Annotated in this window: 63 protein-coding genes and 1 other annotated feature (2 of these 64 cut by a window edge); of the genes, 45 read left to right on the top strand and 18 right to left on the bottom strand. The window is 31.9% G+C overall.

What is annotated here, in order from left to right:
• From ERL59_RS08260 to ERL59_RS08235, 6 genes are all read left to right on the top strand, one after another.
• Window positions 1-145, top strand: partial view of a PspA/IM30 family protein gene (locus tag ERL59_RS08260; RefSeq protein ID WP_160645724.1) — the 3' portion only. It extends 524 nt beyond the left edge of the window; the window shows 145 of its 669 coding nt (coding positions 525-669); its start codon lies beyond the left edge, outside the window; the stop codon is at window positions 143-145.
• A gap of 7 nt (window positions 146-152) precedes the next feature.
• A complete protein-coding gene (locus tag ERL59_RS08255) occupies window positions 153-542 on the top strand; it encodes a PspC domain-containing protein (RefSeq protein WP_160645723.1) in 390 nt (129 codons plus the stop codon).
• Window positions 542-1,210 carry a PspA/IM30 family protein gene (locus ERL59_RS08250; RefSeq protein WP_160645722.1) on the top strand — a complete coding sequence of 223 codons (669 nt, stop codon included), beginning with the start codon at window positions 542-544 and terminating at the stop codon, window positions 1,208-1,210. Before ERL59_RS08255 ends, ERL59_RS08250 begins: the two co-directional genes overlap by 1 nt.
• Before the next feature lie 178 nt (window positions 1,211-1,388).
• Window positions 1,389-2,039 carry a cell wall-active antibiotics response protein LiaF gene (gene liaF / locus ERL59_RS08245; RefSeq protein WP_160645721.1) on the top strand — a complete coding sequence of 217 codons (651 nt, stop codon included), beginning with the start codon at window positions 1,389-1,391 and terminating at the stop codon, window positions 2,037-2,039.
• 184 nt (window positions 2,040-2,223) lie between these two features.
• Window positions 2,224-3,294: a sensor histidine kinase gene (locus ERL59_RS08240; RefSeq protein ID WP_160645720.1), complete on the top strand. Its 1,071-nt coding sequence runs from the start codon at window positions 2,224-2,226 to the stop codon at window positions 3,292-3,294.
• Window positions 3,278-3,925 (top strand): response regulator transcription factor, encoded by a 648-nt coding sequence (locus ERL59_RS08235; protein ID WP_160645719.1) that lies wholly within the window; start codon window positions 3,278-3,280, stop codon window positions 3,923-3,925. The genes ERL59_RS08240 and ERL59_RS08235 overlap by 17 nt, the downstream gene beginning before the upstream one ends.
• A gap of 104 nt (window positions 3,926-4,029) precedes the next feature.
• Here ERL59_RS08235 and ERL59_RS08230 read toward each other — a convergent pair whose 3' ends face one another.
• Complete coding sequence (locus ERL59_RS08230; RefSeq protein WP_160645718.1) at window positions 4,030-4,368, bottom strand: hypothetical protein; 339 nt, start codon at window positions 4,366-4,368, stop codon at window positions 4,030-4,032.
• Between the two features lie 195 nt (window positions 4,369-4,563).
• Here ERL59_RS08230 and zwf point away from each other — a divergent pair, with 195 nt between their 5' ends.
• The 3 genes from zwf to ERL59_RS08215 all read left to right on the top strand — a co-directional run bounded on the left by zwf (window position 4,564) and on the right by ERL59_RS08215 (window position 8,417).
• Window positions 4,564-6,114 (top strand): glucose-6-phosphate dehydrogenase, encoded by a 1,551-nt coding sequence (gene zwf, locus ERL59_RS08225; RefSeq protein ID WP_160645717.1) that lies wholly within the window; start codon window positions 4,564-4,566, stop codon window positions 6,112-6,114.
• Window positions 6,115-6,125: 11 nt separating this feature from the next.
• Window positions 6,126-6,749, top strand: a complete 624-nt coding sequence (locus ERL59_RS08220) for a cyclase family protein (protein ID WP_160645716.1) — start codon at window positions 6,126-6,128, stop codon at window positions 6,747-6,749.
• Between the two features lie 81 nt (window positions 6,750-6,830).
• Window positions 6,831-8,417: a peptide chain release factor 3 gene (locus tag ERL59_RS08215; protein ID WP_160645715.1), complete on the top strand. Its 1,587-nt coding sequence runs from the start codon at window positions 6,831-6,833 to the stop codon at window positions 8,415-8,417.
• Between the two features lie 83 nt (window positions 8,418-8,500).
• On the opposite strand, the gene sspI is transcribed toward ERL59_RS08215, so the two are convergent.
• On the bottom strand, window positions 8,501-8,704 hold the full coding sequence (gene sspI, locus ERL59_RS08210; RefSeq protein WP_328699918.1) for a small acid-soluble spore protein SspI: 204 nt from the start codon (window positions 8,702-8,704) through the stop codon (window positions 8,501-8,503).
• A 94-nt stretch (window positions 8,705-8,798) separates the two neighbouring features.
• On the opposite strand from sspI, the gene ERL59_RS08205 reads away from it, so the two are divergent.
• The 3 genes from ERL59_RS08205 (at window position 8,799) to yunB (ending at window position 11,202) form a co-directional block, all read left to right on the top strand.
• Window positions 8,799-9,458 (top strand): potassium channel family protein, encoded by a 660-nt coding sequence (locus ERL59_RS08205; protein WP_160645714.1) that lies wholly within the window; start codon window positions 8,799-8,801, stop codon window positions 9,456-9,458.
• 8 nt (window positions 9,459-9,466) lie between these two features.
• Window positions 9,467-10,249, top strand: coding sequence for a TrmH family RNA methyltransferase (locus ERL59_RS08200; RefSeq protein WP_160645713.1), 783 nt, complete (start codon window positions 9,467-9,469; stop codon window positions 10,247-10,249).
• Between the two features lie 200 nt (window positions 10,250-10,449).
• Window positions 10,450-11,202 (top strand): sporulation protein YunB, encoded by a 753-nt coding sequence (gene yunB, locus ERL59_RS08195; RefSeq protein WP_160645712.1) that lies wholly within the window; start codon window positions 10,450-10,452, stop codon window positions 11,200-11,202.
• Window positions 11,203-11,234: 32 nt separating this feature from the next.
• On the opposite strand, the gene ERL59_RS08190 is transcribed toward yunB, so the two are convergent.
• Window positions 11,235-12,206, bottom strand: a complete 972-nt coding sequence (locus ERL59_RS08190; protein WP_201763511.1) for a M23 family metallopeptidase — start codon at window positions 12,204-12,206, stop codon at window positions 11,235-11,237.
• Window positions 12,207-12,451: 245 nt separating this feature from the next.
• Here ERL59_RS08190 and lipA point away from each other — a divergent pair, with 245 nt between their 5' ends.
• Together lipA and ERL59_RS08180 are read left to right on the top strand one after the other, a co-directional pair.
• The gene (lipA, locus tag ERL59_RS08185; RefSeq protein ID WP_160645710.1) at window positions 12,452-13,348 is read left to right on the top strand and encodes a lipoyl synthase; all 897 of its coding nucleotides are present in this window, start codon (window positions 12,452-12,454) and stop codon (window positions 13,346-13,348) included.
• 85 nt (window positions 13,349-13,433) lie between these two features.
• On the top strand, window positions 13,434-13,715 hold the full coding sequence (locus tag ERL59_RS08180; protein ID WP_160645709.1) for a YutD family protein: 282 nt from the start codon (window positions 13,434-13,436) through the stop codon (window positions 13,713-13,715).
• Window positions 13,716-13,816: 101 nt separating this feature from the next.
• Here the strand turns inward: ERL59_RS08180 and ERL59_RS08175 are convergent, their stop codons facing one another.
• Window positions 13,817-14,623 carry an NAD kinase gene (locus tag ERL59_RS08175; RefSeq protein WP_160645708.1) on the bottom strand — a complete coding sequence of 269 codons (807 nt, stop codon included), beginning with the start codon at window positions 14,621-14,623 and terminating at the stop codon, window positions 13,817-13,819.
• Window positions 14,624-14,689: 66 nt separating this feature from the next.
• Complete coding sequence (gene ylbJ, locus ERL59_RS08170) at window positions 14,690-15,913, bottom strand: sporulation integral membrane protein YlbJ (protein ID WP_160645707.1); 1,224 nt, start codon at window positions 15,911-15,913, stop codon at window positions 14,690-14,692.
• Between the two features lie 218 nt (window positions 15,914-16,131).
• Here ylbJ and ERL59_RS08165 point away from each other — a divergent pair, with 218 nt between their 5' ends.
• Window positions 16,132-16,503, top strand: a complete 372-nt coding sequence (locus tag ERL59_RS08165) for a globin domain-containing protein (protein ID WP_160645706.1) — start codon at window positions 16,132-16,134, stop codon at window positions 16,501-16,503.
• A 93-nt stretch (window positions 16,504-16,596) separates the two neighbouring features.
• Here the strand turns inward: ERL59_RS08165 and ERL59_RS08160 are convergent, their stop codons facing one another.
• A complete protein-coding gene (locus tag ERL59_RS08160) occupies window positions 16,597-16,749 on the bottom strand; it encodes a YycC family protein (protein WP_160645705.1) in 153 nt (50 codons plus the stop codon).
• Window positions 16,750-17,004: 255 nt separating this feature from the next.
• On the opposite strand from ERL59_RS08160, the gene ERL59_RS08155 reads away from it, so the two are divergent.
• The gene (locus ERL59_RS08155) at window positions 17,005-18,102 is read left to right on the top strand and encodes an SDR family oxidoreductase (RefSeq protein ID WP_160645704.1); all 1,098 of its coding nucleotides are present in this window, start codon (window positions 17,005-17,007) and stop codon (window positions 18,100-18,102) included.
• 68 nt (window positions 18,103-18,170) lie between these two features.
• On the opposite strand, the gene ERL59_RS08150 is transcribed toward ERL59_RS08155, so the two are convergent.
• Window positions 18,171-19,421, bottom strand: a complete 1,251-nt coding sequence (locus tag ERL59_RS08150; RefSeq protein ID WP_160645703.1) for a methyl-accepting chemotaxis protein — start codon at window positions 19,419-19,421, stop codon at window positions 18,171-18,173.
• Window positions 19,422-19,768: 347 nt separating this feature from the next.
• Between ERL59_RS08150 and ERL59_RS08145 the strand changes: the two genes are divergently transcribed.
• The 3 genes from ERL59_RS08145 (at window position 19,769) to trpS (ending at window position 22,103) form a co-directional block, all read left to right on the top strand.
• Entirely contained in the window at window positions 19,769-20,149 is a 381-nt protein-coding gene (locus tag ERL59_RS08145) for an O-methyltransferase (RefSeq protein WP_160645702.1), read from the top strand.
• A 128-nt stretch (window positions 20,150-20,277) separates the two neighbouring features.
• Window positions 20,278-20,775: a hypothetical protein gene (locus ERL59_RS08140; RefSeq protein WP_160645701.1), complete on the top strand. Its 498-nt coding sequence runs from the start codon at window positions 20,278-20,280 to the stop codon at window positions 20,773-20,775.
• A 39-nt stretch (window positions 20,776-20,814) separates the two neighbouring features.
• Window positions 20,815-21,052: a binding site (T-box leader), on the top strand.
• Between the two features lie 64 nt (window positions 21,053-21,116).
• Window positions 21,117-22,103 carry a tryptophan--tRNA ligase gene (gene trpS, locus ERL59_RS08135; protein WP_160645700.1) on the top strand — a complete coding sequence of 329 codons (987 nt, stop codon included), beginning with the start codon at window positions 21,117-21,119 and terminating at the stop codon, window positions 22,101-22,103.
• Here trpS and ERL59_RS08130 read toward each other — a convergent pair.
• Complete coding sequence (locus tag ERL59_RS08130) at window positions 22,100-22,279, bottom strand: DUF5325 family protein (RefSeq protein ID WP_160645699.1); 180 nt, start codon at window positions 22,277-22,279, stop codon at window positions 22,100-22,102. The two genes, trpS and ERL59_RS08130, sit on opposite strands and share 4 nt — an antisense overlap.
• Before the next feature lie 117 nt (window positions 22,280-22,396).
• On the opposite strand from ERL59_RS08130, the gene ERL59_RS08125 reads away from it, so the two are divergent.
• Window positions 22,397-22,606 (top strand): alpha/beta-type small acid-soluble spore protein, encoded by a 210-nt coding sequence (locus tag ERL59_RS08125; RefSeq protein ID WP_160645698.1) that lies wholly within the window; start codon window positions 22,397-22,399, stop codon window positions 22,604-22,606.
• 128 nt (window positions 22,607-22,734) lie between these two features.
• Here ERL59_RS08125 and ERL59_RS08120 read toward each other — a convergent pair whose 3' ends face one another.
• The 3 genes from ERL59_RS08120 to ERL59_RS08110 all read right to left on the bottom strand — a co-directional run bounded on the left by ERL59_RS08120 (window position 22,735) and on the right by ERL59_RS08110 (window position 24,903).
• Window positions 22,735-23,724, bottom strand: coding sequence for a metal-dependent hydrolase (locus ERL59_RS08120; RefSeq protein ID WP_160645697.1), 990 nt, complete (start codon window positions 23,722-23,724; stop codon window positions 22,735-22,737).
• A gap of 180 nt (window positions 23,725-23,904) precedes the next feature.
• Window positions 23,905-24,435 carry a spore coat protein GerQ gene (gerQ, locus tag ERL59_RS08115; RefSeq protein WP_235929832.1) on the bottom strand — a complete coding sequence of 177 codons (531 nt, stop codon included), beginning with the start codon at window positions 24,433-24,435 and terminating at the stop codon, window positions 23,905-23,907.
• Between the two features lie 45 nt (window positions 24,436-24,480).
• The gene (locus tag ERL59_RS08110; protein WP_160645696.1) at window positions 24,481-24,903 is read right to left on the bottom strand and encodes a cell wall hydrolase; all 423 of its coding nucleotides are present in this window, start codon (window positions 24,901-24,903) and stop codon (window positions 24,481-24,483) included.
• A 252-nt stretch (window positions 24,904-25,155) separates the two neighbouring features.
• On the opposite strand from ERL59_RS08110, the gene cyoE reads away from it, so the two are divergent.
• Complete coding sequence (cyoE, locus tag ERL59_RS08105; RefSeq protein WP_160645739.1) at window positions 25,156-26,052, top strand: heme o synthase; 897 nt, start codon at window positions 25,156-25,158, stop codon at window positions 26,050-26,052.
• 10 nt (window positions 26,053-26,062) lie between these two features.
• On the top strand, window positions 26,063-26,698 hold the full coding sequence (locus tag ERL59_RS08100; RefSeq protein ID WP_235929831.1) for an SCO family protein: 636 nt from the start codon (window positions 26,063-26,065) through the stop codon (window positions 26,696-26,698).
• 53 nt (window positions 26,699-26,751) lie between these two features.
• On the opposite strand, the gene ERL59_RS08095 is transcribed toward ERL59_RS08100, so the two are convergent.
• The 3 genes from ERL59_RS08095 to ERL59_RS08085 all read right to left on the bottom strand — a co-directional run bounded on the left by ERL59_RS08095 (window position 26,752) and on the right by ERL59_RS08085 (window position 29,252).
• Window positions 26,752-27,081, bottom strand: a complete 330-nt coding sequence (locus ERL59_RS08095) for a toprim domain-containing protein (protein WP_160645695.1) — start codon at window positions 27,079-27,081, stop codon at window positions 26,752-26,754.
• A 40-nt stretch (window positions 27,082-27,121) separates the two neighbouring features.
• Entirely contained in the window at window positions 27,122-27,985 is an 864-nt protein-coding gene (locus ERL59_RS08090; RefSeq protein WP_160645694.1) for an SDR family oxidoreductase, read from the bottom strand.
• Between the two features lie 121 nt (window positions 27,986-28,106).
• A complete protein-coding gene (locus tag ERL59_RS08085) occupies window positions 28,107-29,252 on the bottom strand; it encodes an MFS transporter (protein WP_160645693.1) in 1,146 nt (381 codons plus the stop codon).
• A gap of 239 nt (window positions 29,253-29,491) precedes the next feature.
• Here ERL59_RS08085 and ERL59_RS08080 point away from each other — a divergent pair, with 239 nt between their 5' ends.
• The 6 genes from ERL59_RS08080 to ERL59_RS08055 all read left to right on the top strand — a co-directional run bounded on the left by ERL59_RS08080 (window position 29,492) and on the right by ERL59_RS08055 (window position 36,231).
• Window positions 29,492-29,911, top strand: coding sequence for a hypothetical protein (locus ERL59_RS08080; protein ID WP_160645692.1), 420 nt, complete (start codon window positions 29,492-29,494; stop codon window positions 29,909-29,911).
• Between the two features lie 24 nt (window positions 29,912-29,935).
• Window positions 29,936-31,099 carry a transglutaminase domain-containing protein gene (locus tag ERL59_RS08075; protein ID WP_235929830.1) on the top strand — a complete coding sequence of 388 codons (1,164 nt, stop codon included), beginning with the start codon at window positions 29,936-29,938 and terminating at the stop codon, window positions 31,097-31,099.
• A gap of 76 nt (window positions 31,100-31,175) precedes the next feature.
• Complete coding sequence (locus tag ERL59_RS08070) at window positions 31,176-33,209, top strand: peptidoglycan D,D-transpeptidase FtsI family protein (RefSeq protein ID WP_160645691.1); 2,034 nt, start codon at window positions 31,176-31,178, stop codon at window positions 33,207-33,209.
• A gap of 284 nt (window positions 33,210-33,493) precedes the next feature.
• The gene (locus ERL59_RS08065; protein ID WP_160645690.1) at window positions 33,494-34,237 is read left to right on the top strand and encodes a metal ABC transporter ATP-binding protein; all 744 of its coding nucleotides are present in this window, start codon (window positions 33,494-33,496) and stop codon (window positions 34,235-34,237) included.
• Entirely contained in the window at window positions 34,238-35,113 is an 876-nt protein-coding gene (locus tag ERL59_RS08060) for a metal ABC transporter permease (protein WP_201763508.1), read from the top strand. It begins immediately after the preceding gene.
• A gap of 224 nt (window positions 35,114-35,337) precedes the next feature.
• The gene (locus ERL59_RS08055; protein ID WP_160645735.1) at window positions 35,338-36,231 is read left to right on the top strand and encodes a metal ABC transporter substrate-binding protein; all 894 of its coding nucleotides are present in this window, start codon (window positions 35,338-35,340) and stop codon (window positions 36,229-36,231) included.
• Window positions 36,232-36,431: 200 nt separating this feature from the next.
• On the opposite strand, the gene ERL59_RS08050 is transcribed toward ERL59_RS08055, so the two are convergent.
• Complete coding sequence (locus tag ERL59_RS08050; protein ID WP_160645689.1) at window positions 36,432-37,064, bottom strand: HAD-IA family hydrolase; 633 nt, start codon at window positions 37,062-37,064, stop codon at window positions 36,432-36,434.
• Window positions 37,065-37,307: 243 nt separating this feature from the next.
• Here ERL59_RS08050 and ERL59_RS08045 point away from each other — a divergent pair, with 243 nt between their 5' ends.
• The 9 genes from ERL59_RS08045 (at window position 37,308) to ERL59_RS08005 (ending at window position 46,320) form a co-directional block, all read left to right on the top strand.
• Window positions 37,308-37,481 carry a hypothetical protein gene (locus ERL59_RS08045; RefSeq protein ID WP_160645688.1) on the top strand — a complete coding sequence of 58 codons (174 nt, stop codon included), beginning with the start codon at window positions 37,308-37,310 and terminating at the stop codon, window positions 37,479-37,481.
• Between the two features lie 933 nt (window positions 37,482-38,414).
• The gene (locus tag ERL59_RS08040; RefSeq protein WP_160645687.1) at window positions 38,415-39,095 is read left to right on the top strand and encodes a hypothetical protein; all 681 of its coding nucleotides are present in this window, start codon (window positions 38,415-38,417) and stop codon (window positions 39,093-39,095) included.
• Between the two features lie 57 nt (window positions 39,096-39,152).
• Entirely contained in the window at window positions 39,153-39,782 is a 630-nt protein-coding gene (locus ERL59_RS08035) for a hypothetical protein (protein ID WP_160645686.1), read from the top strand.
• A gap of 88 nt (window positions 39,783-39,870) precedes the next feature.
• Window positions 39,871-40,488 carry a hypothetical protein gene (locus ERL59_RS08030; RefSeq protein ID WP_160645685.1) on the top strand — a complete coding sequence of 206 codons (618 nt, stop codon included), beginning with the start codon at window positions 39,871-39,873 and terminating at the stop codon, window positions 40,486-40,488.
• A 1,018-nt stretch (window positions 40,489-41,506) separates the two neighbouring features.
• Window positions 41,507-42,106, top strand: coding sequence for a response regulator transcription factor (locus ERL59_RS08025; RefSeq protein WP_160645684.1), 600 nt, complete (start codon window positions 41,507-41,509; stop codon window positions 42,104-42,106).
• Window positions 42,107-42,143: 37 nt separating this feature from the next.
• The gene (locus ERL59_RS08020; protein ID WP_160645683.1) at window positions 42,144-43,535 is read left to right on the top strand and encodes an ATP-binding protein; all 1,392 of its coding nucleotides are present in this window, start codon (window positions 42,144-42,146) and stop codon (window positions 43,533-43,535) included.
• A gap of 94 nt (window positions 43,536-43,629) precedes the next feature.
• A complete protein-coding gene (locus ERL59_RS08015; RefSeq protein ID WP_160645682.1) occupies window positions 43,630-44,985 on the top strand; it encodes a sensor histidine kinase in 1,356 nt (451 codons plus the stop codon).
• 674 nt (window positions 44,986-45,659) lie between these two features.
• The gene (locus tag ERL59_RS08010; protein ID WP_160645681.1) at window positions 45,660-46,169 is read left to right on the top strand and encodes an accessory gene regulator B family protein; all 510 of its coding nucleotides are present in this window, start codon (window positions 45,660-45,662) and stop codon (window positions 46,167-46,169) included.
• Window positions 46,170-46,176: 7 nt separating this feature from the next.
• On the top strand, window positions 46,177-46,320 hold the full coding sequence (locus ERL59_RS08005) for a cyclic lactone autoinducer peptide (protein ID WP_160645680.1): 144 nt from the start codon (window positions 46,177-46,179) through the stop codon (window positions 46,318-46,320).
• Between the two features lie 48 nt (window positions 46,321-46,368).
• Here ERL59_RS08005 and ERL59_RS08000 read toward each other — a convergent pair whose 3' ends face one another.
• Window positions 46,369-47,010, bottom strand: coding sequence for a sensor histidine kinase (locus tag ERL59_RS08000; RefSeq protein ID WP_160645679.1), 642 nt, complete (start codon window positions 47,008-47,010; stop codon window positions 46,369-46,371).
• Window positions 47,011-48,003: 993 nt separating this feature from the next.
• On the opposite strand from ERL59_RS08000, the gene ERL59_RS07995 reads away from it, so the two are divergent.
• Both ERL59_RS07995 and ERL59_RS07990 read left to right on the top strand, forming a co-directional pair.
• Window positions 48,004-48,747 carry a Cof-type HAD-IIB family hydrolase gene (locus ERL59_RS07995; protein ID WP_160645678.1) on the top strand — a complete coding sequence of 248 codons (744 nt, stop codon included), beginning with the start codon at window positions 48,004-48,006 and terminating at the stop codon, window positions 48,745-48,747.
• A gap of 118 nt (window positions 48,748-48,865) precedes the next feature.
• Window positions 48,866-50,497, top strand: a complete 1,632-nt coding sequence (locus ERL59_RS07990; protein WP_160645677.1) for a putative polysaccharide biosynthesis protein — start codon at window positions 48,866-48,868, stop codon at window positions 50,495-50,497.
• Here ERL59_RS07990 and ERL59_RS07985 read toward each other — a convergent pair whose 3' ends face one another.
• Window positions 50,498-51,718 (bottom strand): DUF2515 family protein, encoded by a 1,221-nt coding sequence (locus ERL59_RS07985; RefSeq protein WP_160645676.1) that lies wholly within the window; start codon window positions 51,716-51,718, stop codon window positions 50,498-50,500.
• A 222-nt stretch (window positions 51,719-51,940) separates the two neighbouring features.
• On the opposite strand from ERL59_RS07985, the gene ERL59_RS07980 reads away from it, so the two are divergent.
• From ERL59_RS07980 to ERL59_RS07960, 5 genes are all read left to right on the top strand, one after another.
• Window positions 51,941-52,288 (top strand): thioredoxin family protein, encoded by a 348-nt coding sequence (locus ERL59_RS07980; RefSeq protein WP_160645675.1) that lies wholly within the window; start codon window positions 51,941-51,943, stop codon window positions 52,286-52,288.
• Window positions 52,289-52,501: 213 nt separating this feature from the next.
• Window positions 52,502-53,440 (top strand): COX15/CtaA family protein, encoded by a 939-nt coding sequence (locus ERL59_RS07975; protein WP_235929829.1) that lies wholly within the window; start codon window positions 52,502-52,504, stop codon window positions 53,438-53,440.
• A complete protein-coding gene (locus tag ERL59_RS07970; RefSeq protein WP_160645673.1) occupies window positions 53,437-55,200 on the top strand; it encodes a UbiD family decarboxylase in 1,764 nt (587 codons plus the stop codon). Before ERL59_RS07975 ends, ERL59_RS07970 begins: the two co-directional genes overlap by 4 nt.
• A 68-nt stretch (window positions 55,201-55,268) precedes the next feature.
• The gene (locus ERL59_RS07965; RefSeq protein ID WP_160645672.1) at window positions 55,269-55,985 is read left to right on the top strand and encodes a Cthe_2314 family HEPN domain-containing protein; all 717 of its coding nucleotides are present in this window, start codon (window positions 55,269-55,271) and stop codon (window positions 55,983-55,985) included.
• 47 nt (window positions 55,986-56,032) lie between these two features.
• Window positions 56,033-56,806: an SDR family oxidoreductase gene (locus tag ERL59_RS07960; RefSeq protein WP_160645671.1), complete on the top strand. Its 774-nt coding sequence runs from the start codon at window positions 56,033-56,035 to the stop codon at window positions 56,804-56,806.
• A gap of 233 nt (window positions 56,807-57,039) precedes the next feature.
• Here ERL59_RS07960 and ERL59_RS07955 read toward each other — a convergent pair whose 3' ends face one another.
• Window positions 57,040-57,285: a NifU family protein gene (locus ERL59_RS07955; protein ID WP_160645670.1), complete on the bottom strand. Its 246-nt coding sequence runs from the start codon at window positions 57,283-57,285 to the stop codon at window positions 57,040-57,042.
• Window positions 57,286-57,429: 144 nt separating this feature from the next.
• On the opposite strand from ERL59_RS07955, the gene ERL59_RS07950 reads away from it, so the two are divergent.
• Window positions 57,430-57,671 carry the 5' portion of a YuzB family protein gene (locus tag ERL59_RS07950; protein ID WP_160645669.1) on the top strand. The gene runs 10 nt beyond the window's last position, so only the first 242 of its 252 coding nucleotides appear in the window; its start codon is at window positions 57,430-57,432; its stop codon lies beyond the right edge, outside the window.

The raw sequence follows: 57,671 nt of genomic DNA, 5'->3' as shown, positions 1-57,671 counted from the left end.
TTCTGAACTGGAATTACAAACAAATGCTTTAAGAGAAGTGAGATCACTTGATTCCAATACAGGATCATCTCTTGGATCTAAATTACAAACAGAAGTAGAAAATCAATTTGAAGCATTAAAGAAAAAATTAGAGCAAAGGAGGTGAATTGGTGATGGCAAACTTATATAGATCGCAGACGGATAAAAAACTAACAGGTTTATGTGGTGGTTTAGCTGAGTATTTAAATGTGGATGCAAATTTATTGAGAGTCATATTAATTATTACTGCGGTTTTTACGGGAGGCACAGTGATACTGCTTTATGTTTTAATCAGTTTAGTCATCCCGAAGGAACCTGCACTGCAATCTTCATTTCAAAATCAACATACAGCTTATGATCAATCAACTGTTCAACAAAATTCTCAAACTCAATCAACAACTACTTATGACAGTGGTTCTAAAATAGATGACATGATGAAAGATATTGAGAAAAAAGCAATGCAACAAGAAATAGAAGATTTAAAATCAAAATTAGCCAAATATGAGAAAGGGGAACAAAAATAATGGGAGTTTTTAAAAGAATATCAGATATGACAAAAGCATCTTTACACGAGGTATTAGACAAAATTGAGGATCCGATTGTGATGCTAAATCAATACTTAAGAGATATGGAAGAAGAAATTGCAAAAGCGGAAGTAACTGTAGCTAAGCAGCTAGCAAATGAACGCATGTTAAAACAAAGAATAGATGAAATGAAGGGTACTAGTAAAAGTAAGGAAATGAAAGCATCAGAGGTGTTGAAAAATGGTCAGGAGGACGAAGTAAAGGTAATACTTGAACAAAAAATACATTTAGATCAAAAAATTGAAGAACTTACTCAAATGCATATAAGTTCAAAATCTCAAGCAGAAGAATTGAAAGATCAACTTCATGAAATGAAAGAAGAATTTTATAAAATGCGTAACAAGCGTAATGAGTTAGCTTCAAGATCTCAGCTAGCAGATACAAAGAAACAAATGGCCCAATTAACAAATCATCAACAAATTGATCGTGGTAATGCTGCATCTGGTTTTAGAAGAGTTGAAGAAAAAATTGTACAAAAAGAAATAGAGTCGCAAGTGTTTAGTAATCAGGAATCAAAAACTACTCTTACAAATATGAATCCTGCAAATAAAGAAAAGTTAGATGCAGAATTTAAAGCATTAAAAGATAAAGCTGCAAAAACAAAATAAACAAATTTAGATTTAGATCAAAACATATACCCAAAATTTGTACAATTATGTTATGCTATTAAAGGATTAAGCCATACGGTTTGTTATTGCCGCTATGGCTTTTCATCGCTTATCGTTTAGAATTATTTCTCATTTGTAATGATATAACCATACTCAAAGAAAGGGAGGGAGCGACATTATGAAGGAGCGGAGTAACCGAAATACTGCTTTAGTTTTGATATTTGCTGGACTATATTTATTGTTTGGTAACTTATTTGGTTTTTTAACTGTTGCTGCCCTAATTTTGATATGGTTTGGTACTAAACGAGTTCGTATTGGAGAAAAAAATAAAGGATACTTATTAATTGTTATTGGAATTATTATATTGATTAGTAATCATGTAATGTTTGTTATTGGTTTAGTTTTAATTGCTTTTGGATATTTATATATGAAATCAGATAAGCAGAAATTAGATGAAACATTTATGCAAAAACAAAACATAGTACAAAGTATAAAGTGGAAAAAGAATCAATGGACCCTGAAAAATATGATGATTCGTTCCATTGTTGGAGAAATCCAAATGGATGTATCACATGCACTTATAGAGGAAAAAGAAACTAAAATTGTTTTACAAGGTATCGTCGGTGATATTGACATTATTGTCCCTGATCATATTGGTGTTACGATTGAATCAACAATTACTATAGGAGAGATTAGTTTAAACTGGGAAAAAGAAGCGGGGATCATAAATAAATTTACATGGACTTCTCCAAATTATGCTACTTCTGATGTGAAAATCCACTTTGATATATCTTATATTATAGGAGATGTAAATATTAAGATCATCTAAGGGGATACCCACAAAAGTGACGTATTGCTGAGAATACTATTCCGAATACTTTTGCGGGGCCCGAAACATTAAATTATCCCAAAAAGTGGAGTGAAACTTAAGTCAAAAATTTACGTATTTCATTGTAATTGTAATGTCAACGTAATTAAATTTTGTATATGTTCTATGAAGGAGGGGAGTTACTATGCGACGTTATAAAAAAAAGCTAACAAATATGATATGGAAGAATATGGGTGAATCTATGATTGCTTCTATACTCATTTTTCTTATCATTATATATTTCTTAGAAACTAATGAATATATAAAGCGCTTTGAGCCATGGTTAATGGTTAAGCATAGTCTCACCCTTTTTGTTATTGTTCTTGTCATTGGGACGTTGTTTGGCTTTTTACAAAGTAATAAAATTAAAAAAAGGTTAGATCGTTTACATGATTCAATGCTTCTGTTAGAGAAAGGTAATTTACCAAAAGATATTCCTTCATTAGGTGAAGATGAAATAGGTAGATTAGCAGATCAATTAAGTGAAATTAGAACAAAGTGGGAGGATCAAATCACCTCACTGCAAAGATTATCAACAAATAATGCACAGCTTGCAGAAAAGGCTCGTTTTTCTGCTGTTACCGAGGAACGTCAACGATTAGCTCGTGAATTACATGATGCAGTCAGTCAACAGTTATTTGCTATTTCTATGACAGCAACAGCAGTAGGAAGGACTTTAAATATAGATTTTGAAAAAGCAAAAAGGCAAGTATCACTCATAGAAGAAATGGCATCTGTAGCTCAATCTGAAATGAGAGCTTTATTGTTACATTTACGCCCTGTTCACTTGGAAGGAAAAAGATTGTCACAAGGATTACATGAGTTGTTACATGAGTTGAACTCTAAGGTTCCTATACATATTACGTTAGATATGGATGACAATCTCCAACTAACTAAAGGTGTAGAGGATCATATTTTTAGAATCATACAAGAAGCGTTATCCAATACATTACGACATTCTAAAGCATCTGAGATGGAAATTAAGTGTTCATATAATGGTAGTATAGTTCGTTTAATGATTCAAGATAATGGTGTAGGATTTGATATGAATGTTCAAAAACATGCATCTTATGGTATTGTCTCTATGAAAGAACGAATTAATGAAATAGGTGGATCTATTCAGTTTATTACCGCACCTGGGAAAGGAACAAGAATTGAAATACGTATTCCTGTTGTAAGCGAAAGAAAGGGTGAGCAAGATGTCTATTCCAATTAAGGTTTTAATTGTAGATGACCACGAAATGGTTCGAATTGGTCTTTCAGCTGTTTTAAGTACAGAAGAAGATATTGAGATCATAGGTGAGGCAAGTAATGGGGAGGAAGGAATCAGACTCGCGCAAAATTATGATCCTGATGTTGTTTTGATGGATCTGGTGATGGAAGAAATGGACGGAATAGAAACTACAAAAAAATTATTGAAACTTAAACCCGAATGTAAAGTGATTGTTCTTACCAGCTACTTAGATGATGAAAAGGTATACCCTGTAATAGAAGCAGGAGCTTTTAGTTATTTATTAAAAACATCTCGTGCAACTGAAATTGCTCAAGCCATTCGCTCAGCAATGAATGGTCATCCTATTCTTGAATCACAAGTTGCATCAAAAATTATGAACCGTTTTAGAAAAACACAACAAGTAGAAAAAGCACCTCATGAAGAATTGACCGAACGTGAAATGGAAGTATTAAGACTCATTGCAAAAGGTAAATCTAATCAAGATGTTGCTGATGAACTTTATATCGGTGTAAAGACAGTTAAATTTCATGTGACGAACATATTAGCAAAACTTGGAGTTGAAGATAGAACTCAAGCAGCGATTTACGCTTTTAAACATAGTTTAGCTGAGTAACAATAACAATAATAAAAAAAAGCCCACTTTTAATAAAAGTGGGATGTTGCTCCGATAAAAGCTTTTGCTCAAAGTTTGAACTGACCGATACATGTTATGTTAATTTAAAAGAAACTTGTATCAAACAATAAATTAATATCGGAAAGGTCAATTTTATATTTTGTGCCGAAGTCTAATTCTGATGTAAAACCGACTTCATTGGGATAAAAGCCGATTCCTTCATGGAAAGTCGTGGCTTTCTTTTTTTTGCTTCTTTTTTGTTTTTTACTACTTTTCTTTAATTTTGAAGTACTGGTATGATTAAAATCATTAAAATATAGTCTACGCCTGCTGTCGATCCGACTCAGAATTCCAAAATGTTCTTTTCCATCATTAGTTAGGACTAATAATGGATTTCCTATATGTTTGCTTATGTTTTCCTCATCCAGTTTTATAGGAAACATAGGCTTTTCACCTCCTACAAATATCCATATATTTAACATATTCAGAAGTTGAATATTTGGAATAGACGAATAACTAGATGAGTTAAGCCCATTTTGAGTGTTATTTCATGACAGGGATATTGAATCATATAATTTGATTATGCTACACTTCTAAAAGGTACATAGAAAAATACGGATGAAAGAAATGATGATGAGATGAATAATAATTTAACTAGTCAATCAGGTGTTACGTTTTTTATTTTTGGAGCTACTGGAGATTTGGCAAAACGTAAATTGTATCCAGCAATTTATAGTTTATTTAGAGAAGGTAAGCTGTCTGAAAGGTTTGCAGTGATTGGGTTAGCCAGAAGACATCGTTCTATAGAAGAATTTCAAAATGATGTGTATCATTCTATTCAAGAGTTTGCACGATATGATATATCAAAGGATGATAACTGGAAAAGTTTTGTAAATCACTTTGAATATATGTCACTTAACACGAATGATAAAAATGGTTTTGATGATTTGAATCAACTAACAGAATCTTTAGAGCAAAGATTTAATATCAAAGGTAATCGATTATTTTATTTAGCCCTAGCACCTCAACTATTTGGTCAGGTCGCTAACAACTTACGTTCAGGAGGACTTCTGCAAAGTGCTGGCTGGCATCGAGTGGTGATTGAAAAACCATTTGGGTATGACTTAAAGTCTGCTGAAGACTTAAATACACAGATAAGAGAAGTGTTTGAAGAGGAAGAAATATATCGAATTGATCATTATCTTGGAAAGGAAATGATCCAAAACATAGAAGTTATTCGTTTTGCAAATGCTTTTTTTGAACCATTATGGAACAATAAGTACATCGCAAATATTCAAATTACATTAAGTGAAACAGTAGGTGTAGGTGATCGAGGTGGGTATTATGAGAGTTCAGGTGCTTTAAGAGATATGGCTCAAAATCATATGTTGCAAATGGTAGCAATGATGGCTATGGAACCGCCAAGCAGAATGGAGTCTGAAGATATAAGAGATGAGAAAGTAAAAGTATTACGTTCGATTCGATCTTATAAAGATGCTCAAGAAGTAAAGGATAGTGTAGTAAGAGCACAATATACTGAAGGTACATTAAATAATAAAATTGTGAAAGCCTATCGGGATGAAGATTCTGTTTCTAAAACCTCAAATACAGAAACTTTTTTTGCAGCAGAATTGTATGTAGATAATTTTCGTTGGGCTGGTGTTCCTTTTTATGTACGAACAGGTAAAAGATTGCCTGCAAAAGCAACAGAAGTTGTCGTGGAATTTAAAAATATTCCAGAAAATGTGTATTTCGCAAAAACGAACTCTTTAGAACCAAACTTGTTAGTATTCCGTGTTAATCCTCAGGAAGGAATTTATATTAAATTTAATGCTAAAAAACCAGGTGGAGAATCCATGATTATTCCAGTAGCTATGGATTTTTGCCAAAGCTGTGAAGTCGGATTAAATACACCTGAAGCCTACGAAAGATTAGTATTTGATGCAATTCGCGGAGATTCAACTTATTTTACTCGTTGGGATGAAGTAGCTTCAGCATGGAAATACATTGATTCTATCTCAGAATCTTGGTCATCATCAGATGGAAGCGACCTTCAGCATTATGAAGCGGGAACATGGGGACCAAAAGGAATGAAAGATCTATTAGAGAAAAAAGGGTTTAAATGGTGGCCAGTCCATGGACAAGAAGAAGCTGAGGTCACATGGGTTCAGGTTAAGAGTGAAAAATAGGAGGGTTTTTTATGTTTAAAATATATGATATTTCTATGACCATACATGAAGGAATGCAAGTATATAAAAATAAAGAGGAAAAAAAACCAAAAATTCAAACAGCATCTGACTTTTCAAACTCATCTGCTTTTGAATCTATTTTAAGTTTAAATGTACATACTGGAACACATCTAGATGCTCCGTTACATATGATTGAGAGCGGAGATACGATTGAATCCATCCCATTAGAAAATTTAGTGTCTACGGCACGTGTATTAGATTTAACACACGTAGAAGGTCAAATTGGAAAAAGTGACTTAGAACCTTTTGCAATTCAGGAAGGGGAATGGATCTTATTTAAAACAAAAAATTCACTATCAGAACAATTTGACTTCAACTTTATTTATTTAGATGAAGATGGAGCGGCTTATTTAAAAGATTTAAAAGTGAAAGGGATCGGCACAGATGGATTAGGTATTGAACGTGCCCAACCTGATCATGAAACACATAAAATATTATTTGAAAATAAAATTATTATAGTTGAAGGTCTTCGTCTTAAAGATGTTCCATCAGGGACTTATTTTATGGTAATCGCTCCTTTAAAATTAGAAGGTATCGATGCTGCTCCAGCACGTGCGTTTTTATTAGGTCAATAAAGAGAAAATTTTAAAAATATTTATCATTTTTAATTTTAAAAACATCAATTTAAATAAATGAAAATTAGAAAGGATTTATAAATGAATCAGACTTCAAAAGAAACATTTGATCAAGAAGTGAATAAAAGAAGAACATTTGCCATCATCTCTCATCCTGATGCTGGGAAAACTACATTAACGGAGAAACTTCTTTTATTTGGCGGAGCTATTCGTCTTGCAGGAACGGTTAAGGGAAGAAAGGCTTCTAAACATGCAACATCAGATTGGATGGAAATTGAGAAGCAAAGAGGAATATCAGTTACTTCAAGTGTTATGCAATTTGAATATGAAGGGCATAAAGTAAATATATTGGATACACCAGGTCACCAAGATTTTAGTGAGGATACTTATCGAACGCTAACAGCAGCGGATAGTGCTGTGATGTTAATTGATTCAGCAAAAGGTGTAGAGGCACAAACGATGAAGCTGTTTGAGGTTTGTCGTAAAAGGGGTATCCCAATCTTTACATTTATAAATAAGATGGACCGAGAAGGTCAGAATCCATTTGATTTATTAGAGGAAATTGAAAATGTGCTTGGAATCCGTTCATTCCCAATGAATTGGCCAATAGGCTCTGGCAAGCAATTGTGTGGAGTATATGATCGTCATGCCACAAGAGTTGAATTATTCCAAGGGGATAACCATGATGAAATAAAAGTTCAAAATGTGAGTGGATATGATGATGAAATCATAAAAAATATTACGACAGATTATTTATTTGAAAGCTTAAATGAAGATTTACAACTGTTAGATGTTGCAGGAGATCCTTTTGATTACGAGAAAGTAAAACAAGGGGAATTAACTCCAGTATTCTTTGGCAGTGCGATTAATAATTTCGGTGTTCAAACTTTTTTAGATAACTTTTTAAAGTTAGCTCCAACCCCAGCACCAAGAGAAAGTAATCAAGGACAAATTAGTCCAAGTGATAAAAACTTTTCAGGATTTGTTTTTAAAATTCAAGCCAATATGAATCCAGCACATCGTGATCGAATTGCTTTCTTACGCATTTGTTCTGGGGAATTTGATCGTGGGATGAGTGTAAAACACATTCGAACAGGTAAAAATATTAAATTAGCGCAACCTCAACAATTTATGGCGCAAGATAGAGATATTGTTGAACAAGCTTATGCAGGTGATATTATTGGATTATTTGATCCAGGCATTTTCAAGATCGGTGATTCATTAAGTGTAAAAGCAAATATAGAATTTGATGAACTACCAACATTTCCTCCTGAATTATTTGCTAAAGTCATTGTGAAAAATGCTTTGAAAAACAAACAATTTCAAAAAGGAATAGAACAGTTAACAGATGAAGGGACCGTTCAATATTTCCAGTCCATTTCTGGGGATGAAAAAATATTAGGTGTAGTAGGACAACTCCAGTTTGAAGTTTTTGAATACAGAATGAAAGTTGAATACGGTGTTGACATTGAATTACACCGATTAAGTTATCAGTTATCAAGATGGATTCAAGCAGATCAAATTGAACCAAGTAAATTTAGAATTAATTCACAATTAGTTTTTGATAAAAAAGGAAACCATGTTGCTCTTTTTGAAAATGAATACGCGATGAGGACATCGATGGAAAAGAATGAGAATGTTCAGTTTCTAGAAAATCCTCCTCAGTAATTCAAAGTGATAAGGATTTTAAAAAATAACCAGAAAAAAGGGATTGTCTGATGAACTTATAAGACAACCCTTTCACTGTAGTTTTATTGAGGTAAATTGCTTTCTAAAGTTGAAATTAATAAGTTTTGTGTTTGTTCATCGGATTTTTTCCAAATTAATTCAAAAATGACACCTAAGCCTGGTAATGTTCTTTCATCATTATTGATGGAATCAGTTATGATCTCATGTAATTCAGATTCATTTTTGTTTTGAAGCCTTTGGAAAATGGCTTGTCTTAAGTCCATCATCAGTTAAAAACCTCCACATCATGTTGTACTGTTTATTTTGCTCAATCATTACGTTTAATATCAATTTTGTTTTAACCTCAAAGGAGGAATTTTTTTGAAAAAACAGTTTGCGGTTATTGGAATAGGGCGCTTTGGATCAAGCGTTGCAAAAACATTATATCATATGGGTTTTGAAGTATTAGCTATAGATTCCAATGAAAGTCGTATACAAGAACTTATTAATGAAGTTACTCATGCTGTCCAGGCAGATACAACCGATGAAGAAGCTTTGAAAGCGATAGGAATTAGAAATTTTGATGTTGTAGTTGTTGCTATTGGACAAGATATTCAAGCGAGTATTTTAACTACTCTAATATTAAAAGATCTAGGAGTAAATACATTAGTCGTTAAAGCACAAAATGATTTACATGGTAAAGTTGTTCAAAAAATTGGAGCAGATAAAGTTATTTTCCCAGAAAGAGATATGGGTGTTCGGGTTGCTCATCATTTAATATCCCCAAATATAATCGACTATATAGAACTTTCAGCTGATTATAGCATAGTCGAGATTAAAGCAGCATCAAGAATGGTTGGAAAAAATTTAAGTGAGTTACACATTAGAGCGAAATTTGGTTGTAACGTCATTGCAATCAAAAGTGCTGATAAAATGAATATTGCTCCACATGCTGAGGATTTAATCAAGGAGAATGATATTCTTGTTGTTGTAGGAGACAATGATCATTTACAAAATTTTGAAATGTCATTTCGGGAGTAATTGAAACCATGAAAATCACCTCGTTAACAAATAGTCATGTAAAAGATTGGGTTAAACTTTTGTCTAAAAAAGGTAGGGATAAACAAGGTAAGTATATTGTGGAAGGAATTCATTTAGTCAAAGAAGCTTTAAACAATACTAATGTAATAGTTGAACATGTTGTGTATTCATATGAAAAGGGTGTACCCGAAGAATTATTAGATTATGAAGAGCGGAAATGGATAGGTGTTAGTGACGATATCATAAATAAATGTTCTGATACAAAAACCCCACAAGGTATTTTTGCAATTGTATATAAAAAAAACGGGGATGATTCAATTTTATTTAAGGATTCCGCTTTGGTTGTTGTTTGTGATGCTATACAAGATCCTGGTAATTTAGGAACAATTATAAGAAGTGCTGATGCAGTAGGCGCAACTGGAGTTGTATTAGGCAAGGGATGTGTAGATTTATATCATCCTAAAACCGTTCGATCAACCATGGGATCTATTTTTCATTTACCAATCATTGAAAGTGATTTGAATGGTATGCTTCAAAAAGCTCAAAATCATTCGATTCAAGTGTTAAACACAAGTTTAAAAGCAGAATCAAACTTTTTTCAAACGGACTTAACAAAAGCAAGTTGGATTATAGTAGGAAATGAGGGGAACGGAGTTTCTCCAGAGTTACATCAATATGTAAGTAAACAAATTAAAATACCAATTGAAGGCAGTGCGGAATCATTAAATGTTGCTATGGCAACAACCATCATGTTGTATGAGACATTAAGACAGAGAAAATTCAAGGGATAAATAGAATTACTATCAATCAATATTTAGGAAAAGCATTATAAATGCTTTTCCTTTTTTTTGTTTGAAAAAAACCTCTCGTCTTTTTAAGGATTATTTTAAACAGCTAAAGCATAAATTTATTTAATAAGATGGGATTTCTTGCAAGCTGTCTCTGATTCATTGTTTAAGCAGCAGAACTTTTAGCTAGGGGGCATTAATACATGAGGAGAAAAAGAAGGTGGAGAAGTCGCACAGTTAAAAAAGGAAGCAAAAAGAAAGTGTTTTTCCTAGTTCTAATTATCTTTACTCTAATTACTGTACAAAGCTTTATTTTTATTGAGAAAAATTTAAGACCCCCTTTGATGAATGTTGCAAAAGTTAGAATTAAACAAATCGCTACTCAATCCATTAATGCTTCACTTACTGAACAGATATCTAAAGGGACAAATTTGGATAAATTAATTGAATGGAAATACGACCATACAGGGAAAATTACTGGTTTTATGTTAAATTATACAGAACATATGCGAATTGCTGCTGAAACTAGGAATATCGTTCAAAAAACATTAGATGATTTACAAAGAATGCCTGAGTCCATTCCATTAGGTCAAGCTTTAGATAGTGCAATTATAGCTTCTTTTGGTCCAGAAGTACCGATTAAATTTGTACCTGCGGGTTCAGTATTAATTGACCTGACTACAAGAAAACAGGATGCTGGGATCAATATGATTCTTGTTGAAGTTTACATACACATCATTGCAGAGGTAACAATCATAATTCCTTTTGATACAGAAGCTGAAATAGTAGAAACAGAAGTTCCTATTACATATTTATTAGTTGTAGGGGATGTACCAGCATATTATTTTGATTCCAATGGTAAACCAATCGATTCCTTAAACGGAATGAATCCGATACCTCCTATATCTATTCCACAATTTAACTCAACAGACTCAGAGGATAATACTGAAAATTAATCAATAAAATGCAAAGAGGAGTGAAGAAGCCATTATTTTCTGCTTCTTCGCTCCTCCCGCTCCCATTTTCTTAAATAAGGATACGGGTCAAATGACCATTCATTATATCCATTGTCACGGTATAATCCATAATGAAGATGTGGAGGGAATTTACCTTGTGTTCCTGGTTTACCATAACCTGAGCTTCCTACCCATCCCAATACTTGACCTGGTTCAACAATGTCTCCTTGTTTTATTTCTTTTTGGTATCCAGATAAATGAGCATAATAGTGGTATACGTTATTAAGATCTCGTATTCCTATTCGCCAACCACCATATCGATTCCAACCCAAGACTTCAATAATCCCATAACAAGTACTTCGTACAGGTAAACCATGATGAGCAAAAATATCAGTTCCTTCATGAATCCGGAATCCACCAAAACTTCTTCCTGCCCCCCAAGTACTGCGGTATGAATGATCTGAACGTAATGGTACAGGAAAGGCATGTTTGTATAAATCCAATGTACCGTACCTTTCATAAATTTTTGCAAACTGTTCGATCCTTTTCACACTTCTTGAATTTTGATAATACTCCCACAGAGCAATGCGAAAATCATCTTTTGATAATCCATATTTTAAGATGTGTTGAGACATCGTGTATAAAACATCCTGATCATTGTTCCAATCTGCAAGTCCATCTCCTGAACCGTCTCTTCCTCTGCCGTTAAAAAAGATAATGGATTTTAAGTTAGAATCATGTTCATCTGGATTTAAATATCCTACCCAATCAGATTTTTCAAAATAAATACTTATAAGCCCTTCTCTAATCGGTCTATTTTTTGGATTTGCTATACTTAAAGATCTTTCATATTGATCAATGGCGGCTAAATAAAACCAGGGTATTTCTGTCACAGCACTCATTTCTTCATACAATTGCTGTCGTTTTTCATAAATTTGTTTTAAACTAAGTTCCTCTGTTTTTGCTAACGCAGTTGAATTTATAAAAGAAACAGTTAAGATCATAAGAATGAATAGACGAAAGTAATAAAGGAATTTTATTTTCAATATGATCCCTCCTACAAAATTTGCCATCTATGTAGTTTCAGATGTTTAATTATTTGTTCATTGACCTAATTGTTTTATAGAGTGCACGATGGTATTTTGTATTATCCAATCCAATTTTTACAAAGGTGGCATGTTTTTAAATCCATTGTTATAATACATATACATAATGATTTTGAAGAACCCAGGAAGGGATATGGATAAATATGGCAATACAAACACCACAGAGAAAACCAGATTGGTTAAAAATAAAATTGCCTTCTGGCAATGAACTACAAGAATTTAAAGAACTAAAAAAAACGATGCGGACAAAAACTTTACATACAGTATGTGAAGAAGCAAAATGTCCTAACATTCATGAATGTTGGGCAAATAGAACGGCTACTTTTATGATTCTAGGCGACATTTGTACACGAGCTTGTCGTTTCTGTGCAGTAAATTCTGGACTACCAAATGAATTAGATCTAAAAGAGCCTGAAAGAGTTGGTGAGGCAGCAGAAGAAATGGGATTAAAGCATTGTGTTATAACTTCAGTTGCACGCGATGATTTAGCAGATGGAGGAGCAATGATTTTTGCTGAAACGATCAAAGCTGTAAAAAAACGTCTTCCATTTTGTGATGTTGAAGTATTAATACCTGATTTTATGGGAAATGAAGAAGCTTTATATAAAGTTCTAGATGCTAAACCAGAAGTGTTGAATCATAATATAGAAACGGTTGAAAGATGCTCAGATCGAGTTCGATCAAAAGCTAAATATAAAAGGTCACTTGAGTTGTTACAACGCTCTAAATCATACAAAAGTAAAATTCCTACGAAGTCCAGTATTATGATTGGAGTTGGAGAAGAGTGGAATGAAATTCTACAAACGATGGATGATTTAAGAGAAGTAGATTGTAACATATTAACGATTGGTCAATATTTACAACCTTCTAAAAAACACCTTTCAGTTGAAAAATTCTATACACCGGAGGAGTTCGCTTTATTAAAAGAAGAAGGTATGAAACGAGGATTTAGCCATGTTGAAGCAGGACCTTTGGTTCGAAGCTCATATCATGCTCGTGAGCAAAAGGAAGCGGCCAATGAAACATTAAATGCCAGATAATAATTTTAATATATATTGCTTTTTCAAAAGGGGAATTTTTTAAAGAACCTCTTAGAGGATTGAATATAGGAGGATAATTAGAAAGATGATCCAAATTACAGGAAAGTCATTTGAACTTATTAAAGATCATAAAAATGGTTGGAATCAAGAAGCATTTCGTGCTAGATACAGTGAAGTATTGGACCGTTATGATTTTATTGTTGGAGATTGGGGTTATAATCAGCTTCGATTAAAAGGTTTCTTTCACCACGGTCATACAAAAGCATCTAAGGAATCTTCCATTAATAGCTTTGAGGATTATATCTATGAATATTGTAATTTCGGTTGTGCATACTTTGTACTAAAAAAAGTTAAAAAAACAAATTAATATTGAAATTAATGAATTTAATATGAATTAGTTAAGGGTTAGTGAAATGCTAAAATAGCCGAAAAAATGCTTAATGATTTTTTCGGCTATTTTTTAACCATTTAATTTGATTCGACACCCACAAAAGCTTCTTTTACTCTATTCCAAAATGGAAAAGTACGATATCTTGCAAATCGAACCTTTTTATGTGAAACACTACTACGAATGGAAACGATATCTTTATGCTCAAACTGTAAATGATCTACAGACAGTAATATTTTTTGATTTGCTTTAGGATAAATATCACAATGATGATGATTTGGTAAAATAATAGGTGAACCTAAAGTTCTGAAAACACGATTATTTATAGAAGCCATTTCAGCAATTTGAATCGCTGCTATTGAAGGATGAATGATTCCACCACCCAAACCTTTGTTATAAGCTGTACTACCGGATGGAGTAGATATACAAATCCCATCTCCTCTAAACATTTCAAATTTTTCATCATTAATATCCAGTTGAGCTACCAATGTTGCATGAATTCCTTTAATGGTAATTTCATTTAGCGCATAATATATTCTTTTATCATTTACGGTTTTAATTTCAATTTGTACAATAGGATACTCTACGATAACATCCTCAGAATTCCCTTTTTTAGCCATAATTTCTAATAGATGTTCGATTTCATCTGGTTTCCAATCTGCGTAAAATCCAAGATGTCCAGTATGAATTCCAACGAATGAAATAGTTTCAAGTTGTTGTACAAACTTATGAAATGCGTATAACATGGTTCCGTCTCCACCAATTGAGATCACAATGTCAGGTGAAATTTCATCAAGAATCATATTGTGTTGTTTTGCTAATTTATGAAATTTATCAGATAATTTTAAAGAAGTTTCATCTCCACGGTCCAAGACGAAATATTTCAAAAGTGTAACCTCCTACTAATCATTTGCTGTATCCATCATATACAAAAATCATTTATAAAACAATGTTCACTTTTTAAGATAAAAAAAAGATCTCAGTATTACGTATATAAAGTACAAGGATAAAACACATACAAATAAAAACACTATGCTCCAAAGGGAAAAGTAAAGAAATATGAATTGGGTTTTTGTCGTTAATTCACTTATAGTTGGAAGGAATAAGGAAGAGGCAACCTTATAGGAGTAAATTGGATCAAATATTAAATAAACGATTCCAGCGGTAATGAATCCATGAAGTAATCTCGCAATGAAAAAGGGAGTGTACCGTAAATTTGTAAAATGCAATATGCTGGCGATTTGTGCATGAACCGATAACCCACTCCAAGAGACAACAAAAGCAGCAGCAGCGGTTTTGGCTATCAAACTAGTGTTTGCATCACCTGCTGACTTAGCACCTAAAGTCACCTCAAAAGTTCCGTTAATAATAACTTGGCTGAGTTCAACAGGAAATCCAAATAATTGCATTAAAGATTGGAATAAAAGATAGAATAGGTCCAAAAAATGGATTGTCGTCAAAATTTCTAATAGCACAGAGAAAAATACAACGAGTCCTCCAATAACAAAAATTAATTTAATGGAAGCTTCAACTGCATCAGATATAATTATAGCGAGAGTTCTACCATCTTCTAAACGGGCTTTATGCATCGATTGAAACGCACGAAATAAAATAAATCCTTTTTGCTTCGTTTCAATTTGAGATATTGTTTTAGCATTGTTTTTCCCATGAAATCGCATCAATAATCCAACTATAATTCCCGCTCCGTAGTGTGAGATAGCTAAAACAAGAGCTAGGTTTACATCGTGAAAAAAACCAACAGATACAGCTCCAATTAAAAAAATAGGATCAGAAGTTGAAGTGAAAGCAACTAATCTTTCTCCTTCTACTTGATTGACTAGCTTTTGTTCCCATAACTTAGAGGTTAATCTAGCCCCAACAGGGTAACCCGATGCAAACCCCATAGTCATGACAAAACCACCTATTCCTGGTACTCTAAATAATGGACGCATAATTGGATCTAAAAGTGTCCCAAAAAAATGTACAATACCGATACCTAATAGTATTTCTGAAACAACTAGAAAAGGAAACAGCGCTGGAAACAAAACATCCCACCAGATACTGATTCCCCTTACAGCAGCATTAAAACTGATCGTTGGATAAACTAAAATGAGTGAAATGAAGATTAAACTAATGAATGGAATGATGTATACAATGTATTTTTTTATAGGGAGCATAAAGAGGCCTCCTAGTGAATTTAGCCTTTAAGTATCTGTTCAAAAAAGCTCCATTTTAAGCAAGCTTGTCTTTTATAACATAGTATGAAATTATAAGCAGGTTCATTCCGACAACTAGGATGAGGCTGGACTATGATATAATATGAAATAAATAAAGTTCGTTCGTCTTTTACATATTAAGGCAGAACAACCTAGAAGTATGGGAGGGCTTAACTTATATGGAAGAAAAATCATTATACGAAGTCATAGGTGGAGAAGCAACGGTTCGTAAAATTGTAGAAACTTTTTATCCTATAGTACAAGAAAATTCAGTAATAGGACCATTGTTTCCAGCAGATATTATGCCTGTTAAGGAAAAACAGTTTTTATTTTTAACACAATTTTTTGGGGGGCCTCCTCTTTATTCAGAGCAATATGGCCATCCCATGATGAGAGCTCGACATTTACCATTTGAAATTACAAGAGAGCGTGCTGATGCATGGTTGGGTTGTATGAAAAAAGCACTCTCTACGATAGAACTAGATAAGCAGCTACAAGCTATTTTGTTAGAGCGATTATCTGGTCCAGCATATCATTTTATTAATAGCTAAAAAAACCTATTTATAGTTTTAGGTTTTTTATATCAGCACAAAGTATTAACTATTTTTTTATTTGTGACATTAAAGCTAGGTAATTATTGAGTGCTAATCGTTTGAATTGTTTTTATCCTGTTTTGCTAATTCAGCTAATTTTTGCATTAATATATGCTGAGGCATGTGCATTAAGTGTTCTATAGGTACATTTAATTTTTTAGCTAATGCCTGAGCAGTTTCTGGTGATATTTGTAATGGTTTCAATCTTAATCTCTCCTTTAATATAAATTTACAATATATATAATATTTACTTCAATGTTTCGGGGTCCCCAAAAGTATTCGGATTTAACTTCACTTCACTTTTTGGGGTGCAATATTAGTATAACATTTTTAAATGATCTTGAAAGATCAAAAAGCCATGATAAAATGGTATTAGAAAACATTCTGACTTTTTTGACAATTATATATGGCTTGGTTTTCCATGAATGAGAATAGTTATTTTATTAAAGGGGTGATCTGATGGGTAACAAGTATTTTTTTACTGGATTTCCAGGTTTTATTGCTAGTCAAATTATCCAGCAGCTTCAAAAGGAACAAGAGGACGTAGATCATATTTATGTATTAGTTTTACCAAATATGTATAGAGAAGCTGAGGTAGAAGCTGCTAAATTAATGAATGATGGAGGTTTTGAAAAGGATCGTTTTACGATACTAGAAGGAGATATTACTAACAATAATCTAGGTATATCTGATGATCGTCTTCAAGTCCTTCAAAGAGAAGTTACACATGTATTCCATCTGGCTGCAATTTATGATTTAGCTGTTCCTAAAGATATTGCTTATCTTGTCAATGTTAAGGGTACGGATAATGTAAACCAATTTGTTAAACAGTTAGAGAGTTTAAAAAGATACATATACTTTAGTACTGCATATGTAGCAGGGGACCGTAAAGGTAAAATTCTAGAGTCTGAACTGGAGAAAAACCAAACTTTCCAAAACTATTATGAAGAGACAAAATATGAAGCGGAAGTGCTAGTAAAAAAAATAATGAATGATGTACCTACTACCATTATACGTCCTGGCATAGTAAAGGGTCATTCCTTTACGGGTGAAACCATTAAATTTGATGGACCTTATTTTATATTAAACTTTTTGGACCGCCTTCGATTTCTTCCCATTCTTCCATACATTGGACCAGGGGAAGCAGAGATTAATCTTGTTCCAGTAGATTATATCATTGCTGCTTCTTGTTATTTAGGTCATGCTGAAATTGGTGAAGGTAAAACGTATCACTTAACGGACCCTTCTCCTTATAAAGTGAAAGAAGTTTATTCTGCTATGATGCAGGAATTGTTACAAAAAAAACCAATTGGAAGAGTCCCAATTATGTCTACAGTTCTTTTCTTAAAAATCAAATTTATTCGTAAGTTTTTGGGCGTTGAAAAAGAAGCATTGGATTATTTCACGTATGAGGCAAGATTTGACTGTCAAAATGCAGTGGAGGACTTAAAAGGATCAGGAATTCACTGTCCTGATTTTATGGAAATATTAGAACCGATGGTCACATATTATAAAACACATAAACATGATCAAAAGAAACAATTAGTGATTAGATAATTCATTTTAGATAAAAAAGATCACCTAATATTCAGGTGATCTTTTTTTTGAAATTTATTTTTTGCATGTTATCTTAATTTAAAAAATTCAATCGATTGTTGGAGTTGTGAAGCTTTATGAGTCATTTGCTCTGACACACTAACCATTTCTTGAACGGATGATATTTGTTCGTTCATTGATGCTGAAACTTGCTCAGTACCTGCAGCAGATTGTTGTGTAATTGCAGATATATTTTCCATTGATTCAGAAATATTTTTTGCGCTACTAAGCATAAGTTCACTTTCTTTTGAAAATTCATAAATTCGATCAGTAATAAACTGTATACTATGTACAATCTCACTGAACACCTTTTCCGTTTCTTCTATCATTAATGTTTGATTTTTAACGATCTCTTCATTTTTTTCTATATTCTCAATCGCTTGTTTAATGCCGAAGTCTATATTTTTAACAAGATTAAAAACTTCTTTGGTTGATTCAGTTGCTTCCTCAGCTAAATTTCTTACTTCCTGCGCAACAACAGCAAAACCTTTACCGTGTTCTCCTGCTCTAGCTGCCTCAATAGATGCATTTAAAGAGAGGAGATTTGTTTGTTCTGCAATTTCTGAGATCGTTTTTGTTATCTTTGAAATGCCATCTGCTTGTTTAGCTAGTTCACTTATAGTAGATGCAACATGGTTCGTTGCTTCAACAGTATCTTTCATTCCAGCACTTTGACTTTCTACCGCATTTCTCCCTTTGTCCACTAATTGTATCGTGTTTTGAGAATGTTTATTCATTTCATTTGTTGATACCGTATATGCACTGACCTTATTTTCAATATTTTGAATAGATGTAGAAATGTTGGATACGTCCTCAGAAATTTCATTGGCTCCAGTAGCCAATTCGTTAGTAGATAAGTTTACTTGAATTAGAACATCACTCAGAGCTTTGTTTTTTAAATAAATATTTCTACTTGAATCTGAAACTAACTTGGAAATATTAAGCGTGTCATGTAATGTATTGTTCATTCTTTCAGACATTTTGTTAAATGCATTCGCCAGTTCTCCAATTGCATCATCTGATGTAATATATATTTTTTGTTGTAGGTCGCCTTGCGCTATTTTTGTGGCTGCTCTGGAAACATTATCTATAGATTCATTAATCACTTTCTCTAATTTTGAAAGAATAGGGTAGATTATAGCTAATAAAAATACAATAATCATTGAAACAATCAATTTATTCTCAGCAAATAGGATAGATACTAATGAAAATATAGATAATATGGAGTATACTCCAATTAATAGTTTATTTTTAACAGATTGCTCGTAGAACCAGCTCATATCATCTACTCCTTTGTTAGTTGTTAAAATTTTCTTTATTATAGCATTCAAATTTGAAAAAAGTCTATGAGGTTGTATGAATTAATAAAACTAATAGGATAGAAAATTATTTACATTTTTATATTAATATATTATGATGTGTATAAATATGTAAATTTACATAAGGTATATACTCTAGTCTCATTTCCCCTGATTTTGAATCTTCTACATTTTTCCTTCTGTATTATTTAGTTGATCCACATGTAAATCTAATTTTATTTCCTAGAAAGCACGTGTGTATTTTTAAACACTTGTTTAACTGTGTTTATTTAACAATGCCAATAAAATAATGGAAAGGGAGAGAAATTATGTATATTGAGCAGTTATCTTTAGCTAAACAGCTTGATTTAGTATTTGAAGAAATTCAGCCTGAATTAGGGAGTCTGACCTCGGGTATTGTATTTTTACAAATTCGCAATAATACTGTTGGTAAATTTGGTGTGATTCATGACCCAATAGAAGGAAATAATAGAGAAACCCGAGGGCATATTCAAGGTTTAACTAAGCAGCAAATATTTTCTTTTAAAAAGATGGCAATTCAATCTCTAAAGTACAAAAATCATTGGACTCATGGGCAGATTTCCTTTGAATTTGCTTTAAAAAACAAAAATCTAGCTACGAGTGTTCAATTCGAATCTAATTACAATATGGCTAATTTGTTGAATAATCCTCAGCAAAAGGTTTTATGAGAGTAAGACAAATTATATGATGCATTAAATGACCGTTGTGTTACCTTAATGAAGGAGCGAAACGGTTTTTATTACAAAAAATTGTTATACTATGGTTGATAAATGGGCTTCATGAAAGGGGTTAGAAAATGAAATTAATTTTTGATCATTTATCTTTGAATAAAGAATTGCAAATTGTACAAGCAGATGTCTATTTACAAATAAATGATGATATTATTATAGATGAACCTCTATGTATAGATGTGGGATTACCTGCTTTACTTTTAAGTGCACTGGAAGACACTTTTCCAAATCGATTTGCTTCAGCAACGGAGTGGGAGAAAACTCCTTTTTTTGTATGTGGATGTGGTGATCCTGATTGCAGAGGGTTTTCATTTGTGGTAAGGCATATAAATAAACAAAGCATCCAACTCATTGAGGTGGAAGAATCTGAAGGAGAACAACCTAAGGAGATGGAGGAATATATTGTTGATTTAAAAAAATATCAACAGATTGTATATGAAATTGGACTCCAATTTTTAGAATTTATTAAGGATCTCAACTATTCTCCTTACTTTAAGGATACTTTACCCGTAATTAATGATTTAATGTCCCAATTGAAGAAACAAGTGACTCTTAGTCATTGACATTTATGAATTGTTGTGTATAATAATGAAATTAAATCATATGATGCGATGAGAGGAAGAGTAAGGAGACATCGTTGTTTTCCAGAGAACCGATATATTGCTGAAAGTCGGTACAACGTGTTTTCTGAAATGGGACCTTGAGCTTAAAGTTGAACTATTTTTTTAGTAGACTGCACGGATTTCCCCGTTATCGGAAATAAAGTTTTCTTTAGATTAAGATTAATTTTTAGATTTAAAGAAATAAATTAGGGTGGCACCACGGTCTTTCGTCCCTTTCGGAGGAAGGCTTTTTTTTGTTGTATAGGTAACTAATTTTAGAATTATAAATAGGGGGTTAAAGAATGAAACGAGTTTTATCTGGTATTCAGTCTAGTGGAAAATTAACAATTGGAAATTATATTGGGGCTTTGAAAAATTACGTTAAACTACAGGATACACATGAATGTTTTTTTTCTATTGTAGACTTACATGCGATTACTGTGCCTCAAAAACCGGAAGAATTAAAAGAACAAACTGAAGCAGTTGCAGCTTTGTATTTTGCTTCAGGTGTAGATCCGAATAAGTCTAGTGTGTTCGTTCAGTCTCATGTACCTGCACATGCCGAATTAGGCTGGATAATGACAACATTATCTTATATGGGAGAATTTGAAAGAATGACCCAGTTTAAAGATAAGTCCAGGAAGCAAGATTCTATAGGTGTAGGTTTGTTCACATATCCTGGTCTAATGGCTGCTGATATATTACTTTATAATGCTGACCTTGTACCAGTAGGAGATGATCAAAAGCAACATCTTGAATTAACTAGAGATTTAGCAAATCGTTTTAATCAACGTTTTGGTGAATGCTTAAAGATCCCAGAACCATATATACCTGAAGTTGGTGCGAGAATCATGTCCTTAGATGATGGTTCAAATAAAATGAGTAAAAGTAACCCTAATCCAAATAGTTATATTGCAATGTTAGATGAGCCGGATGTGTTACGTAAAAAAATCAAAAGATCAACTACAGATTCTGGGAGAGATGTTTTATTTGATCCCGTTAATAAACCTGAAATTAGTAATTTAATGACAATATATTCCTATTGTTCAACTTTAAGTATAAAAGAAATTGAACAAGAATATGAAGGTAAAGGATATGGTCCATTTAAAAAGGATTTAGCAGAACATGTTGTAGCTACTCTTGAGCCGATTCAACAACGTTATAAAGAAATTCGATCTTCAGGCGAATTAAGTAAGTATTTAAAACAAGGTGCTGAACAGGCAGCTGATGTGGCAAATGAAACTTTAAGGGAAATAAAGGAAAAAATGGGTTTTGTATTACCATATTAATGACTATTTTTCTTTCTAATTTTTGCTTTGGCCATAAAACCAATTCCGACAGTAAAAAAAGATAAAAATAAAAAAAGTAAGGCTAATAGAGATTGTTGATAACTTAATGCGATACCTGTGAAAACCAAGAACAGTACACCAATCATAGAAAAAAGTAGGGCAGTTTTTTTACTCATAATATGACTCACCTTTCATGATATAAAAATAATATGAATAGTTTTTTTCAAAAGTTAACATAATAGTTATACAAGCAGCTTGTAAAAAACAACATAGATTGAAAGGAGTGCTCATCAATGGCAAGATCTAACCAACTAGTGGTGCCTCAATCTAATGCGGCATTAAATCAATTAAAATATGAAGTAGCACAGGAGCTAGGTATTCAAATTCCTCAAGATGGTTACTATGGTAACATGGCTACTCGTGATACAGGTTCTATTGGTGGATACATGACTCGTCATTTAGTACAAATGGCTGAGCAAACATTAGCAGGTAGACAACCTTAATAGTAAAATAAAAGTAACAAAAGCTCAAGGGATTTAATCCCTTGAGCTTTTTATCTTCAAAATTTGTAAATTTTCATATAAAAATTATTTCTGTACTTCTTGGTTTTAATTTACATTTTTCAGTATATTCACATTTCATGCAAACCAAGTCGTTTGTTTAACTTCTCATCATTTAACCATCCTACATATGATTTAATTGTGGTAAAATCTTTTTCCATTAGTAAAACACCTACAAAAGGATATTGTTTTCGATGTCGATAACGTACATCAAACCAACGAACTTCATATCCCCAAGTATGTTGTATGATGTCTGAACATGCGTACTCAGAACTAAAATATAAAAACGAAGCGATGTCAGGATTCTTTTTGGAAATTTCGATAGCAGGATGTGCTTTACATTGCACTTTATCTACCCATTGTATATTTCCATTACTTTTTAATTCACCTAGTATATGAACGTTATTTTTATTTTTTTTAACGATGTTCCATTCTGATAGATGAACTGTCGGGATGAGCATATATGAGTCACCTTTTTGATAGTTGTTGTCTTTTTTGTAAAGGTTTTTTTGCAAAAAATAATGTACTGCTGTTCTCCAAATATAATAGACAATTAAAAAGCCATATAATATTGGAAAAATAAATGTAGCTTCACCAATATGGAATACCCAAAGGAATAAGGCAATAACATGAGAGAAAAATATAATAGGATCAAATATATGGATAATATTCCATGAAATCCATTTATCTGAGATAGGCCTTAGAGCTTGTGTTCCATAAGTATTAAATAAATCTGAAAAAACATGAACACATATCGCTATGAAAACCCATAACAATACATGAAGAATGGCAGTGGGCTGAAAAATTAGAAATATAAGCCCCGTAATCAGAAAAGTCCAAATGAAGAGAGCAGGTAATGAATGAGACAACCCTCTGTGATTTTTTATATATGCACTATTACTTTTAAATCTATATAACCCATCAGCATCTGGGGCTTGTGAACCTAATACAGTTCCAACTAACACAGATACAAATAAATTAGGATCATTTGAAACAGCAGGATCAATGGTTGCTAAACCAGCTAATCCTAAACCTACTACAAAATGAGTACCAGAATCCAATATGGCTCCCTCCTGTAAAAGCAAAATATCTTTATCTTTACTCTTTATCTTTATCCTGTTCCGTTACTTATAATCATGTTCAGGGTATTTAATTTATCAAGAGTAAAAAGACCCATTCATCAATTTGATAAATAGGTCTTTTATATTCTTATATTATATGTTTTTGTTAAAACCTTGTGCTTAATAAGTTGGAATATAATTTAATTCTTCATCAAAAGTAATATAATCTAAATTCACCATTAGCAGTAAGTATCTTTTTCCTGTGTCACGATCGCTAATTACAATGTGATCTCTACCAGCTGCTTCAAGAACTCCTGTAAACACTTTTGCATTCCACTCAGTGTTATTTTCATAGGTCATATAAATCGTCGCTTCTTTTCCTAAATTTAATCGTAAAATATTTTCAATGTAAGAAACTTCCATTGGTAATTGACCTGGTGGTGTGATATCTGACATAGCTGGTGAAGTACTTGGGAGAACTGAGCCACTTGGAGCATATGGTCCTGACATAGATGCTTGCATAGAACTAGGCATAGACCCAGACATAGACCCAGACATAGACCCAGGCATTGATGGAGAGCCATGCATCATATTAGCATACTGTGCAGGCATGGCCATTGGATTAGCGGCAGGCATCGCCATTGGATTAACACTTGCAGGCATTACATTAGAATATGGCTGAGCCATTGCATTATAATTATTTCCATTCATTTGTTAAATCCTCCTTTAATTAAATAAATGTAAAACAAAAACATATTAGTACACACTCGGGCAAACACTTTGTAAAGGGGTGAAAAAGCAATGAGCTTTATACCTTCCAGAATTATATTGGTCATACCATTGAGGTGGACATGCCCCTTCTGGTCTAAAAAACCATAAAGAATTCGTTGCAGGATGGAATCTTTCACCGTTAATGACTCTTTGGGCTAAACGGATATCTTTATCCCTTGCTTTTTGGTAAAAGTATCCTTTAATTGTAGCTTCATATCCACCTGGTCTTTGAAACACCATTCGCTTCATATCTCGAATATCTTTAAAATCTAAACAATCTGCTCTTATTCGGTTTACACCAACATTTCCAACCATTAACATTCCTAATTCGCCTTCACCCTCTGCTTCAGCCCTCATTAATCTTGCTAGTAACTTCACATCTTCACTATTTGCTTTAATGACCGCCATATGTTTATGTCCATCCTTTCAATAGGGTATATTAAAAAGGAGATCGTCTTTTCATGTAAACAAACAATTCAATACATTAATATAATTATGGAATAATGCTTGACAACATGACAATTAAATTTGCGTCTAAAATATGAATAAAGAATCGATTTTGTTGTCAAATGTTCTGCAGACTGATATGATTAAAGATATGTTTTTTTACGCTCTAAGGAGGCTTATAGATAGGTGGGTAAACAGTTAGATGTGCAAGTGATGAATGAATCAATCTCTGATTCTGCAGTTATAGATAAAGCTTCTTGGAGAGATTTTGTTCAGCTAACAAAACCAGGAATCATTAGATCTAATCTTATTGCAGCATTTGGAGGGTTTTGGCTTGCATCACAATGGGATATCAATTGGTTCATTTTAGCTTATATGATGCTTGGAACAGCATTGATCATGGCATCAGGTTGTGTTTTAAACAACTTTTTGGATAGAGATTTTGATGAGAAGATGGAGAGGACACAAGGTCGTTCCCTACCAGCTGGAAGGATTCATCCAAATGTTGTGCTTTGGTATGGGATTGTTTTAGGTATAATAGGTCTGTTTGTTCTTTATTTTTTAGTGAATCCTATTTCAGCTTTTTTAGGTTTTATTGGATTTTTTGTTTATGTTTTTGTTTATACAATGTGGTTAAAGAGAAATTCTACTTGGAGTACATCGATCGGTGGGATTTCAGGAGCAATGCCTCCTGTTTTAGGATATTGTGCAGTGACGAACGAAGTAGACGCTGGGGCGTGGTTACTGTTTGCTTTATTATTTTTATGGCAGCCACCACATTTTTGGGCGTTAGGTATAAGACGTAAAGAAGAATACAGAGCTGCTGGATTTCCATTGTTACCTGTAGTAAAGGGAGTAAAAAGAACAAAAATTCAAATGCTGCCCTATGTGTTCCTTTTAATACCTGTAAATATCATGTTTTATGTTTTTGGATACGTAGGAATGATTTATTTAGTTGTTTCTATTTTATTAAGTATAGTTTGGGTTATTTACTGTATTATAGGTTTTGTTACTAAAGATGATGATAAATGGTCAAGAAGGACATTTCTTTTTTCCATTAATTACTTGATGATTAATTTCTTTGTAATGATCATAAATACTACAAGTTAGGTGAAAGTATATGAATCGAAAAAAATGGTTGCAAATTATTTATTTTAGTGTGATGGGGATTTTAATCATAGGAATGTCAGCTTATTTGATATATAATTTGATCCCAGAATCAAAGTCCGATATCAGCTTTATAACGGAAGAAAATACTGAAAAGGCCCCTCCATTTGAATTAGATAATATTGATGGAAGTACCGTATCTCTAGAGGAGACTGATGGAAAAGTAAGGTTAGTATACTTTTATTTTTCAACTTGTGTTGATGTTTGTCCACCAACAACTTACTTGCTTTCACAGGTACAAGAGCGATTAAAGGAAGAAGATATATTTGGCAATGAAACTGCCATTTTTTCTATTACCTTTGATCCTGAGAGGGATACTCGTGAAAGATTAATTGAATTCTCAAGCGGATATGATCCAGATCCATCAGGTTGGTATTTTTTACGAGGAGAAGAGCAGTATTCCAGAGATCTAGCCACAGAATACGGCATAAGTGTTATGGAGTTAGAAGGTGGGGATTTTGGTCATACGAATTTCTATATTCTAATCGATAAAAAAGGAAATATTAAAAAATACCTACCTATTAAAGATGACTTATCTGTTGAGGAAAACGTTGACTATATTGTTGATCATATAGCAGCCTTATTATAAAATTAGATATAAATAAATCAAAGAAACAGCCTTTCAAGTGGCTGTTTCTTTTTTTAAATGAGTATGTATTCGCTCAAATCAGATTTTTCGAGCTGGTTTATAATATGTTCATCAGGTGTGCCTTCCACACCAGCATATTCTTTTTTTGTATATAAATGTTCCGCATCTGGAAAGACTTCTGCTAAAGTTTTTCTAATTTTTTTACCTGCTATATCATTGTCAGTAAAAATAAAGATTTGTTTTTCGATGGTTTGTTGAATTAACTTTTCTAATCGATGAGAATTTAATGTTCCATTTGTACATAAAATCTCAATTTCTTCAGATAAAAACTTTCTTAAATGAATTCGATCATTAGTTCCTTCCACAATGATAACAGCGTCCATTGGTTTATCCTCCTATACGAAAAGTAATAGGAAATAGTCTTCAAAGTTTGGCATCACTTTTTGGGGTTAGGAATACTTGTTTCTCACTCCAAGTCCATAATGTTTTGGAAAGTTCATTGTCCTCTGCTATTTTTGAAACTAGAGCGATTTTCTTTTTATAAAAATACTCACCTGTGGTATCTTTTACTTCATCACTAGTTGCCAGGTAAACAGCAGTTGATGCACCTTCTTCTGGGGATAGAAAAAATGGCTTCAACAATTTTATTAGATTTTTCCCAAATCCAGTTTTTCTATTCACACCTATGTTAGTTGCTACTGCTCCTGGATGAAGAGCATTTACAGTAATATTTGTATTTTTTAGTTTTTTTGAAAGCTCTTTTGTAAACAGAATGTTCGCTAATTTAGATTGAGCATATCCTTTCATTAACCCGTATCGTTTAGTTAGGAAGGGATCCTGAAGATCAATTTTTCCAATTTTATGAGCTCCAGAAGAAACATTAATAATTCTTGCTTCTTTTGCATTTTTTAAATGTTCTAATAGCAAATTGGTTAGTAAAAAATGACCTAGATGATTAATGCCTAACTGCATTTCAAATCCATCACTTGTAAGTTCTCTTTTCAGAGACATTACACCGGCATTATTGATTAATATATCCAGTTTATTATATTTTTCCTTAAACAGGGACACAAATGTACGTATGCTTTCTAGTGAACCAAGATCACAAATCATTAACTCAATATTTTCAGAACCACTTTGTTGTTTTGCAGTTTTGAGTGCTGTCTCTCCACGTTGTTTGTTTCTGCATAACATAATAACAGTAGCTCCTGTGTTAGCAATTTCAATTGTTGTAGCTAAACCCATTCCTGAATTAGCACCTGTGATAAGTGCAATCTTTTCGTTCATTTTATTTTCCTCCCCACATTTAATTTAAATACCATAATTCATATTACATTAAGGATATACGACTTTCTTTTTAAGGTAAATATGCAAAATCCATTTATTGTTCGCTGAAATTTATTGAAAATTATACTTTCCTTTGAGTGAAGATGGTAAAACGATTAGGATAAGGTAACATGGAAAGGGAAACGAATAAAAAGATAAAAGCAAATAAGTATGGTGATACAATATCCCTTACCTGACCTGCAATAACAGGACCAATAAAGGCTCCTAATGACATGGAAATTGCTAAAATAGCAAAAATACGTCCATATTTTGAGATACTAGACATATGAGTTAAATAAGTAGCCATTGCTGGATATATAATTCCTTTTGCCATACCTATTAAAAACAAGGATAAAGCTAAAGGGAACATTTGATGCAACGCCAAATCAAAAAATATAAGCGCTAAAAATAAACATCCTGCCGCCGTTCTTACAAAAGGAGAAAGTCGGTTTAAAAATAACATGCTTAACGTACATAAAGCTCCGAGACTAACAATGGAAAATAAAAGTCCTGATGCAAAAATGGAATTGCGTGATATTGGAATTAAAGGTAATTCAAAGAACAAAATGCCTTGCGAACAAGATAAAGCAAGGGGCAAAACATAAAATAGCCATGGGATTTTTTGTTCTTCATTTTCCATTAAGGTTTGGGGATGAGGAAGTTTTTTTTCTATAGAGGTTGATTTTATATTTTGTATCCCCCAGAATGCCAAAACCCCTGTGATGATGAGTATCCAACCTAACAAATTAAATGCAATCGAATACCCGACTTTTGCAACTAATAATGCCCCAGCAGCAGGAGAAACAATAGAAGCTAATGTATGAACGAGTCCATTTCCTGCCATTAATTTTCCCTGTTGAATCTGATCCTTTGCAATTTTCGCTAATAAAGAAAGACAGGCTGGTGATAAAAAGGCTAAAATAAATCCACTGATTGAACGGATGACTAATAACTGCCAAGGATCTGTAACGGAAGACTGAATAATTAACAGCCATCCTGCAATGATTAGACTGAAAATAATAAAATATTTACTACCATAACGATCTACACCATAACCTGCTAATATATTTCCTGGAATATGTGTTAAAGAATACATCCCCATAATCAAACCGATAAAGGAGGGAGCAGCTCCAAGGGAAATTGCAAAAGGAGACAAGATTGGAAATTGTGCATGTAAATCAAAAAATGCAATGAACATAAATAGATATAACCATATTGCTGTTTTCATCTAATCACCATCCATTAGTAGTTACTCTAAATGAGGTTGTTCAAAAAAACTTCTTAAACATTTATTTTAATCATTTTTAAAAATAGCTTGTTATTACTTGTACGTTACTTTTGTAAAAATATTCATATTGAGTAATCAGATTAAAGTTTATTCTAGAGCTGAATATGTGCGTTGATGGTTGATTTTTTGTATAATAGACATAGTTGGAATAAGCTAAGAGTAGAGACGGGAGTGTTTAGATGGAAATAGAGAGTTGGATTACATTTGCCCAAGAAAAATGGTATATCATTCTTGCAGCTATTATTGTGTTATTTATCGTTATAAAACTAGTAAAAACATTAGTGAAGTGGTTCATTGTATTGGCAATTGTAGGTGTATTGATTTATTATGGTTCTAACTATAGTGAGACGCTAAAAACAGCTAGTGATCAGTTTTTGGATATGATTCCAAAAGAAGAATTGATAGACCTTGCAATAAATGAAATTAGAGAATACATAGTAGATGAAGCTATGGATGGTGATTTCCTCATTGAAAATGAAAATGTAACGATAGAGGGAGATACAAATTCAGATTTTTTAACCATTACTTATGGTGGGGAAACCTATACGATAGAAATGAATGATGAAATTAGAAAATTGTTAGAAAAAAATAAGAACTAATTAGGTTATTTGGAGGAGAACAGATTGCAAACTTTTATTGATATGATCACAAGGTTAAACTACATTACATTGCTCATCGTGTTCGTATTTTTAATCTCCTTAATTCAGGGGATAAAGAGAGGTTTGTCTAAGTCTGCATTTCAATTATCTCAAGTCATCCAAGACATCATTATCAATATAACTGCCGTTATAATAACTTGGAAAATTACAAATTGGCTTTCTCCTAAACTTCAAAACTGGATGATATTGAAATCCATTCAAATTCCATCTGAAGAACTGAATGTGCTGGAAAAAGGGTATTATATTGTACTTACCTCAATTCGAGACTTTACTTTTATACGCTTTATTCTTATTTTTTTAGTCATTTATTTATTGATCCAATTTTTGATCATGCTGTTATTTAATTTGGTATTTTTAAATCTAATAAGAACGATGAAAATGATGAATGGAAGAAAACAATCAAAGTCTGAAATTCCACTATTCATCAGTCAGCTCTTTGGAGGATTTATCGGTGTCATATTTGGTTTAGCTAAGGGTTTGATTGTCATTTTGTTTTTGTTTATTTTTGTAACTTTATTTCCTCAAACCCCCTTTACCTCATATATTCAATCCTCCACTTTGTATCAAAGTGGTACAGAAAAAGTACTGCAGCCGATAAGTCAAAATTTTATAGAGACTACTTTACCTGTATTAGCTAAAGAAGCTGAGGATGAATATAATGAAGTGCTCCAAAGGAAATATGAAATTATAGATCATAACATTCCTGATAATATCGTGGAAGCAACACATGTCATTGTAAAAGACTTAAATACTGATGAGGAAAAAGCTAAAGCTTTATATGATTGGGTTGGAACAAGAGTTCAATATAACTGGGAAAAAGTAAGGTTATACGAAGAAGAAAAAGTATGGATGGAACAAACACCTGAAGATACATTTCTTACAAAACAAGGGGTTTGCATTGATTATTCTAGATTATATGCTGTGATGGCAAGAACGGCTGGATTGGATGTAAAAGTAGTTACAGGACTTGGATATGATGGCCGCGGAGGAATGGGTGCCCATGCTTGGAATGAAGTGTACTTATCTGAAACAAATGAATGGATTCCTTTAGACACCACTTGGGTGTCATCAGGAGGAAATTGGTTTAATTCTAATGACTTTTATGAAACACATATAAAAGATGCTTAGCTTTTCATTTGCCATCTATAATAAATAATGGATACTAATTTTTTATAAATAAATATATATAAAGAGGAGAACTTACATGAGCGGCTTGAAAGACCCAAAGAAAGAAGAATGGCTTAAACGGACAAATTTTGCCTTTCGCTTAAATATATTTTTCTTTGCTATTTTTATTATATTTTCAGTATTAATTGTTAGACTGGCTTATATTCAGTTTGTGGAAGGAAGTAAGTATCAAGCACTTAAGAATAAAAATTCAGAGGTAGTTAATCAAATTCCACCGATTAGGGGCAATATTTATGATGTGAATGGTTATGCTATCGCTTATTCTACTTCTAGTCAGTCTCTTTATTATGAACTTCCTAGTAATCCCGATCAAGAAGAGGTGATTGATCTAGCTAGCAGATTAGAAGAAGTATTTGAGCAATATGGAGATGAGAAATCTGAAAAGTCAGCACAAGAAATTGTTGATGATATGGATGTAGGTTTTAATATATATAAAGAAGAAAAAACAATTATGAATTATGCTAATCGTCCTAGAAGGTTAAAAACAGATCTTACACAGGAAGAAATTGCATACATCTTAGAACATATAGAGGAGTTTCCTGGAATTGAAGTAAGAGAGGAAAGCGTTAGAAAGTATAGTCAGGATACCATTGCAGTTCAGTTGGTAGGGTACTTAAAAAAGTTTAATTCTGCAAGTAATTTGTCAGGTTATTTAGATTATTATAAAAAACAAAATGTTGTAAATGAGTATTTAGATCAGGAATATGTTGGCTATGATGGCTTGGAGTTTTTGTATCAAGAAGAGCTTAGAGGAAAGAATGGGACTAGGACCTATCCAATTAATGCTCTAGGAAGAATTATTGGAGATCCGCTAGTTGTACCTCCAGTTAAAGGGAATAATTTATATTTAACGATAGATAAAGATGTTCAGCTTGCGACTGAGCAGGCAATTCTAGATCAAATAGAGTACTTAAAATCAGATCAAGGTGCATTGTATAACAAAAGTGGTGTGAATGCGACAACAGGTTATGCTGTAGCCATGGAAGTGGATACAGGGAAAGTAGTAGCTATGGCAAGCATGCCTGATTACGATCCGAATATTTGGGAGGGTGGTTTATCTCAAGAAGATTGGGAAACAAACCAAATTTATTTTAATAATGGTACGATTTCAACCTCTTATTCTAATCATGAAGATTCTGTAGAAAGAGGAAAACATCCAACCTCGATTGTACCGTTAGGATCAACGATTAAACCGTTAACCATATTAATTGGATTAAACGAGGGACTTATTACACAAAATACAACTTATAACGATACAGGTTATTTTTATTTTGGAAATGACAACACAAGAATTAGAAATGCACTAAGTAAAGGAAATGGTACAATTAATGCTTTTGGTGCCATTCAATACTCCTCTAACACATTTATGTCCGCTATGATTGGAGAACCTTTATCAAAACAAGGACAAGATGGACTAGATTTATGGGATTCATATATGAAACAATTTGGATTAGGTGTTTCAACTGAAAGTGGATTACCTAACGAATCAGCTGGAATTATTGAATATACGAATATACAACAAACAGGTAGTATATTATCTTCCTTAGTTTATTCTTCATGGGGTCAAGGTGCTAGATATACAACACTTCAACTAGCACAATATGCTGCAATGGTAGCAAATAAAGGAAAAAGATTACAGCCGCAATTTGTAGATAAAATCACAACTTTTGATGCTGAGACGGTGGAAGAGTTTGAACCGATCATTTTAAATGATGTAGATTTACCAGATTCATATTGGAACTTAGTGCATAGTGCAATGACTCAAGTAAAGAAATCAGGCTTTGAAGATTTTCCTTATGTGGTTGCTGCCAAAACGGGTACATCACAGCAATCTGTAGCTGGGGAAATAGTAGATAATGCAGTATTTATTGCGTTTGCCCCAGTCGAAGATCCAAAGTTAGCTGTTGCGGTTGTTGTTCCAGAAGGTGGGTATGGTTCATTTGGAGCAGGTCCAATAGCTAGAAAGATGTTTGATGCTTATTTTGGATTAGACGATGAAGCAGAAGAAGCTGTAACTGATGGTGAAGTTGAAGGCACTTCTGCTAACTAAAGCAGTTATAAAGGCGAAATCAATGAATTGATTTCGTTCTTTTTTTTGAGGCATAAAAAATAAATGTTGCACAAGATCAACTTTTTTGTGTATAATAAAATTATTGCAATGGGTATTCATCATATTTTTTTGGTTCTTTTTTTGTGCTAGACCAACTTTTTTATATTAAACCATTTTTTATAGATGGAACAAAAATGGGATATTCATATTTTTTAGTTAAAAAAGTTTCCTAAAACAACAACACTTGCTACAAATATTATCTTATATAAAAGGAGTTGATTTAAATGTCATCTGCAATTCAAGTGGAAGATTTATATGTTTCTTATCATGGAAATACAGCACTTAAGGATGTAACTTTTTCTTTGGAAGCTGGGAATTTATTGGGGATTATCGGACCTAATGGAGCAGGTAAATCAACTTTAATAAAAGCCTTACTCCAATTGATACCCCGAGATAAAGGTCAGGTTACTTTTCTTGATAAAACCGTAAAAGAAATTCGTAAGCAAGTTGCTTATGTACCACAACGTAATGATATTGACTGGGATTTTCCAATTACAGTTTTAGAAACTGTTCTACTAGGGACTTATCCGAAAATAGGGATGTTTAAGAGGCCCAAAAAAAATGATAAAGAATGGGCATATGAATGTTTAAAGGAAGTAGGGATGGAGCAATTTTATAAACGCCAAATTGGAGAGCTTTCCGGAGGACAGCAACAAAGAGTTTTCCTTGCAAGAGCGCTGGCTCAGAAAGCGGAGTTGTTTTTCCTTGATGAACCTTTTGTAGGTGTGGATTTAGGTAGTGAAGAGACAATTATTAACATACTTAAAAGGCTTAGTAATCAAGGTAAAACCGTTACCGTTGTTCATCATGATTTAAGCAAAGCAGAAAATTATTTTAATAAATTGTTATTAATTAATCGAGAACTAATCGGGTTTGGTTCAGTAAATGAGGTTTTTAGACCTGAAATTATGGCAAAAGCATATAAAGGTCAATTTGCTTTTATGAAGGAGATTGGGGTGAGTGTATAAATGTTTGGCGAGATTATAAATTATGTGAACTATGTAATGGAGTATGAATATATGCAAAGGGCATTCCTTACCTCTGTTATCGTAGGAATCATATGTGGAGCCATCGGCTGTTTTATTATTTTAAGAGGGATGGCTTTAATGGGGGATGCTATCTCCCACGCCGTATTGCCAGGTGTTGCATTGTCTTATGTGTTAGGTATTAATTTCTTTTTTGGGGCAGTAATTTCTGGTGTTTTAACAACGATTGGGATTGGATATATAAGTCAAAATAGTCGAATTAAAAATGACATTGCCATCGGAATAATGTTTACTTTTGCTTTTGCAATCGGGATTATCTGGGTTACATTATTGAAAAGCAGTACGGACTTATACCACATTTTATTTGGAAATTTATTAGTTGTTAGAACTTCTGAATTGTGGGCGACATTTGGGATCGGTGTATTTGTATTAGTCATGATTTATTTATTTTACAAAGAGCTTTTAGTTAGTTCGTTTGATCCAACAATGTCAGCTGCATATGGTTTACCTAATAAAATGATTCATTACTTGTTAATGATTTTACTTACAATGGTGACTGTGGCTTCTATTCAGACAGTAGGAATCGTGCTCGTTGTAGCGATGTTAATTACACCTGCAGCAACCGCATATTTACTTACAGATCGATTATGGATCATGATTTATTTATCTTCAGGTTTTGGTGCAATTTCTTCTATTGTTGGATTGTTTTTTAGTAATAGATTTGATTTAGATTCAGGAGCTACGATTGTATTAACAGCAACAACCATGTTTTTAATCGCATTTATATTCTCACCTAAACAAGGTGTGTTATGGAGAAGTATTAAATCTAAGAGCACTAAATCATTAGCGAGAGTGTAATTCTGATATTACGTACACATAATGTGTCATGTTAACTTTGAAATTCCACAGAAGTAATAGAGGGCTAAGCGGGATCATATTTTACGAACTTCTGCTTCAGTTTATTTGTTAATGTTGATTTTTTGTTGCAAAATAAGCTTTTACTTTTGTGAATTATATAATACTTAGGAGTGATTTTGTTGAAAAAGGCATTATTATTAAGTTCATTTATTCTGATTTTTATTATGGGTTTGGTAGGTTGCAGTACAGACGAATCTGAAAATGGTTCAGAGGGAGATAAGCTTCAAGTAGTAACAACATATTCTATTTTATACGACATTGTAAAAAATGTAGGTGGAGATCAAGTTGAAGTGCATAGTATGGTACCTATTGGTGCAAATCCACATGAATTTGATCCTTTACCTTCAGACGTTGAAAAAACACAAGATGCCGATGCGGTATTTTATAACGGTTTAAATCTTGAAGCAGGGAATTCTTGGTTTTCGAAATTACTTGAAACAACAGGTAAATCAGGTGAAGATGCTCCTGTATTCCGTTTAAGTGAAGGTGTAGAAGTGAAATACCTTACTACTGCAGGGAAAGAAAATGAATCTGATCCACATGCTTGGTTAGATGTTAGAAATGGAATTATATACGCTGAAAATGCAAGAGATGCTCTAAAACAAGTTGATCCAGATCATGCGGAAATATATGATGCTAATGCAGCAACTTACATTGCTCAATTAGAAGAGCTTCACCAACAAGCAGTTGATCGTTTTAATGAAATCCCGAAAGAAGATCGCTTTTTAGTAACAAGTGAAGGAGCTTTCAAATACTTTAGTGCAGCTTACGACTTTGATGCAGGATATGTATGGGAGATTAATGCAGAGAATCAAGGAACACCTTCACAGGTTAGTGCGATTGTTGATTTAATACGTGAAAGAGAAGTTCCTGTATTATTTTTAGAAACCAGTATCGATCCAAGATCAATGGAGACAGTATCCAATGAAACAGGGGTTCCGATCTTTGGGAAGGTATTTACTGATTCAGTGGGTAAACCAGGTGAAGATGGAGATACTTATATTGAAATGATGGAATGGAATATTGATATGATTTATAACGGGGTCACTTCTAAATAAGAGAAGTGGAATGAAAGCCATCCATGATGATCATTCATGGGTGGTTTTTTGTTTGGCATATTGGGATGAAGAGGTGAATGAATACAAACAGAAGGCATGAGATTCAAATCAAAACTTAAATCCATTAAGGGTGATATCATGAAAGCAAGTGAAGTTAAGAAAAGTATAATCCTTCAGTTATGAATGAAAGGATTATACTCTTATATTGTTTGTTTTATCATGATCTCTTTAATTTGCTGAGGATGGTCTACTATATATTCTGGCTTTCCCTGTTCTAACAACCTCCTTGCATCAAATCCCCATGAAACACAGATAATTTTTATTTTTGCTTTTTTGCATGCTTCAATATCCCTTATTTCGTCCCCAATATATATTACATTCTCTTTTTTGATTTTAAAATGATTTAAATACTTATAAATGAGTCGATGTTTGCCAAAAACATTCGTTGAGCAAATAACTTTGCTAATATGTTTAATTCTGTGCTTGGACAAGTATTGAATGATATTCTTTTTATCGTTTGTTGATATAATGCCAAGTTGATATCCTAACTTATGTAATTCTTTTATAACTTCCGGTACACCATTCACAGTAGGGACTTTTAATATTCTTTGTTTATATTTTTTCCTTACCTCGTTGACAAGACGGGGTAGTTTCCACAATGGTACCTTAAGATACTTACTTCTTTGAGGTATGCTTAGAGAACTTAAATATGCGATTTCCTCCTTTTTAATAAGCTTATAATTATGTTTTGCAGCAAGTTCATTATATATATCTATCGTTAAGTTTTTGGATTGCACAATCGTCCCATCAAAATCAAAAATGATGTGTTTCATTTATGTCCCCCCTAAGTAAGTACATGTATATTCCAACTTATTTAAGAATATGTGAGTATAAGTCATTATAAATGATTTCAGGAGAGAATAGTTTAGTTATTTTATTTAAGTTTCAGAACTATTCCCTTACGGGGGGGGGGTGAAATAAATTCATCCTCCTTTTTAATATCCTAACATTTTATAATGGTTAGGAAGATTAAAGTGTATAAATGAGACGGCTTATACAGTGGAGGTTTAATGAAGGTGAAAAAAACTGTTTTAATTACAATATGTGCATGTATCTTTTTTGGTGGGGTTACATATATTGGATATTTATCCATCTTTGACAAAAAGAGTGAGGTAGAAGTTGATCCTAAAAATATAAAAAATATAGAAGATGATGGCCTCCTTATTGATATAACTAATGCCACTGTTTAGTAATTAGAATAATAGATTACTTTTTTAATTTATTAAATACATAAGGAGAAAATATGGAAATATTATTTTATCTATGGATATTTTTATTTGTATTTTTTATTTTTGCAATCGTATTAGAAATTCGTATTACAGAGAAAATGAGAAAGAGAATTTCTAGTAAATAAATTTAGAGAGTATGTTCAACAACTTTTTACAATCCTTTATTACAAGTTTTAATCTTATCAATATGATAGCAGAGATAATCCTCTTCATTTCTTCTTATCTACATACTTCAACATAATTAAAATTCCGCCTCCAAAGAATCATTCCTAATAGTTAATTAGGATTGATTCTTTAATTTTGTGATCATTTAATATATATATATTTACTTTAAGTGTTTACATATGGATAAGATAAAGATTAATGAAAATTTGACTTATATCATTATTATATTAATAAGAATGATAACTAGATTTGTTGAAACGTTATTTTTTGTCAGGAAAGAAAATAGTTTAGGGGGTGATATAATTTCATCCTTTTTCCAGTAATGTATAAATATTATAATACACATAAAGCTGGCCAGTATTATTGTTAATTTATCTTAAAAAAAGTAAAAACAAACAACGTGAGTAACGTGATGAAACACTAAAGGGTGTTGACAATGGCAAGAAAACAATATCATTTAAAGAAATACGTTTGCATCTGGGAGAGGAACGAACCATTGAAACAAACTTCGCTTCGAATAAGTAGATAGAAAATAATTGGTTTTGTTTAATTATCATAAAAAGATATTTAAAAATAATTATTCCCATTTTTATGATATAGTTACTAATGTTGGTATAAAGCTGGCCAGCTCATAAATAAAAACAACCATAAAAGGAGTTGTATTGAAAATCACTACATGTTTATACACTCCCAAAAACCATAAATATTGAAGGAAAGGATAATGGAATAATGAATAAAAAAATAATTACTATTTTGATGATTATCTCTATGATTTTTCTTACTTATAGTGCTGTGTTAGCTCATCATCCTTATAATCCAGGTAGACACTTAGCGAGTCAACATGGTCCAATAACTGATGTCTATTGTGCTGATGCTAAAGCTTCAAGTTTATCTTTGTCTACTATATTAACTTTAATTGACGAAGCATTAAATCACCCTGATGGGTTTGAAGATGGAAATGAATATAATTTACAATTTGCGAATCCTACGTATGCAAAGGAAGATTGTTCTGATATATCCAGTAGTAATTTGGAAAAAATATCTATAAGATATTATGTTTCTCCAGAAGGGTGTGGCGGATACTCTTGTATTGTAAACCCGCGTGGGGGTCAGACTTTGGTACATGACAATGGTAAAGGTGGAACATCAACAGATTGGCAGTATGCAGTATTGAAAATAAGGGATGCCTCTTTTACTTATTCAAACACAAAAAAATATATAGTTAACCATGAAACAGGTCATGCGTTAGGCCTTTTAGATGGAGATAGGACTTGCCCAGGTAGTATAATGCATTCAGCTGATTATTCGTGTACTGGTTATCCTGATGTTCCAACTCAACTTGATAAAGACACTATAATAGAAGAGTCTGATCAAATAGATTATGGAGAAGATGGTCCTAGATATCCTTAATAAAGGTATAATATCTAAAAAAATTAAATAAATAATTTAGAGGAGTTTGAAGTGTACATGAAAAAAACTATTGCAAGTTTACTAACATTAATAATCTTAGCTCTTGTTTTTGTTACATTTAGTGTTTATGGTAAGCAAGATAATTACAAAGAAAGTTATAATAGTGAAAAAAATAAATTTGCTCAAAATTATCTTCTTACAAAAAACAGGAAAGATACACTAAACATTTGTGTCGAAAGTTACAGTTCTCTTGTTAATACAGAAAGTATTAAAAATAAAGTTGTGAATAGTATAGAAAAAGATCTGAGAAAACATGTTAGATGGAATATTCAAGGTCTTGATAAATTTAAAATAGATGTGTCTCAAAAATATAGCTTTGATCCAATCCTCTTACAACCTAATAAGAACCATGTGTTTTTTAGCGGTGATCTTGATTCAATAAGGATTGTAGAAGAAGAGTCTAATGAACGAGTTGGAATTTTCATAGTTGACCATAGTGTTATAAATAAACATTTTAATGATACAGTTTCAAGATTAACACCTGAAGAATTTCTAATTGATAAGATTACAAATGAAGCACTTGAAGTTACAACTGGTATATACGTAACATCAGAAGAATTTGAAACACAGGAGTTTATCGATCAGTTTAAGTATGTATTGGGTTTAGATATATTACTTATAAATTAAAAATTTAATTAAATAAATTATTTAACCCTTGAGCTAATTTTTTTATTAACTCTCAAGGGTTAAATAATTTTAATTAGGAGGATTTAAAATGAATAAAATTTATATTATGAATATTGTGATAATTTTAATGATGTTTATAACTGGTTGTAATAATAATCCTGCAGATTCAGTAAACAATCTTTCTAGTTTAGATTTAGTAGAACTAGAATCTAAATTGTTAGAAACACAGGAGGAGTTAAAAAAAATAGAGGAAAAATTATTATATGAATCAATAAATAATAGCAAATTAAAGGATGAAATAAGAAAATATGAACAAATAGAATTTAGATTTAGAGAATTGCAAAAATATATAGATGGTATTACTCGTATTGAAAATTTAAACTATGAAATAATATATAATACTAATAATGAAATAGGTCTTTTTGTAAAAGATGTTCCTAAAGAAGAAAAAATTGAGAGATACTACTTATTAAAATTATCAATACTATATTCAGATGAAAAAGATAAGATTATAACTTTATGGAGTGAAAGCCAACCAGCTTTAGATTACTATAACCAAGATTATGATAATGAAGAAACATTAGAAGGATGGTCTGGGTTTGATTCTAGGTTTGGAGAAATAGATAATGAAACAAATAGGATTACATATTTCTACAGTAGAGCTGATGCCACGTATATAGATTTTGGTAAGTACACGAGTGATTAATCCCAATGGTACAAATGATGACTACCCAATGTTTTATAAATGTAGAAGAGTCAATAAAAACTCGTCTTACGATTATAAAAACCAAGGGGGTTATAAATGGGTGTTTATGTATGGTACTTTTTGAAAAAGGTGGTTATTATCCACAGTTTGGTCATAAAGGGGAATCGAACGATATCGTGAAAACAAAGAATTTTTTCTAGGGAATAAAAAATACATAACTCTCCTTCTTATTCCGCTTTCCATCAATCTTGCGGTATGATTTACATGAAATCGGCGGATTTTTTATTTGTTGAAACCTAATGGTTTCATTGATCCAGAACAAAAGACAATTGAGCGTATAGTTAACGAGTCTAGGTCTCATATATATTGAAAGGGAACATTATTCTTATTTTGTTTTCCTAAGGGAATATTTTCTTCTCTTAGGTTTATTTTCAATTAAATCAATAAAGAAAGGCATTACCTTGAATGTATTCGTGACCTGTATCATCGTTAAACCCGGATATTTATTGATGAGTACCCTGCCCAGACGATCTGGGTGATTTCTACAGGGCTACTTACTGTACTTAAGCTCTTTGTAATAGTGACGTAAACTATTTATAAAAAATAATACCTAATAATATTATAAATATTTTATATTTGGTTCATAAATTACCTCTCCTTCCTTATTTTTAATCTTGGGATCCTTTAGAATCAATCTTTGGGAGCAGTCTTTAGGGGGTGAAATAAATTCACCCTCCCCACTACCAAACAAAAATCATATAATTTTAAATAATGTTATCCAAATATTAGAATTTTTAAAACATTTCTAAAGTTTAATAAGAACATGTTAATTTTTTCTAGGTAATAAGTTATTACTATACTAAAATAGTTTTTTCTATTGAACTTAACTTCCATTCGACATTATTTATAATAAATCGACAATTTATTGTAAAATTTTTAGTATATTATGTTAAGGTTAAATATGTAAAAATATTTATTCTTAAAATTCTTCAACCAAAAGGGAAGTAGGTTCAGCTAAATGGAAAAAATAAATGTTATTTTAGTGGAAGATAGTTTATTTTGGTTACAACAATTATCAAAAGGATTATTAAACCAGAATGATTTTCATTTAATAGGTACAGCAACAAATAGAGAAGAAGCTCTTGATTTATCTATCAAAAATAATCCAGATGTTATCATACTTGACATTAATTTAACTGAAAACAATTTAGATGGACTTGATTTTGCAGAGGAGTTAGCCAAGAGAAAAGAAATAGACAGTAATATAATTATCCTTTCTGGAATTATGGAGGAAGATGTAATACTAGAGTCATTTGCTATAAAAAATGTGGTTAACTATTTATCTAAATTTAATATTTTAGATATATTTCAAGCGGTACGAGATGCATATCATGGTAAAGCTGGCATTCATTCCGACGTGTCGGAAATTCTGAGAAAAGCATATCGAAAAAACCGCAAAGAAGTTAGACTATCATTATTAACCCCAGCGGAAAGGGAGTTATATGATTTAGATAAGAAGGGACTCACAAAAAATGAAATGGCGAAAAAGTTACATAAGTCATTCAATACAATTAAATCTCAGTTAAGAAGTATGAGGAATAAAATGAAAGGTAAATAATTTATAGAGTTACTATATCCGAAAAGGCGTGATCTGTTTGACTTTAATTGATATTATTAATTTTACTTTTTTTTCAATGATTGAATATTTTATTTTATTCTATTTTATTTTTACCATATTTCGAATTAGAATGGTTGAGTATATACCTCAAATTGTATTAACCTCTTTAATTTTGTTATACGTTTCTCTTTCTTTACGTGATGGATATGGTTTAGAGACAATAGCACCTATTTCTCAAATGGTTTTATTGAGTTTTTTAATGTGGCAACTATTTAGGATGAAACTTGTCCACGCTATCATGATGTCTGTCGTTGGATTTGTTGGTTTTGCTCTCTTACAAATGATTATTTATTTATCGTATAAACCTGATATATCATTATTTTCAAATGAAGTATATTTTCTTCAAACAATAATAGCTGTTATAGGATTTGTAATCGTTTTTATAATAAAAAAGTTTAATGTAGGGTATTCATTAATTTCTAATGATCAAATGAAAGGAAATCATTCAAAATTCAGTGCTTTTCCCATTATTTTATCACTACTTGGTGCCATATGCATAGGTCCGATATATTTTCTTTTATATAGTCCTCAATTAAGGTTTTTACATCTTGTATTAGCAATAATAATTATTTTTATCGTTTTTAAGATTATTTCAATGAAACAAAAAAGATTGATTGATCAGAAAGTACTAAATAAAACATTAAAAGCCATGGATACAGGAACCTCAATGATTAATCACTCTATAAAAAATGAATTATCCAAAATCAATTTTTTAGTGAATCAATTATCAGATGAATCAAAGGGAAAATTAGATGAAGAGCAAAAGAATAAAACTATTAATCAGATTTTAAGCAGTACTAAGCATATGAATGACATGACGGTAAGAATAAAAGAAAAGACAGAAGATGTACAGTTACTTATTTCAAATATCCAATTATCCGATTTAGTATTAGAAATAACAACTAGCTTCCAACAGATTTCTGATGATCGTAAGATACAAGTAAATGTAAAAGCAGACAATGACATTATGGTTCAAGGGGATCAAACTCATATTAAAGAAGTTTTGATGAATATAATAAATAATTCCTTTGAAGCATTAAAAAAATGTTCTAATCCTCAAATTGACATTGGAATTATAGAAGATAAAAAGTACTTACGTTTATATGTGAAAGATAATGGTACTGGAATTCCAAAAGAGATACAAAATAAAGTACTAGATCCATTTTTTACAACAAAGAAAACCGCGAATAATCATGGTTTAGGGTTGACTTATAGTTACAACATTATGAAAAAACATAATGGGGATTTAAAAATTATTAGTGAAGAACACCAAGGGACTGAGGTTGTTTTAAAGTTGCCTAATTTTAATCCCACAAAAAATAAAAAATTACAAAGTACCAAAGAATCCAATGTGAATCTCTCTACTTAATCTTATGACATCTTATTGACTTATTTCTTGTTAGTAAAAGAGAGAATTAAAAATGAAATAAGAATGAGGATATTTTTAAGGGTGTGTGTTCTTTTTGACTATTGTTGACTTAATTAATTTCACAATTTTTTCTTTATTAGAGTATGGAGCCTTATTTTTTCTAATGTTCACTTTATTTCGATTGAAAATGCTAGACTATATTCCAAAAATTATTTTAACTTCGAACATTTTACTATATGTTTCAATTTCTTTACGTGAAGGGTTTGAATTAGAATTACTAGCTCCTATTTCTCAGATGTTTTTGTTGTGTATATTGATGTGGCAGTTATTTAGTCTGAATTTTTTACATGCAGTAATAATGTCTGTAGTTGGATATGTGTGCTATGCTATAATACAAACTATTTTATATTTAATTTATACTCCAGACATTGCACTATTTTCTAATGAAGTTTATATTCTTCAAATAATAACAGCTTTTATTACCTTTATAATAACCCTTATATTAAAAAAGTTTAATATTGGGTATTCTTTTATAGTAAAAAAGCCAAATAAAGTTAAATTATCTAAATTAAAATTTTCACTAGCATTTCTAATATTAGGGTTTTTACCACTAATATCTATGTATTATTTCTTATATAAACCTGATTTTAAAGTTGTATATGTTTTATTTTTTATTGTTTATCTTTCTATAGTTATTAGTTTGATTATAAAAAAATGGAAGCAAAATCTTAAACAACAAGTATTTAACAAAACGATGAAAGCAATGGATTCAGGTACATCTATTATTAATCACACAATCAAAAACGAAATAAATAAGATTAATTTTTTAATAAATCAATTAAATGAAGAATTAAGAGGAAAATATAATGATGAGAAGATGAACGAAACCGTTCACCAAATCATGTCAAGTTCAAACCATATGAACGAAATGACGGTAAGAATAAAAGAAAAAATGGAAGATGTAGATTTAATCATTTCAGATATACATTTGAATGATTTAATTAGAGAAGTTCTAGATAGCCTCCAACAAATTATAAATAATCGTAAGATACAAGTAAATGTGAATACAGACAATGACATTTTAATTCAAGGGGATCAGACTCATATTAGAGAAGCTTTGATTAATATAATAAATAACTCTATTGAGGAATTAAAAAATTGCTCTTATCCTCAAATTGACATTGGAATAAGAGAAGAAAAAAAGTACATAAGATTATACGTGAAAGATAACGGAAATGGTATTTCAAAAGAAATACAAGATAAAGTACTTGATCCATTTTTTACAACAAAGAAAACCGGGAGTAACTATGGCTTAGGATTAACTTATGGTTACAATATTATGAAAAAACATAATGGAGATTTGAAAATCATTAGTGAAGAGCAACAGGGAACAGAGGTTGTTCTATCATTTCCTATAATTAATCTAATAATTCAGGAAATTATAAAGTAGAGAAGGAGGGCATAAGATTTACCCATTTGGAAATGATTATTAAATAATGCTAGGTAGGATAATAAGGAGGTAAAATAAATGAAACATCGTCAGCAATGACAACTTTATAAATATTATTATCAAGTGTATTATTAGCATTAAATATAGAACGAATCAACTCTCTTGAAATTAATAAAAAAATCAGGAAGTAAATTGAAGTTAATGATTTAATAAAAAAACATAAAATATCGAATGTCTCCCTTGCAATGAAGTCTTAATCATCTATACTCCCTTCTATATCATCTTCTATACTATAATTTCAACAATCGAGTTTATTATTTTTTAATTCAATTGGCATAAAATATATCTAGTGATATTTTATTAAATCTTTGTATTTATGTGAAAGTTTATTGATTTCAAAGATATTTATTATAGATTAAAATTATTTAAATCTAATTAATTATCCCATGTTTTAGTTCTTCTTATGGTTTTTACAATTCCCCACTTTTAATCTCCAGGCCATAATTTTTCAATTATTTATATCTTTAAGTGATTGTAATCAATTCATCAAAATTCACCATAAATCGAAAATATTATACAAAATTCCCAAAAATTCTACTGTGAAATATAAATAATATAGTTTAGAATATAGGAGACTATTATTATGTATTTTATTAAGAAGTGAGAGAATCAAGATGATCGAAACATTAGCTTTTAGAATTGCAAAATCAATTAAAGACATAGATCCTGAGAATACTAATAGTATAGAAGTAATGAAATTCTCTTTAATTATATTGATTAATAATTTATTAGTAATCTCTATTTCCATCATTTTTAGTATGTTATTTGGATATACTATAACTGCAATTATAGGATTATTAGCATTTGCGATTTTACGCCTTTTAACAGGTGGTTACCACTTTAAAAGTGCTTTAGCTTGTACAGTTACTTCAATAACATTGATATTATGTATCCCCTTATTTCCTGTTTCTAAAATGATAATAAGTTTATTAACTATTTTAAGTTTAATACTCATTTATTTCTTTGCTCCTTCAAATATTGAAGATAGTTCAAGGATACCTAAAAAGTATTATCCTCATTTAAAATTAGCAGCTTTAACACTAGTAGGAATTAGTGTTTTTATTCAATCAATTCCTATATCAATAGCTTTTTTTATTCAGTCTCTTACATTAATAAGGAGGTGATATTAAATTGTTGAAAAAAATAGCCGTAATATCATCTTTAATTCTGGGTTTTATAGCTGAAATGACTGTAAGTACTGCTAGCAATATGATGCTACATCAACCTAAAGTACCGAAAGAACTTCTAGATAAAGAAGTAGATCATCATAGATAATAATATAAAACACCTATCCTCCTTATTGGTTGGAATAGGTGTTTTATTCTATTCCATTTTTAGTGGAAGTTGAATAGAAAATTCTAGTACTTGATTTGATAATGTTTTAACTTCTATAGTACCTTTATAATGCTCTACTCTTTCTTTTACAATAGCTAATCCAATTCCTTCATGTAGGTTTTTTTCCTTAGTAGAAAAGCCAGATTGAAACAACTTATTTTTTTCATTTATTACCTTTGAACTACATGGGTTTTTAGTAGTTATAAATAATTTCTCACTTAATGTAGTTACTTTTAAACTTATCCATTTCTTATCTAATGGAATTGTTTCAACTTCATCAATAGCATTGTCTATTAGATTACCTATTATTTTTATAATATCTATAGATGTAATACCTAGGGAAAGTCCATCTAAACCAGTGATATCATATTGAAATTTAATTTTCTTTTCAAGTGAGATAATCATCTTACTTTGTACTAAGGCTGCTAATGCAGGATGTCCGATTTCTAAAATTTCATTGACTTCTGATATCTCTTTGGTAAGTTCTTTTGTGTAATTTTCCAATTGATTATATTTCTTATACTTTACAAATCCGTAAATAACCTGAACATGATTTAAAAAATCATGACGCTGACCTCGTATACTAGTAAACATTCGATTGACATCACCAATATAATACTTTTGAGTCATACGAACTGCTTCATTTTTTGTCTGTTTTATAGCGCTAAATGTAACTAATATAATAATAAGACTTAAAAAGATCATTATTGATAATAATATGAATAGAGTTTTAGAGAGTATATGAGTTGAATTAAAGTATCCAATAGAAATAATGAAGCATGTTACTATAAATTGAATAATCAGTATACATAATAATAGTGTGATTTTCTTATGTTTCTTGATATTAACAATTAGGGTTTCTCCAGGGGAAAATTTTTTCTTAATCATAAAATAAATTAAAATTGTCATAATTACTACTGTTGGTAAGGAAATATATATAAGGTTTAAAGTGCTTTGTAACAATTCATCTCTAGGGATAAAAATAAATGCTATGCTAGCCACTAGTATTTCTATCGTCATAGATATAATATAAGCAAATATAGGTATTAGTGTTTTTTGTAGTTTATTTAGATGATAAAAAACAATGTTGAATAATATAAAGTAAGATGTGAGACTATTTATAAGCTGGAGTTGAGGAGAAGAGGTAAATATAAATAAATCTATATAAATAGATTGAATAATTGCAAATAGCAAGATTCTTTTCCATACTGTATTTAATGGAATTCCCCAAAAAATCAATGAAAAACTTAAAGTAAGAAAATAGTTTGGAAAAGAATAAATTACAATTAAGGGTAAAGCATTCATAAATAGTTTGAAAAAAGTTTCTATCAAATCATTCACCTTCTCTATATTTGTAGCTAATCTACTAAATATATACATTCATTAGTAATATAATATCATAATATGAAATAATTTTGTTAAGTTATGTATTTTCGTGTCGAATAACCTCGAATATAATTTACCATGATTATTAATAAATAAAAAGTCATAAAATGTATTTGTTATAAGGGAATATTTGCATTCCATGTAAAGTGTTCAAGTAAACCCGATATGTTATACTTAATTACTAATGAAACTAACAATAAAAAGCTATAATTTAAGTAGATCATAGGAGGGAATGACTTGACCAAACAATATAAATTACTTGCTTTGGATATGGATGGAACGGTTTTAAATGAAAATAGAGAAATTTCTGATGTGAATAAAGATGCAATAAATAAAGCCTTAAATAGTGGAGTTATTGTTAGTTTTGCAACAGGCAGAGGATATCAAAGTATAGAACCATATATACATGAACTGAACTTAGACACACCTATTGTGGCTGTGAATGGAAGTGAAGTATGGAAGAACCCGAAACAATTAATGCAGCGTCACCTACTAGAAGTTGAAGTCATTAAAAAAATGCATGACATTGCACTCCATTATGATACTTGGTTTTGGGGATACACAGTAGAAGGATTATTTAATAAAGAACAATGGACGGATAATTTACATGATTATCAATGGTTAAAATTCGGTTATTATACTGAAGATGATAGTAAGATCAAACAAATTTTTGAAACCATAAAAGCATGGGGCACATTAGAGTTAACTAATTCACACCCTTCTAATCTTGAATTAAATCCAAAAGGGATCAGTAAAGCAAGCGGTTTACAAGCTTTATGCAACTGGAAAGAATTTAATATGTCAGAAGTCATTGCGATGGGAGATAGTATGAATGATCTTGCTATGATTAAATCAGCAGGTCTTGGAGTTGCGATGGGGAATGCACAGGATATCATAAAAAAAGAAGCTGATATAGTGACGTTGACTAACGATGAAGATGGTGTGGCAAAAATAATAGAGGAATACATATTAGGAACATAAGATCTTCAAAAACGCATTTTGCAGAAAAAGTGAAACTACCGGTAATCTGCTCTTATGGCTCGTAAATATATATTTTCATGATCGTTTTTTAATATATTATTCAGGAAGGAAAGTTACTTTGTCAAAAAAAGATTCTTTAATTAAAGGCACAATAGTACTAGCAATCGCAGCTTTTATTGCACGTTTTTTAGGGCTTTTTCAAAAGGTCCCACTGCAAAATATGCTTGGGGATACCGGCATGGCCACCTTTAATATTGCTAATTCAATCTACTTTCTACTACTTATGATTGCAACAGCTGGTGTCCCAGTTGCAATCAGTAAATTAGTATCAGAACGAGTGGCAATAGGTAAATTTGCAGAAGCTCATCGTATTTATGTTGCATCTATTAAGTTTGCCATTTTTGCAGGTCTTTTTATGACAGCATTACTCTGGTTTGCATCCGATTATTATGCGACTAATATTGCTGAGGATAAGGATGCTGTTTTAGCGATTCGTGCTCTTGCTCCTGCCTTATTGTTTTTCCCTGTCATTGCCATCATGCGGGGGTATTTTCAAGGAAGGCAACAAATGATGGGTAACGGGATTTCACAAATTGTTGAACAAATTGTAAGAGTGATTGTATCTGTTGGACTCGTATCATTATTCCTTTTCATTGGTATTTCAAAAAAAGTTGCGATCGCTGGTGCTACTTTTGGTGGAGTCGTTGGTGGAATTGCTGCACTTATTGTATTGTTGTTTTATTGGCGTAAGTTAAAAAAACAAGATAGTAAGGATCAACAGCTTCATAAAACAAATGATAAGAAACTAGAAGCTAGTGAATCATTAACTTATAGAAAAATATATGCTATGATTTTTAAAATTTCAGGGCCTGTCATTCTCATAGCCATCATTGTCCCTGCAATTAACTTTATTGATTCTTCAACTGTAATTTCATTGCTTGAAGGAAAGTTAGGGTATGATGGTGCAAAAGAAATGTTAGGTATTTTGCAAAGTAGAGCCCAACCACTCGCAGGTCTACCAATTATATTTTCAATTGCAATTAGTCAATCTATTCTTCCAATCATTTCATCAGCATATGCAAAAAAAGATCAGTTAGTATTAAACAGACAAACCTCTCTAGCATTAAGGATGTCTATTCTTTTCAGCATGCCAATCATCTTAGTTATATGTATTGCAGCTGAGCCTATCAATGGTTTGTTATTTAAAAATACTGTAGGAACTTCTGTTATTATTTATTTAACAGCCAGTACAATATTTCAAGTGTTAATGATGACATCAGGTACCATTCTAATGGGGTTAGGTCAATTTAAGAGACCGATGATTCATGTATCGATTGGAGTGTTGTTAAAAGTGGCAGGGAACTTTTTATTAGCACCTTGGCTTGGAATAGATGGAATCATTTTATCTACTGCTATCAGTTTTTCTATTGTAATGATATTAAATTTATCTTATTTGAAACAAACCGTTTCATATACTGTATTGGGGAAAAAGTGGATAGGCACGATAGTATCGTCAATCCTGCTCATCGGTGTTGGATATTTAATTATACTTTTCAACGAATCCATCGTTCAGTATTCCATAGATAGGATTACATATTTAGTGCATTCACTTATTTTAGGACCGATTATTGGGATCTTATATTTACTGTTCATGATTAAATTCAGAGTTATTACTGAAAATGATATTCGACACTTACCTGGTAAAGCTCAGAAAGTGATGGAAAAGGTTTTACGTATCATTAACCGCTAATTAATGATCTTCAAACAACATTTTTTCTGCCATAACAGCAAGTTCTATTTTATTTAAAGCTTGGCAGTAATTATGCGTCATTTCCAAAGTGATCGGTGGTTTTATCTTTTTAAAATGTTTTAGGATAGAGAGATCCATAAACCAATCCTCTTGCGTTGTGGACTGAAAGGGTACATTAGACCATATTTCCGTTAATTCGGGGCTGAACAGCGGTTCAGCTCCTTTTTTTAATTTGCATCCTATAATTTTCTGCATGCTATAGTTGGAAGAGGCTGATTTCTTTTTTGAAAATAACTCGGGACAATAATCTACTCTAGAACCAGTGTGAGGGACTTGAGTAGAGAAAGTTTTAATTGCTTGATAATAGTCAGGATAACAAAATAAAATAGTATATAGTTTTTTGCCTACTTCAATTCTTTCTTTAAGATTGGAAAAATTCTGAACTGTGACCCCCACTAAGTCTTTTTTATCATTTTGATGAGAGGTAATCATTGGAAAGAGGACTTGATTTAGCTGTAATATGGATTGTGTTTTAAAATAAAATTTATCCAACACTTTTTCTTTATATTTTGGATTTAAGACAACTCTTTTTTCAATGTAATTTTGTTCATTTATAATGAGAGCGATCGTTAACAAAGTAGATTGTTGTTGATTACTCCAAAAGAAATCCCAGAAAGGACGCATGAATTTAGATATATGAAAAGCGTCCAACAAATGAAATAAGTTCTTATTCAATCGGAAACTTTCTTCATACAGTAATAATTGGGGATAGGCATCTTGAAATATAAGTGCATTAGCTCTCTCTAACATTAAAAACGTAGCTAATCTCTTTTCGTTGTTAAGTAATCGAGGTAGAAACTCTCCTTTTAAATCCGTCATATTCCAACCGCCATTTCTCGATACCATATGAGCTAGAAATGCCCAGTGAAGGTTAGAATTTCTCTTGTAGACTTCCAGGTACGCTTGGGTGCGTGTATTGTTATTTAGGTTATTTGTCTTAGTTTTTTCCTGTATTTTATCTATAATTTCCTGTTCAACTTTAGTAAAATTATTATTCATAGGTTTAGGGTGTTCCAATATACTTTTTAATTTTTTTTGAATCATTTTGAAATCCATTGGATCGTATACCAAAGGGGTATATTGTTTTTGCAGTTGTAAGAATGTTATTAAGCTTTTTGCTTTTTGTCTTGTTTCCTTGAAAAGGTTATTAAAAATTTGCAACACCTTCTTTCTACATTTAATGAATGTAAGAAGTTTTACATATCTACGCTTTAACATTAGTAAGTGTAAGAAGTATTACATACTAATTTATGATATTTTGTTAATATGAGTGTGAACAATTTAACATTTTCATTTTAGTTTGAATGGTAGTACTAGTATTCCGTATAATAGTTGTTAAGATTCCTTTTTTATAGAGGATAATCAAAGGAGGAGTAAAAGATTATGGAAAAATTAACAAGTGCAAAACAATTCACAGAAATGATTTCAGATAGCACTCCCGTCATTGCCGTTTTCAAGGCGGAATGGTGTGTTGATTGCCGCTTCATAGATCCATTTATGCCTGAAGTAGTTGCAAAGTATGAAGGGAAAGTTCGTTTTATTGAAATTGATTCAGAACAATTTTCTGAATTAGTAGATCAGAATAATGTGCTAGGTATTCCAAGTTTTATCGCTTTTCATAAAAACAAGGAGCTTATTCGATTTGTAAATAAATTGAGAAAAACCCAAGAGGAAATTGAGGCTTTTGTTGATCGTGCCATAGAAGTCGCTTCTGCATTAGAAAAGTCATAATGTAAATGAATTCTAAAACAAAAAGATTCAAACATATGATGTCGTCACCCTAAAAGTTTATTATTTTGGGGCGGCGATTTTTTTATTTGATAAAATTGAATAGTGCTTCTTCGCACTTTCTTCACTTTTTAATGAATAGTGATATGGTATTCTTAACTGTGAACAGATATAATGAAAATTGTTGTTATTTGTACAAAGAGAAGGGTGAAAGCATTGGTTAAAGGATTAAAATGGATAGCTACGATCACATGTGTGGGTATGTTCCTCGTTTTACTTGCGGGGACGTTAGTTACAAATACGGGATCAGAATTAGGTTGTGGTCATGATTGGCCACTATGTAACGGTAAATTTGTACCTTCATATACTATTCCATCCATCATAGAGTGGAGTCACCGATTTGTAACTGGTATAGAGGGAATATTAGTGGTGATTACCCTTGTTATGGTCATTAAATATTTAAAACAACGCAAAGATGCCTTATTGTATGCATGGGGAACATTATTTTTTACTGTAGTACAAGCCATCATGGGAGCTATGGCCGTCATGTGGCCACAATCGTCTCCTGTCCTAGCACTTCATTTCGGAATATCAATAATGGCATTTGCAAGCAGTTTGTTGCTCGTGATGATCGTTTGGAAAATAAATCCACAAGAGCAGAGTCAATATACAAAATGGGGCGAACCGATATCATTTAAAGGGAAACCGATTGGTAGAAGTTATCGTATCTTTGTATGGTTTACGACCATTTATACTTATATCGTCGTGTATACTGGAGCGTTAGTGAAACATACGGATTCAGGCTCTGCTTTTGTTGAGCTTTATCAAAATACATTCGTTACCTTGATAGGAAAAGTAGGTGTAGCACTTACACATGTTTCTTCTGCCAGTTTCTTATTTATTATTATGTTGATTGTTGCTCATTTTGCCTATAGATCATATCATCATATTCGTCCAATTCGTAAAGCTGGAATAGCTGCACTTGTTTTAATTATAGCCCAAGTCATAAGTGGTGGTATACTAGTTGCAGCAATCAGTAATGAAAACTGGTACTTATTTGCCATCTTGTTGCATACGTCTATTATTTCAGCCATGTTCGGAGTATTGTGTTATTTAAGCATGTTAGTATGGCAATGGAGGGAGAAAGTGAAATGATTCAAGATTTGAGAGCATTTATTCATCTTTTAAAAAAAGAAAACGATATCGTAGAAATATCTGCATCAGTTGACCCATATCTAGAGATAGCTGAAATTCACCGACGTGTGATTGATGAGGGTGGTCCTGCATTGTTATTTACCAATGTAAAAGGAAGTCCTTTCCCTGTTGTGACGAATTTATTTGGGACAAGTAGACGTGTGGATTTAGCTTTTGGTCCAAAACCTGAGCAGTTAATGAAACAGATTATTGGAGCGATGGACACACTTCTTCCACCGACACCGAAAGCATTATGGAAAGAGAAAAATTTAATATTTGATATGTTGAAAATAGGAACGAAAACCGTACCAAAAAATGAAGCTCCTGTCATGCAAGTATTAAAACAACAAAAACCGTTAAGTGAGCTTCCAGTGATTACAAGTTGGCAGGAAGATGGGGGGCCATTTTTCACCCTGCCTTTAGTTTATACGGAACATCCTGAAACAAAGGATCACAATCTTGGTATGTATCGTATGCAAGTATATGATAATCAAACAACAGGAATGCATTGGCAAATCCATAAGGGTGGAGGGTTTCATTATCATGAGGCAGAGAAAAAGAATGAACCTTTTCCAGTTACTGTTTTTCTAGGAGGACCGCCTGCACTAATAGCCTCTGCAATAGCTCCTGTACCAGAGCATTTACCAGAACTATTATTAACTTCTTTAATTTTAGGGAAGAAATTAAATACAGCTGACAATCCACTTGGAGACCATCGTCTGATTGCAGATGCTGAATTTGCCATTCATGGTAAGGTACCACCAAATTACACAAGACCAGAAGGTCCTTTCGGAGACCATTATGGATACTATTCTTTAATTCATGATTTTCCTGAATTTAGAATTGATCATATGTGGCATCGTAAGGATGCTATTTATCCAGCAACCATTGTAGGCAAACCTAAACAAGAAGATTATTATATGGGTGAGTTTCTACAACGACTGCTATCTCCAGCTTTCCCAATGGCGATGCCAGGGGTGAAACAGTTGTGGACATACGCGGAAACAGGTTTTCATCCACTAGCAGCAGCCGTAGTTAGGGAAAGTTATTCTCGTGAAGTATTAGCTAGTGCTTTTCGAATTTTTGGGGAAGGTCAGCTTACGTTAACAAAATTTTTAATTTTAACAGATCAAAATGTAAACTTAGAAAATTTTCCACAATTATTTGAATCTGTATTAGAAAGATTTGAACCCAAAACGGATTTGTTTATCTTTAATAAAACCTCACATGATACATTAGACTACACTGGGAAAAAGTTGAATCATGGGAGTAAAGCAGTGTTAATTGGAGTTGGGGAGCCTAAGAGGGAACTACCTGGTGATTATACAGGTGGAGATTTAGCAGGCATATCTAAAGTTTCTTCTTATTGTAAAGGGTGTCTAGTTATCTCAGGTAAAAAGTATGAAGAAGAACCTGAGTTAGCAGCACATATTCTAAAACAAAATAAACAGAACCTGAAGACGTGGCCAATGGTTATACTAGTTGATGATGCAGATATCACTAAAGATCAAACTTCCTTTTTATGGACCGTGTTTACTCGGTTTAATCCGGCAACAGATATGTATGCAGATAGTGAAATTCAACAGCATCATCTAAACTATGAACTCCCTATAGTCATTGATGCAAGAATGAAACCAGGGTATCCTGATGAGTTATTTCCACGAGAAGATATTGTAGCGCTTGTTTCAAAACGTTGGAGTGAATATTTTAATTCATACTAAGGAACGTTTTCGTCAGGAGAATAGAAGTGGAAAAAATAGTAAAGAACTGATATGAAGGAAGTGATGTGATGTTTGATCAATCATTTAAATTACCTGATAGGAAGAAAGAAGGAGATTTCTTTCATATCAATCAAGCTATTGAAAAATTTAGCGATCTCATTATTGAACTTGATCAAAAAAAGGATTTACCAGATAAATATATTCGAATAAAGCTGTTAGCTGAAGCATTTATTATTTCTTTGAATGAATTGGAGCAAAGTGTATTTTCCAGTAAAAAATATAGTAAAAAGATCCACACTACTTATGAAGAAGATATGGATGCAGCTGAATTAAAGGACTATTATTTGCATGTTTATTATTATAAAAATTCTTTCATTCGAATTTTTTCTATATTGGATAAATTGGGGTATTTTTTGAATGACCTATTTGATTTGAAAACAGAACAGGTTAAATCAAGGTTTTCATATTATACTGCTTTAAGACAGATGTATGATTTGAAGAAACATCCTACTTTACAAAAGTTACTATATCATATTAAATTAGAATATAAAGAGCCGATGAATCATTTAAGAAAAAAAAGAAATTTAGAAATTCATTACATTAATGTTGAAATGTTAGATGATCTGGCTAAAACGGATGATGTTTCTGAAGAAAAAGTAACAGTTGAAAACTTAGCAAACAATGTATATATTTTACAACAAGGATATAAAATGGTTTGTTTATCTTTAATTGAAGTATTTGATTATGCTAATCAATTGTTACAAAAACAACTGGAACATACATAAAGATGGACAGTAATTCAATTGTCACTAGAGGGGGACGAGAGAATTTAATGTTAAAAAATAAAGTAGCTCTAGTCACAGGTAGTGCAAAGGGGTTGGGCAAAAAAACAGCTCTAGCATTTGCTGAACAAGGTTGTAATGTCATTATTAATTATGTACATAGTAAAGAGGAAGCGGAGCATTTGCTTGAAAAGATTGAAGCAATGGGAGTACAATCTGCTGCCATACAGGCTGATGTGACCCAATTCAATCAATTACAATCCATGATATGTAAAATTGAAGAGCGATTTGGCGGAGTTGATATATTAGTAAACAATGCAGGTCCATTTATTCGTGAAAGAAAGTTGTTTTCAGATTATTCTTTTGAAGAAATGAATTATTTAGTTCAAGGGAATTTTTTAAGTGTTATGCAGCTGGATCATTTAGTGCTTCCTTATATGAGGCAAAAAAAATGGGGGAGAATTATACACTTCGGTTTTGGACATGCCGCAGAATCAAGAGGATGGCCTCATAGAGCGGTTTATGCAGCTGCAAAAGTAGGATTAGTATCGTTTACAAAAACATTGTCTGTAGAAGAAGCAGAACATGGAATTACAGTTAATATGGTTTGTCCAGGTGATATTCGTGGTCAAAATAAAGAGATAGAAATTAAAGATGTTATCACTGTTTTAGATGAGGAATCGCCTAGAGGTAGGCCAGGAACTGGTGAGGATGTATCAAGGGTTATTACGTTTTTATGTCAATCACAGTCTGATTTTGTAACCGGGAATATCATTGATATTTCCGGTGGGTTAGATCCTATACGAACTTTTCCAATGAAATGAATATAAAAAGTATATAATACAAAAAAGAGTCGTCCTGATAGTGGACGACTCTTATATTTTTGCTTTCAAAGCTTAACTTCACTTTTTGGGTTTAGTATTTGTTTCAGGCCCCGCAAAAGTAATAGGATTACTCATCAAAGTCTTACTTCCCTTTTGTGGTATCTTTTTGTTCTGGGGTCCCCGAAAAGTAATAGGTGTTATCTCCAAAGCTTAACTTCACTTTTTGGGGTGCTTTAGAATACTTGTTCTACTTCAGTGATTCCTTCAACTTCTTCTGTAAGAGCTCTTTCAATCCCTGCTTTAAGGGTAATTGTAGAACTTGGACAACTGCCACAAGCACCTACTAATTTAAGCTTAACAATACCATCTTCTACATCTACAAGTTCACAATCTCCTCCATCACGCTGAAGAAATGGGCGGAGTTTATCTAATACTTCAAGTACCTCATCGTACTGCTTTTGTTTATCTTCTACATTCATTTGATTCATCTCCTTCCTTCTATTATTATATTACAATAAGTAAGTATTGCAAATGGTTGCTCTTGAAAAAAATAAAGAGTTAACTCCAATAAAGTGAATCATGGTTGATACAGGAAAAAAATTACATTAAGCAGGTGTTAAAATATGAGACCTATTATAGAATTTTGCACTAATAATATGCATTTAGGAACGGATAAAATTATGAAAGAATTAGAAAAAAATCCGGAATACGATGTGATTGAATACGGATGTCTAGGTTACTGTGGGGTCTGTTCTATGGAACCGTATGCCCTCGTAAACGGAGATTTAATTACTGCCGAAACACCAGATCAATTGAAAGAAAAGATTGAAAAAGAAATTGAAGAATATTTAAAATCCTATGATCT

It is taken from the genome of Chengkuizengella marina (assembly GCF_009910845.1).
GTDB classification, from domain to species: domain Bacteria; phylum Bacillota; class Bacilli; order Paenibacillales; family KCTC-33759; genus Chengkuizengella; species Chengkuizengella marina.
Note: the sequence above shows the minus strand (reverse complement) of the source record. Positions and strands in the feature narration are given on the sequence as shown.

What these genes read in the sequence shown, in the direction of transcription:
- ERL59_RS07955 (WP_160645670.1), bottom strand. Translation starts at nt 57,285, where the DNA reads ATGAATGTAGAAGATAAACAAAAGCAGTACGATGAGGTACTTGAAGTA.
- lipA (WP_160645710.1), top strand. Translation starts at nt 12,452, where the DNA reads ATGGCAATACAAACACCACAGAGAAAACCAGATTGGTTAAAAATAAAA.
- ERL59_RS08235 (WP_160645719.1), top strand. Translation starts at nt 3,278, where the DNA reads ATGTCTATTCCAATTAAGGTTTTAATTGTAGATGACCACGAAATGGTT.
- ERL59_RS08130 (WP_160645699.1), bottom strand. Translation starts at nt 22,279, where the DNA reads ATGAGTAAAAAAACTGCCCTACTTTTTTCTATGATTGGTGTACTGTTC.
- ERL59_RS08150 (WP_160645703.1), bottom strand. Translation starts at nt 19,421, where the DNA reads ATGAGCTGGTTCTACGAGCAATCTGTTAAAAATAAACTATTAATTGGA.
- ERL59_RS08090 (WP_160645694.1), bottom strand. Translation starts at nt 27,985, where the DNA reads ATGAACGAAAAGATTGCACTTATCACAGGTGCTAATTCAGGAATGGGT.
- ERL59_RS08060 (WP_201763508.1), top strand. Translation starts at nt 34,238, where the DNA reads ATGTTTGGCGAGATTATAAATTATGTGAACTATGTAATGGAGTATGAA.
- ERL59_RS08155 (WP_160645704.1), top strand. Translation starts at nt 17,005, where the DNA reads ATGGGTAACAAGTATTTTTTTACTGGATTTCCAGGTTTTATTGCTAGT.
- ERL59_RS07960 (WP_160645671.1), top strand. Translation starts at nt 56,033, where the DNA reads ATGTTAAAAAATAAAGTAGCTCTAGTCACAGGTAGTGCAAAGGGGTTG.
- ERL59_RS08085 (WP_160645693.1), bottom strand. Translation starts at nt 29,252, where the DNA reads ATGAAAACAGCAATATGGTTATATCTATTTATGTTCATTGCATTTTTT.
- ERL59_RS08125 (WP_160645698.1), top strand. Translation starts at nt 22,397, where the DNA reads ATGGCAAGATCTAACCAACTAGTGGTGCCTCAATCTAATGCGGCATTA.
- ERL59_RS08100 (WP_235929831.1), top strand. Translation starts at nt 26,063, where the DNA reads ATGAATCGAAAAAAATGGTTGCAAATTATTTATTTTAGTGTGATGGGG.
- ERL59_RS08030 (WP_160645685.1), top strand. Translation starts at nt 39,871, where the DNA reads ATGAATAAAATTTATATTATGAATATTGTGATAATTTTAATGATGTTT.
- ERL59_RS08215 (WP_160645715.1), top strand. Translation starts at nt 6,831, where the DNA reads ATGAATCAGACTTCAAAAGAAACATTTGATCAAGAAGTGAATAAAAGA.
- ERL59_RS08190 (WP_201763511.1), bottom strand. Translation starts at nt 12,206, where the DNA reads ATGATCTTAACTGTTTCTTTTATAAATTCAACTGCGTTAGCAAAAACA.
- ERL59_RS07980 (WP_160645675.1), top strand. Translation starts at nt 51,941, where the DNA reads ATGGAAAAATTAACAAGTGCAAAACAATTCACAGAAATGATTTCAGAT.
- ERL59_RS08040 (WP_160645687.1), top strand. Translation starts at nt 38,415, where the DNA reads ATGAATAAAAAAATAATTACTATTTTGATGATTATCTCTATGATTTTT.
- ERL59_RS08255 (WP_160645723.1), top strand. Translation starts at nt 153, where the DNA reads ATGGCAAACTTATATAGATCGCAGACGGATAAAAAACTAACAGGTTTA.
- liaF (WP_160645721.1), top strand. Translation starts at nt 1,389, where the DNA reads ATGAAGGAGCGGAGTAACCGAAATACTGCTTTAGTTTTGATATTTGCT.
- yunB (WP_160645712.1), top strand. Translation starts at nt 10,450, where the DNA reads ATGAGGAGAAAAAGAAGGTGGAGAAGTCGCACAGTTAAAAAAGGAAGC.
- ERL59_RS07965 (WP_160645672.1), top strand. Translation starts at nt 55,269, where the DNA reads ATGTTTGATCAATCATTTAAATTACCTGATAGGAAGAAAGAAGGAGAT.
- ERL59_RS08180 (WP_160645709.1), top strand. Translation starts at nt 13,434, where the DNA reads ATGATCCAAATTACAGGAAAGTCATTTGAACTTATTAAAGATCATAAA.
- ERL59_RS08165 (WP_160645706.1), top strand. Translation starts at nt 16,132, where the DNA reads ATGGAAGAAAAATCATTATACGAAGTCATAGGTGGAGAAGCAACGGTT.
- trpS (WP_160645700.1), top strand. Translation starts at nt 21,117, where the DNA reads ATGAAACGAGTTTTATCTGGTATTCAGTCTAGTGGAAAATTAACAATT.
- gerQ (WP_235929832.1), bottom strand. Translation starts at nt 24,435, where the DNA reads ATGAATGGAAATAATTATAATGCAATGGCTCAGCCATATTCTAATGTA.
- ERL59_RS08200 (WP_160645713.1), top strand. Translation starts at nt 9,467, where the DNA reads ATGAAAATCACCTCGTTAACAAATAGTCATGTAAAAGATTGGGTTAAA.
- ERL59_RS08140 (WP_160645701.1), top strand. Translation starts at nt 20,278, where the DNA reads ATGAAATTAATTTTTGATCATTTATCTTTGAATAAAGAATTGCAAATT.
- sspI (WP_328699918.1), bottom strand. Translation starts at nt 8,704, where the DNA reads ATGATGGACTTAAGACAAGCCATTTTCCAAAGGCTTCAAAACAAAAAT.
- ERL59_RS08070 (WP_160645691.1), top strand. Translation starts at nt 31,176, where the DNA reads ATGAGCGGCTTGAAAGACCCAAAGAAAGAAGAATGGCTTAAACGGACA.
- ERL59_RS08065 (WP_160645690.1), top strand. Translation starts at nt 33,494, where the DNA reads ATGTCATCTGCAATTCAAGTGGAAGATTTATATGTTTCTTATCATGGA.
- ERL59_RS08055 (WP_160645735.1), top strand. Translation starts at nt 35,338, where the DNA reads ATGGGTTTGGTAGGTTGCAGTACAGACGAATCTGAAAATGGTTCAGAG.
- ERL59_RS08220 (WP_160645716.1), top strand. Translation starts at nt 6,126, where the DNA reads ATGTTTAAAATATATGATATTTCTATGACCATACATGAAGGAATGCAA.
- ERL59_RS08010 (WP_160645681.1), top strand. Translation starts at nt 45,660, where the DNA reads ATGATCGAAACATTAGCTTTTAGAATTGCAAAATCAATTAAAGACATA.
- ERL59_RS08110 (WP_160645696.1), bottom strand. Translation starts at nt 24,903, where the DNA reads ATGGCGGTCATTAAAGCAAATAGTGAAGATGTGAAGTTACTAGCAAGA.
- zwf (WP_160645717.1), top strand. Translation starts at nt 4,564, where the DNA reads ATGAATAATAATTTAACTAGTCAATCAGGTGTTACGTTTTTTATTTTT.
- ylbJ (WP_160645707.1), bottom strand. Translation starts at nt 15,913, where the DNA reads ATGCTCCCTATAAAAAAATACATTGTATACATCATTCCATTCATTAGT.
- ERL59_RS08240 (WP_160645720.1), top strand. Translation starts at nt 2,224, where the DNA reads ATGCGACGTTATAAAAAAAAGCTAACAAATATGATATGGAAGAATATG.
- ERL59_RS08050 (WP_160645689.1), bottom strand. Translation starts at nt 37,064, where the DNA reads ATGAAACACATCATTTTTGATTTTGATGGGACGATTGTGCAATCCAAA.
- ERL59_RS08095 (WP_160645695.1), bottom strand. Translation starts at nt 27,081, where the DNA reads ATGGACGCTGTTATCATTGTGGAAGGAACTAATGATCGAATTCATTTA.
- cyoE (WP_160645739.1), top strand. Translation starts at nt 25,156, where the DNA reads ATGAATGAATCAATCTCTGATTCTGCAGTTATAGATAAAGCTTCTTGG.
- ERL59_RS07970 (WP_160645673.1), top strand. Translation starts at nt 53,437, where the DNA reads ATGATTCAAGATTTGAGAGCATTTATTCATCTTTTAAAAAAAGAAAAC.
- ERL59_RS08230 (WP_160645718.1), bottom strand. Translation starts at nt 4,368, where the DNA reads ATGTTTCCTATAAAACTGGATGAGGAAAACATAAGCAAACATATAGGA.
- ERL59_RS08250 (WP_160645722.1), top strand. Translation starts at nt 542, where the DNA reads ATGGGAGTTTTTAAAAGAATATCAGATATGACAAAAGCATCTTTACAC.
- ERL59_RS08000 (WP_160645679.1), bottom strand. Translation starts at nt 47,010, where the DNA reads ATGACTCAAAAGTATTATATTGGTGATGTCAATCGAATGTTTACTAGT.
- ERL59_RS08080 (WP_160645692.1), top strand. Translation starts at nt 29,492, where the DNA reads ATGGAAATAGAGAGTTGGATTACATTTGCCCAAGAAAAATGGTATATC.
- ERL59_RS08035 (WP_160645686.1), top strand. Translation starts at nt 39,153, where the DNA reads ATGAAAAAAACTATTGCAAGTTTACTAACATTAATAATCTTAGCTCTT.
- ERL59_RS08025 (WP_160645684.1), top strand. Translation starts at nt 41,507, where the DNA reads ATGGAAAAAATAAATGTTATTTTAGTGGAAGATAGTTTATTTTGGTTA.
- ERL59_RS08145 (WP_160645702.1), top strand. Translation starts at nt 19,769, where the DNA reads ATGTATATTGAGCAGTTATCTTTAGCTAAACAGCTTGATTTAGTATTT.